A 57,671-nucleotide genomic window follows, 5' to 3' on the forward strand; every position below is an offset into this window, starting at 1 on the left:
GTCCCCCAGCCGGCCGCCGCCTCCCCCGGCCATCCGGGAGTGACGGCGAGAAACCCCCGGCCGGCGAAGTGCTCCGCCCATGGCTCCCAGGACAGCGTGCGCAGCCAGGTGCCATGGATGAAGACGACGGGAGTGCGGTTCACGGGTGGCCCCTCCGAGCATGACGATCATCCGGCTCCGGCACGCCGACGACGGTCTCAGCATGGTTCAGGCACAGGTCAGGGACGACAGTCGAATGACTTAATGTTCACAGCCGCGGCCTTCGTGGGGTCCGGGCACCCGGAGTGACCACCCCGACGCCCCTTCTGGCGCTTGCCCGTCACAGTCGGCGGAGTTCACCGGTCACATGACTTAGGTACGACGCTCCCGCAGCGCCGAGGGTGAGCGGAGCCAGTTTTCGCCACGGGGAGGACTCACCCGCCATGAGCAGCAACCAGCCCGCAGTACAGGCCCGGCCGGCGCCGCACGCCCGTCCTGAACTGATCCTGGACATCGAGCGCGTGCTGGACGTCAAGGCCCGGCAGACCGTCAGGGCGGGGTTCCGGTTCGACCCGCGAGCTCCGCTGATCGTGTCCCTGGAGCTGGTCGTCAAGGACGGCCCGCGTGTCCTGTGGCGGATCAGCCGGGACCTCCTCCACCAGGGGCTCCGTTCGGCGAGCGGCCTCGCCGACGTCCAGTTGTGGCCGGCGCGAGCCGAGGGGCGGCCCACCGCGTGGCTTCAGCTCTCCTCCACAGACATGGCGGCCCTCTTCGAGCTGCCCGTGCCCCCGCTGGAGCAGTGGCTGGAGCACACCTACGAACTCGTCCTCGGCGGCCGCGAGTTCGCCGGGCTCGACTGGGACACTGCCACCGAGGATCTCCTCAAGGGCACAACGTCGGATTGAGGCTGTTCACGCCCGCGCGACCCGCGCTCCCGTCGACTTCCGCACACGTGCCCCCCGCTCACTGGGCGTCGATACAGGCGCCGGGGCGTGGCCGCCGGGTGGCTGTTCGGTCGGGGAGGGCGGGGTACGGGCGTGGTCGCCCGCGTGGTCGAAGAAGCCGAAGCTCAGCTCGCGGCTCACCCGGCGGCCGGCGTCACCGAGCCTGAGGACCATCAACTCATAAGCCAGCGGGTCCTGTTCATGGCTGCCGACCGTGCAGCGGTTGATGAGCCGACGTGTCATGGTGCGGACCATGGTGAGCAGTTCGTCGACGGGCCTGTCCTGCCGGGCCCAGGCTCGGCCCTCGGCGCGGACCCGGGCCGCGCTCTGCGCGCTCCACTCGCCCTGGCCGGACACGACCTCGGTCAGTGCGGAGAAGATCTCCGAGCTGACTCTGCCATGCAGTTCGTCGTTCTCGTCGACCACGAACAGCGGGTGTGGGTCGGATACTGCCCCCGGGTTTGTCGTCATGTCGGCACATCAAAGCCGCCGAAGTTCAGAGGATCATCAAAGCCTGCTCAGAGAGCGATTCGAAGCCGAGGCCAAAGGGTCACCCCTGTGTCATCATGACCACGATGGCATGTGATCCCCCTCTCTCTTCCCGACCGGACAGCCGGTCCCGACAGCGACAGGCCCGACGTCACGTCATGGTGCGGCACACAGGATGAACAAGACCGACACGGCCCCGAAGTCGACCGTGCTTGTCGTGGAGGACGAGGTCAGCATCGCCTCGATGCTCACCATGGCCCTGCAGTTCCTCGGCTTCGACGTGGTCACCGCCTCCTGCGGCAAGGAGGCTCTCACCCGCGCCATGCAGCACTCCCCCGACGTGATCCTCCTCGATGTCGTCATGCCCGGCATGGACGGCTTCGAGGTGTGCCGACGGCTCCGGGAAGCCGGGGTCATCGCCCCCGTGCTGTTCGTGACCGCCCGGGACGCCGTGGCGGACAAGGTCCGCGGTCTGGAACTCGCCGACGACTACGTCACCAAGCCGTTCGACCTCAACGAGGTGGTCGCCCGCATCCGGGCCGTGATGCGCCGCGGACGCGAGTTAATACCGGTCAACGACCGCAAATTACGTGCCGGTTGGGTGGAACTGGACCGGGACACCCGCGAGGTGTGGCGGCACGGCCAGCCGGTGCAGCTGTCCTCCACGGAGTTCGCGCTGCTGAGCTATCTGCTGGAGAACACCGACCAGGTGATCTCCAAGGCGCAGATGCTCGACAACGTCTGGGACTACGGCTTCCGCGGCGAATCGGGCATCGTCGAGACCTACATCTACTATCTGCGCCGCAAGCTGGGTGACACCGAGCAGACCCTGATCCGCACCGTGCGCGGCGCGGGCTATCTGGTGCGTACGGCACCGCCGGCCCGCCTCAGGGAGGGCTGAGGGCATGCCCACCGACGCGGGTGCCGCTCCACGCCGCCGCAGCGGGCACGGCTTCGGGCTCGGGCTCGGCCGGGCGCTCAAGTACCTGCCCCGCCGGATCTCGCGCGGCTTCCTCGTGGCCACCACGGTCAGCGTGCTGGCCACCGAGATCTACTGCGCGCTGACGCTGTCGTACCGGTTGCAGGAGCGCACCGACCAGCAGGTCTCCCGCAACCACGACCGCCGGATGGAGGCTCTGCGCGCGGGGCGGGGCCTGCTCCCGACAGCGGACGGTTGCGGGGCCGTACTGCTCGACGAACGGGGCGGCCTGCGGAGTTGGGCCGGGGACTCGTCCATCACCCGGCAGCTCTCACTGCCGGTGGCGGAACTGCGTGCCTGGGCCGACGGCGGCGGTCCGAGAACGGTGACGGGCCGGCCGCTGCGGGTGAGAGTGGGGCGTCTGCCGGACGATTCCTACCTGGTGACCGCGCGGTCGACGGCCGCGGACCGGATGGCTGTGCGCACCTTGGCCGGTGTCCAGGCCGTGATCACCCTGCCGTTGATCAGTCTGCTGGCGCTGGGCGCCTGGTGGAGCAGCCGGCGCGCCCTCGCTCCCCTGCGCGACCTGGCGCTCAGCGCCCGGAGCATCGCGGAGGGCAGCGAGGAGCCGACCGGCCGTGTCGCGGTGCCCACGCGGCCGGCGAGCGAGTTGCAATCCGCCGTTGAAACGTTCAACTATCTGCTGCGGCGCATCGAGGAGGGGTCCGCGCGGCGCCGGTCGTCGGCGCATGGTCTCGTCGACCTCGTCGGCGCCGCCAGTCATGAGCTGCGCACTCCCCTCACCACCATCACCGGGTACGCCCAACTCGCCCGGCTGGGAGCGCTGGAGGACCCCGGACGGCTGGAACAGGCAATGGAGCACGTGCACCAGGAGACGCTGCGCATGGCGTCGCTGGTCGAGGACCTGCTGCTGCTGGCCCGGCTGAGCCAGGGCGGGGTGCTCGGACAACACCCGGTGGATCTTGCCCAGTTGTGCATCCGCGCGGTGGAGGGGGCACAGTCCGACGGCTCGCGGCGCACCCTGCGCTGCGTGGTGGAGCGCCCCTGCCATCTGGTGGAGGGCGACCAGCAGCGGCTGGAGCAGACGGTCGGCAATCTGCTCTCCAACGTGTTGGCCCACACCCCCGAGGACACCTCCGGCGAGATACGGCTCCGCCTCGTCGGCGACTGGCATGTCATCGATGTCATCGACGACGGGCCGGGCATCCCCGAGGCGCTGCGGGAGCGGGTCTTCGAGGCCTTCTTCCGCGGGGAACCCGGCACACCGCCGGGTTCGGAGGGCCGCCCGGAGCCAGGCCGCGGCCTGGGGCTGACCGTTGCCGCGGCGGTGGTGAGGACGCATCGGGGGAGGCTCAGGATCGAGCCGTCCGAGCGGGGCGCGTGGTTCCGTATCAGCCTTCCCGCACTCGAGTAGCGCTGTCGTGCGACCACCGCGCCACCGGTCCCGGTGAGCTGACAGTCAGTCAATTCGTCACGGACATTGCTCATGTCGAGCTGTGCGGGATCTCACGTCGCTTCAACCCGTCGTGTTCCGAGGGGACTTCGCCCTGGCCCACGGGGTTTCCTCCACCCTTGCCGCCCCTGCTCCGGCGCGGGGCGCTCACCGACAGCTTATTGACAGCTCATGGATCATCACGACCTCACTTGTCACAGACGCAACTTGGGTATCGTGACGCCGGTCAGCTCTCTTCTCGCATTCGCACACCGCGATTCCCGATCGGACGGTGAGGTTGTACCATCGGCGGACTCGTGGGCGTGCCGTCATGCCGGCTCCCCGTTCCTTGTGCACAGCGCGGCCCCGGCGCACAGGTATGGCGATCGGAGCCCTGTCCGCCGCTGTCGCCTTCCTCCTCCCTCTGCTCCCAGCGCCGAGCGACGCCTCGGCCCAACTCCCGCCCTCCCATCCGGGGGGCACGACGGTGCGCGCCGCCGGACCGGTGCGGCGGACCGGGGCCGCGGTGGTGGTGGCGTTGCCGTCGACCGTTTCCGCGGAGCCCGACCGGCAGGCGGACCGATGGGCGGAGGCGGTACCGGCCTCCAGTGGCAGGCAGGGGGTCTCCGGCAGCGGGCAGGGCGGCGGGCGGGAGGTCTCCGGCATCCGCCGGACGGCGACGCGCCGAAGTGACATGGACGACCGGAATCTCCTGACGCCGGCGTCGGCTGTGCGGGTCCCGGACGTCTGGATGAACGTCACGGTGATGCTGATCCTCCTGCTCCTGCTGGCGCTTCTGGGCCTGGGCGGCCAACTGCGACGGGAGCGCGACCTGCGCCGCAAGACCGAGCAGCGGCTCCTGGAGTTCCTCGCCACCGCGGGGCACGAACTGCGCACTCCGCTCACCGCGATCTCGGGATACGTGCAGCTGGCCCGGATGGGCGGGCTGAACGACCCCGAGAAGCACGACCTGGTCATGTCCCGGATGACGGACGAGACCCGCCGGATGTCGGCGCTTCTGGACGAGCTGGTGCTGCTCACCCGGCTCGGCCTCGGGCAACCGCTGCGCCGCGAGACGGTCAACCTGGCCCCGCTCTGCCGCGACGCGGTGGCCGACGCCCGGGCCTGCGCCCCGCTGCATCCCATCCGGCTGACGATCCTGCCGGGCAACCACACGGTCACCGGTGACGCCGACCGCCTCTACCAGGCCGTCGCCAATCTGCTGGCCAATGTGCGGCATCACACACCCAAGGGCACATTCACCGCGCTGGGACTGGGCACGGAGGACGGTCACCGGGTCATCGAGGTCATCGACAACGGTCCCGGCATTCCCGCGGAGTTACGCACGGCGGTCTTCGAACGCTTCGTCCGCGGTGAGCAGCCGGCCGAGCCCGGCCCGGACGACCAGGCGATGGGAGGGAGCGGCCTGGGACTCAGCGTCGTGGCGGCGATCGTCAGCGCGCATGGCGGCACCGTGACCCTCGAACCCGACGCACAGGGAGCCTGGTTCCGGATCCGGCTGCCGGCCTGAGCCACAGCTCCCCGGTAATTGGCTCCGGAATTCACCATCTCGGGGCGGCGTGGATCCGCGACGTTCACACGCCCAAGAAAGTTGGAGGAATTCCCCAGAGTTTTGTTCCATCTATCTGAACCACAGGGCTTCTCTGTCCCAACTGTGCCGAATGACCCGCCAGTTGGTAGGAAACAGAAAAATTTCACATATGTAGATACCCCTTCACCACTCACCCGCATCGAAAGATCCATCAGCTATAATCCCGCCATTGTGTGTACTAGATCCGACCAAAACAGCGCGTTGACAAATACTTAGAAGTACAGACCGCCGCGTCTTTCGACAGTCCCCGCTTCCCGTGCAGTACCGGTCCAAACACCGAGCAGATGTCCGTCCCCCACAGAACATTCGGTGACATCGTGAACCTCGCCCTGGCCGCTCCGGCCCATGCGTTCCCGACCGGGGCAGAGGCCCCGGCAGCACCACTCGAAGGCAGGGTGTCCGAGCTCTCGGCGCTGATCGACCGCATCCCCCGAAACGGCGCCGGACCCGCGTCGGCGGTACTGGTGACAGCCTCCGCCGGCATGGGACGCAGCGCCCTGCTGCGGGCCTTCTGCGGGACCGCCGCGTCCAGGGCGTCGGTGCTGCGCACCGGCCCGCTCGACGGCACGTGGTACGCGTCCGGCGGCGCCGAACGCTCCGGAGCACGACTGCCGCCGCACGACGGCTCGTTGTCGGCGTTCCGGCTGCACCGGGCGGTGAGCGACCTCGCGCGCCACGGCCCGGTGGTCCTCGCCGTGGACGACGCACACCTGTGTCGTCCGCACACCCTGCACGGCGTGGGCCATGTGCTGCGCAGATCCGCCGGGCTTCCCCTGCTGGCGGTCGTCACCATGCCCACGGTCGCGGCCGTAGAGGAGCCGCCCGCCGTCACCGCGCTGCTGGCCCAGCACGCCTGGACCACCGTGGAACTGGCACCGCTCGCCGCGCGCGATGTCGCCCGGGTCCTGGCCCGACGGCTGGGCGGGCTGCCCGAACCGGCCCTGCTGCACCGGTGCCTGGAGTACTCCAGGGGCGTTCCCGCCGCCGTCCATGCCTTCGCCGACCGGCACGGGGCGACAGATGCCGACCTGCGCGGTGACATGTGTTCAGCGACCGGACGGGAGCCGGAACCGGCGCACGGCAGGCGGGCCGGGCCCGATTCACTGCCCCGTTCGGCGTCGGCGGTACTGTCCGCGGTGGCCGCGCTGGGGTCCGCCGAACCGGAGTTGGTGAGCGAGCTCATCCAGTTGCCGCTGCCGACCGTACGGCGTGTCCTGGACCGCCTCGCCGAACTGCGGGCGCTGCCCCCCGAAGGCTCGGGAGAGGGGTCCGGTGACGCCGCGCGTCCCTTGCCGCACGGCGTGCCGGCCGACGATCTCGTCCCTCTCCGTCCCCGCGCCGCCCGGCTGCTGGAGGACAGGGGCCGGCCGCCTGCCGAGGTCGCCGAGGTCCTGCTGCGCATCGGGCACGGGGCACAACCGTGGATGCTGGAAACGCTCTACAGCGCGGCCCTGGACACGGGTTCGGACGCCCGTGCCATGCGCTATCTCTCCCACGCGCTGGACATCGGCGCCGGGCAGGACGCCCGCGTGGTACGGCGGATCCGCGCCCGGCTCGCGGAGATCCTGTCCACCACCGCGCCCGACCTCGCCCTCCCCCATCTGAGCGCGCTGCTCATGACGAGCGACGACGGCCACGAAGCCGCCGGCATCGCGTCGCGGTACGCCGACACCCTCATCGGACTCGGCCGTGGCGAGGAAGCGGCCCGGCTGCTCGCCCGCGTTCTGGACCACCCGGCCGGATCCACGACGACGCCCGTCGCCGAAAGGCACAGACCCGAACTGGAAGCCGCCCTGCTGCTGAGCGGAACGCTGGGACGGGACACTCTGCGCTGGGTCAGAGAGCGCTCTCAGACGGCCACCGCTCCCACCGACGACGCTCCGGGCCATCACCGGCTCCAACTGGCGCGGGCCGCCCTGGCCGTGCTCGGCGGCCGGCCCGCGAACGTACTCACCGAGGACTGCGCACGGGCGGCGGCGACACCGCCGGGCACCCCGCTGGCCGACCTGACGCTGACCGCGTCCGCCCTCGTCGCACACTTCACCGACGACGACACCGGGGCGCTCGACGCCCTGGACCGGATCCTGTGCCGCCCCGCGCCCCAGGGCCCCGGCCCGGTCCGCGCCAAGGCACTGATGGTCCGCGCGCTGGTGCTGTCCGGCACGGGCGATCTGCCCGCCGCGGAAGACGACAGCCGTCAGGCCCTGGAAAACGAGCGGTTCGGCGAACTGGCGGCCGGCCCGGTCACCACGTCGGCACAAGCGCCGGGCCCCCGGCCGGAGGCGACCGCTCCCGCCGTCCTCTTCGCCTACGTACTGGCCCAGCGCGGCAGGGTGGCCGCCGCCGAGTCCATGCTCTCCCAGGTGGGCCGCGCCGATCTGGAACCACTGTTCTACGTCCACCCCCTGTACTGGTGGGCCCGGGCCGCGATCCGGCGCGCCCGTGGCGACGCACACGGCGCCCTGGTCGCGCTGCGCGCCGGTGGCCGCTGTCTGCCCCCGGGCGGTGCCGCGTCGCCGGTCGTGCTGCCGTGGTGGCTGGAGGCGGCCGACATCCTGACCGAACTGGGCCGGCCGGACGAGGCACGGCACATCGCCGCGCAGGGCGGCATGTCGGCCGACCGCTGGGGCACACCGCGCGGTGCCGGACTGGCTCTGCTGGCCCGCGGACTGGCCACCCCCGGAAGGGCGGGACACCGGCTTCTCGACGACGCGTGCGCCCAACTCGCCGAGTCACGCGCCCGGCCGCTCTGGGCGCGCGCCGAGTACGCCCTGGGCTCGGCCCTCCTCGACGCGGGCGACCCCAGAGGCGCCCGGACCCGGCTGCGGACCGCGCTGGACCTGATGACCGGGTGCGGTGCGGGGAACGCCGCCGAGGGGATCCGGCTCCGGCTCGCCCGGGCGGGCGGTCGGCCGCGCCGGCTCACCGGCCGCCCGGGCGACGCCCTGACGGAACGTGAACGCCGGGTCGCCGCACTGGCGATGGCGGGCCGCTCCAACCGGGAGATAGCCGGGAGCCTGTACATCACGCGGCGTACGGTCGAACTGCACCTGACCAACGCCTACCAGAAGCTCGGCGTGAGCGGCCGGGAAGAACTGGGAGGGGTGCTGCGCGCCTCGCACACGAAGCTCACGTCCCGACCGGGTGGTGAGGAACGCTGAGTACCACTCCCCACGGCCGCCCGGCACTCTCCGGCCGGCTCCTGCGGGAGCGGGCCGCCCAGGGCGGTTCCGCTCCGCTGTACGGCCGGGACACCGAACAGGCCGCGCTGCTGCACCTGGTGGCCCGGCTCACCGCGGGCACGGCCGGCGCGGCGGTGATCCACGGTGCTCCGGGCATCGGCCGCAGTCTGCTGCTGCGCCGCGGGGTGGCCTACGCCCGCGCCTCCGGTGTCGAGGTGCTGACCGCGCAGGGCTCGGCTCCCCAGGCCCGCTCTCCCTACGCGTTCGTACGGCAGTTGCGTCCGTCCCTGTCCTCACCGGGGGGCTCGGCACGGGCCGCGGGGCCGTCGCCCGGGGACGGCTCCGTGCAGGGGTGGGCCCGCGATCTGCTGTCCGGCACGGGGCGGCCGACGCTGCTCGCCCTGGACGATGTGCAGTGGGCGGACCCGGAGTCGGTGCAGGTCATCAGAACACTGCTGCGGCGCCTGTCCTCGGCGCCGCTCGCGGTGGTGCTGACCGTGACCGGCGCCCGAGGGGAGTTCCCCGACTCGTGCTCCGCGCTCGTCGACCAGGCCGCCGCGCTCCAGGACGGCCGGGGTCTCGTCCTGGAACTCCGTCCGTTGGACACCTCGGAGGTCCGCGCCCTGTGCACCACCGCGGGGCCGGCCGCCGCCGGGCCGACGGACGACGGCTGGGCGGAGACGGCCGAACTCAGCCACGGCAACCCCTGGATACTGCGGCGAGCCATGGACGAACTGCGCCGGGAGCCCGGCGAGGTGCCGGCCACCGGGCTCCCGGCCGCCCGTGGCCGCGCGATCACCGCGGCGCTGGCGGATCGGGCGGCCGAGTCGTCCCTGAGGCTGGCTCCGGAACCGCTCGCGCTGCTGCGCGGCCTCGCGGTGTGCCAGGGGCTGATCGCGGTGGACCAGGTCGCCACCCTGGTCGGCCTGCCCGAGACCGACCTACCGCGATCATTACGGGAACTGAGGGTTCATCACCTGATCGACAACGGCGATCCGCCTCGTCCGTGGACGACCCGCGCGGCATCGGTGCTGGTGGGTGTGGACAGCACCGAACGCAAACGGCTCTATGTGACGGCGGCCCGCTGGGCACACCGCTGCGGAGCCGACGAAACGGAACTGGCCGCGCTGCTGCTGGCCACGGTGCCGATGGGGGACCCCTGGGTGCCGTGGGTGCTGCGCCGCACCGCCCGCGCCCTGCGCACCGGCGGGCGGTATGCCGAGGCGGCCGAACTGCTGGAGCGGGCGCTGCGCGAACCGCTCGACACCACCGAGCGCGCCGCGGTGCTGCTGGAGGCGGCCGAGGTGTACGCGCTGACCGCGCCCGAAGCGGCGGACCGCAGGATCGCCGAGATACTCGAAGGCCCCGGCACATGTCCCGCGGTGCGCACCGCGGCAGTGGACCTGATGCTGGCCCGCTCGGAACCACAAGGCGGGCCCGGCACGATGGCGGGGTCCTACGGCCCCGGAGACACGGCGGGCGCGTACGGGCTCGGAGGCACGGCAGGCGCGTACGGGCTCGGAGGCACAGCGGGCGCCCATGGAATCGGAGGCACAGCGGGCGCCCATGGAATCGGAGGCACAGCGGGCGCCCATGGAATCGGGGGCACAGCGGGCGGCTATGAGGTCGGGGGCACGCGGTCACCGCGGGGGGCGCGGGACACGGGTCCCGGTCGGCTCCGGTCCGGAGGCGACCACCCGGCGGCCCTCGCCGATGCCGCCTGGCTGCGGGCCGTGCGGGGCGACGACGCGGACGCCGTGACGGATCTGGCCCGGCGGGTCCTCGACGCGCCGCTGGAGGGAGCGCTGCACCCACGGCTCACCGCCTGCCGCGTACTCGCGTTCGCCGACGCGCACACCGAGGCACTCCGTGCGCTGGACACCACGCTCGCCGAGGCGGCGGGACGGGGAAGTCCGTCACAGGTCGGGCTGGGCCTGATGCTGCGGGCCAATCTGAGCCTCAGGGCGGGCGACCCGGACACCGCCGCCCATGATCTCGCCGCCTGCGAGTCCGTCGTACCGCCCGCGGTGTGGCATCCCACCCGGCTCACCCTGCTGCGGGCGATGCAGATCCGGCTGCTGGTCGCGCAGGAACGTTACGACGAGGCCGGGCAGGTGGCCGGTGAAGCGCTGCCGCCCGGGGTCGAGTTGAGCGCCCCGTGGACCTATCTGCTCTACGCCCGCGCTCAGTTGTCGCTCTGTCAGGGACGACCCGGCCCGGCACTGGGCGACGCCGAGGAGTGCGGCCGTCGCCTGGCCGCCATGGGGTGGGTCAATCCGGCGCTGCTGCCCTGGCGTTCGCTCGCGGCGGTGGCCCATCGGGCGTGCGGCGAAGGCCCGCGGTCGGCCGATCTGTTCGCCGAGGAGCTGCGGCTGGCCGAGCGCTGGGGCACGGACTCCGCACTCGGCTGGGCCGAGCTGCGCCGGGGCCTGTCCCTTCCGGGGCCCCACTCCACTCGGCCCGCCGAACGGGCGTTACGGCGGTTAGGCCCGAGGGCCCGCCGTTTCATACGGGCCGTCGTCGCCCGCGAGACGGCCGGACTGTCCGGCGGTTCCCGCACCGGGAACGGCCACCCGCCGGCCACGGCGTGACCTTGTCCCCCACGACGTCCCCACGTCCCCATCCCCACCGTTCGACCGAATTGCAAGGAGGCCGTCGGCATGTTGTTGGAGCGGCAGAACGAATTGTCAACGGCGGCGGAGGCCCTGCGGTTCGCCGCGCAGGGCAACGGGTCACTCGTCGTGATCAGCGGACCGCCGGGCATCGGCAGATCGGCCCTGCTCACGGAGATCGGCGAACTGGCCGACCGTTCACCCGCCGACGCGGCGACGACTCGGCGCCCACTGGTGATGCGCGCCTACGCCGCTCCGGCCGAGCGCGGCTTCCCGTTCGGTGTGGCACGGCAACTGCTGGAGCCGGCGCTGAAGTCGGCCCCGGGCAGATGGACCTCGGGTCCCGCACGGCCCGCGCCGGCCTTCCTCACCGCGGACCCCGAGCCGCCCCAGCAGCACGGCGCGACGACCGTACGCGCCCTGCTGGCTCTGGTGGAGAACATGAGCCACGACCGCACACCGGTGCTGCTCGTCGACGACCTGCACTGGGCGGACGCCGCATCACTGGACTGGCTCGACCAGTTGGTCCAGCACGCGGCGCACTGGGGAGTCCTGGTCGCCGTGACCATGTGCGAGGGGGAGTCCGACGCGGCGCCCGCACCTGGCACGGCGATCGCCGCCGCCGCCGAGCACACGCTGCTGCCGGCACCGCTCGGCACCGCGGCGGTCCACGAACTGATACTGGAGCACCTGGGCCTGCCGGCCGATCCGCAGTTCACGAACGCCTGCCATGACGCGGCCCGCGGCAATCCGCTGTATCTGATGTCGCTGCTGCGGCAGTGCCAGGCGGACGGTGTCGCACCGGTGGCGGCCGACGCGCCCGCGGTCGCCACGCTGGTGCCTCCCGCACTGCGCCGACGGCTGCTGCTGTGTCTGCGCGAGCAGTCGCCGGCGGTGCTGGCGGTGGCCCGGGCGCTGATGGTGCTCGGGGACGACGCCGAACCCCAGGTGGTGGGCGAACTCGCCGGACTGGATCCGGTGGATCTGGACGACAGTCTGCGGCGGCTGCGCCGACTGGCGCTGCTGGGCCGGGACGACCCCCTGCGGCTGGCTCACCGGGCCGTGCACGAGGTGGTCGACGAGGCCACACCGCCGAGCGAACGCAACCGGCTGCATGTGCGGTCCGCCGCTCTGCTGCACTATCGGGGCTGTCCGCCGGAGCGGGTCGCCGGTCATCTGCTGGCGGCGACCGTCCCGTTGGACGACGGCGCGGTGGCGACGCTACGGCGGGCCGCCGAGGCGGCCGTGCTGCGGGGCGACCCCGAGGCCGCCGCCCGCTGTCTGCGCCGGGCGCTGCGGGACAGTGCGCCGTACAGCGAGGAACGAGCCGGTCTGCTGGTGGAACTGGCCACCGTGGAACGCAGTTTCGCCCCGTCGGTGGCCGTGCGCCATGTGACCCAGGCGTATCCACTGCTGTCCGGGCCCGCCGTCCGGGCCGAGGCGCTGCTCGCGCTCACGCCGATGGCGCCCGGCGCCACACTGCTGTCGTCGGCCGACCTGGTGCGGCAGACGGCACGGCAACTCGGGGACCCGCGGGAGCTGCCGCCCGCTCAGCGTCCGCAGGCGCTGCGCCTTCAGGCCCGACTGCACTACCTCAGCGAGAACGATCCCGCCGCGCTCGCCTCGGCCGTGGACCGGCTGGCCGGCTTGGGCGAGTCGCCGGAGGCCGGGCGCGGAGAGCAGCGGGAGCTGCTCGCCGCGCTGCTGCACGCGGCGACGGTGACCGTCGGGGTGCGGGCCGACCGGGCGGGCGCGCTCGCCCGGCGCGTGATGGACCACGAGCCGGCCACCGCCGCGCATGTGCACACGCTGGTGCCGCTCGTGGTGCCGGTGGCGCTCGCCGCGGATTCGGTCGCGGGGCTGCTGCCCTGGCTGGACACGGCCCTGGCGGACGCGGTGCGCCGGGGCGGCCGACTGGAACAGTCGGTGATCCTCAGCGAACAGGCGCTGGTGCTGCTCGCGGAGGGCCTGCTCGACGCGGCACGGGAGCGTGCGGTGCGGGCCTGCTCGGTCGTCGGGCCGGACGAGATGAGCACGCTCTCGGCGATCGCCCTGGTCATGGTGGCACTGCGGACCCGGGAGCCGGAACTGGTCACTTCCCTGCCGGACCGGTTGCGGGCCTTCGAGGACAACTGCGAGCTGGCCGCGGTCCGCACCCTGGTCCGGGGTATGGAGGCGGAGCAGCGGCAGGAGCCCGCCGTCGCGCTGGAGCATTTCCTCGAATCCGGGTACGCGATGGAGCGGGCGGGATGGACCAATCCGGTGCTGGCCCCCTCGGCGTACTGGGCGGCACGGATGCTGCACCGGATGGGTGAGTCGGCCCGTGCCGAGGAGTTGTGCGAGCGGCATGTGGAGCGGGCGCGGCTCTGGGGTGCGCCCGCCGCGCTGGGCCGCGCGCTGGCGTTGCGGGCCACGGTGCGGGGCGGGTCGCCGGGGGTGCTGCGGGAGGCGGCCGCCGTCCTGGAGGAGTCCGCCGATCTGCGCACCCGTGCGTCCGTACTGGTACGCCTCGCGGAGGCGGTGGCAGCGCGTCACCCGGCCGAGGCGGAGGCCGCGCTGCGTACGGCGTACGAGCTGGCGGTGCGGTGCGGGGCGTCCCAAATCGCCGCCCGGGCCCAGGAGTTGCTGGGGCCGCGGACGGTGGGTGCGCCCGCTCGGACGCACCTGACGTCCGCGGAGGGGTTGGTGGCCCGGATGGCGGTGCGTGGCCTGACCAACCAGGCCATCGCCGACGCCCTCGGTGTCTCCAGGCGCGCGGTGGAGAAACATCTCACGAGCTGCTACCGCAAGATGTCGGCCTCCGGTCGCTCGGGACTCGCCGCCGCTCTTGAGGATGCGGGCCTCTTCGACTCGGCGGATGCCCCGGAGCCGCCGTCCGCCGGGGAGGAGCAGCCCCAGGGGGCGGCCTGAGGAGAGTCCGGTGCCGTGGGGTGCGTTCAGGCGCCCTGCCCTGCGGTCTGTGCCGTGAAGTGCCCGTCGAGCACCTCGATGACGTCCGCGCCACGGCTGTTGAGGTAGAAGTGGCCGCCGGGGAAGACCCGCAGGTCGAACGCGGATGTGGTGTGCTTCTCCCAGTCCCTGGCCTCCCCGACCAGTGTCTTGGGGTCGCTGTCGCCGACCAGAGCGGTGACCGGGCAGGCCACGGTGGCGTCCGGCGGGCACCGGTAGGTCTCCACGGCCCGGTAGTCGCCGCGCAGCGCGGGCAGGATCATCCGGATCAGTTCCTCGTCGTCAAGCAGCCGGTCGTCGGTGCCGCTCATCGACTTGACCTCGGCGATGATGCCGTCGTCGTCGCGCTGGTGGACGTTCTCGTCACGGTACCGCGAGGGGGCGCGGCGGCCGGAGGCGAACAGCCGCACCGGTCCCCCGCCGTCCCTCTCGAACCTGCGGGCCACCTCGAAGGCGACGAGCGCGCCCATGCTGTGGCCGAAGAAGGTGAGCGGACGGTCGTCCCAGCCGTGCAACGCCTCGTACACCTGGTCGGCGAGGGTGCCGATGTCGTCGACGAGGGCCTCGTTGCGCCGGTCCTGGCGGCCCGGGTACTGCACGGCGACGACGTCGACGCGCGGGCTGAGGGCGGCGGAGACCGGCAGGTAGTAGCTGGCCGAGCCGCCCGCGTGGGGGAAACAGATCAGGCGGTGGGCGGCGTCGGGAGCCGGGTGGAAACGGCGGCACCACAGGCCGTCGTCACGGGGGGAGACACTCACGCTGCTCGCACTACCTCTCTGCGCATTCCAGTTGGTCCGGAGCGAAGATCTGCTCGTGTCACCACTATCGTCCACCCACGGTGCCGCTGCCCCGCCGCGGGCCGAAGTCTGGGCGATTCCCTGGTAGTTGGCGCGGCACACCGGTGAAGCGTTGTGCGGGCGGATGAGCCGGTGGCATAAAGCTGAGCGTCGGGCGCGTGACGAGACGGCCGGACCCGCAGCAAGGAGTTCGCATGCCCAGCAGCACGGATCCGCGGCCCGCGTACGGCGAGGCGGTGCGACGGTGACGCGTGCCGGGGGCGGCGGACTCTTCTCCTGCCCGCCGGAGTTGCCGACGGTGCTGGTGAACCACTTCCCGCTGGTGCGCGAGCCCACCCGGATCCCGCGGTACCCGCACGACCGGGACACACGACCGGCACCGCCGGTACCGGGCGGCCACCGTCGTCCACGGGCATCTGCACATCCCCCGCACCGTGAGTCGGCGGCACCCCGGTCGTTCCCGCAGCCGCAGTAAGAGGCCACAGCAGAAGCCACGTCAGGAGCCCCGGTTGAGGCCGCCGTTGGAGTGGCACAGGGGGTGGCACACCATGGTCCACGGAACTCGCCGTGGCCGACGTAGATCCGATGAGAGGCCAGCGATGCCCCAGCTCAACGCGACCGGTCCGCAGACCGACACCGACGCTCTGCTCGCCGCGCGGCTGGCGGTCTCCGCGACCGCCACCGGCCAGGAGGTCATGTCCGACGTCGAGTTCTTCGACTGGCTGGACGAGCGCCGCCGCCGGCACGGTCAGGAGGTGCGGCGCACCACGTTCGCCGAACTCTCCGGCTGGCACTTCGCCTCGGACACCGGCGACCTGGAGCACCGCAGCGGGCGTTTCTTCGCGGTGCGCGGGATGGGGGTGAGCAGCGACTTCGGACCGGTTCCGCAGTGGCGCCAGCCGATCATCCGGCAGCCGGAGATAGGCATACTGGGCATCGCGGTGCGCGAGATCAACGGTGTGCTGCACTGTCTGCTCCAGGCGAAGTCGGAGCCGGGCAATGTCAACGGGGTCCAGCTGTCCCCGACCGTGCAGGCGACCAAGAGCAACTACACGCGTGTGCACGGCGGTTCGTCGGTGCCGTATCTGGACTGTTTCCGTGACCCCCAGGCCCGCGGCCATCGGGTACTGGCCGATGCGCTCCAGTCCGAGCAGGGTTCGTGGTTCTTCCGCAAACGCAACCGCAACATGATCGTCGAGGTCGGTGCCGAGGTGGAGGCGGGTGAGGACTTCTGCTGGCTGACGCTTCGCCAGGTCAACGCGCTGCTGCACTACGAGAACCTGATCAACATGGATGCCCGCACGGTGCTGTCCTGTCTGCCGGACTGGCGCCGCGGATCGAGGCCGGCCGTCGGCGTCCACTCCGACGTGGCGATCCGCAGCTGGATCACCACGCAGCAGAGCGAACGGGAGATCGCCGCGGCCCTGTTGCCGCTGCGCGAGGTGGAGGGGCACGGCTGGTACCTCGCCGAGGACCGCATCTTCCACGAGCAGGGGCTGTACTTCAGCATCGTGCCCGTCGACGTCGTCAACGACCGGCGTGAGGTGGCGTCCTGGTCGCAGCCGCTTCTCGAACCGCACGGCACGGGCGTGGTGGCGATGCTGATGGGCAACATCCACGGGGTACCGCACTGTCTGGTCCACGCCCGGGGCGAACCGGGTTCCGTGGACGTCGTCGAACTCGCCGCGACAGTGCAGTGCACCACGGAGAACTACGCCCATCTGCCCGCGGCGGGCCGCCCGCGTTTCCTCGACCTGGTGGAGAACGCCCGCCCCGAGCAGATCCTGTTCGACACGGTGCTGTCGGAGGAGGGCGGCCGGTTCCTGCACGCGCAGACCCGGTACCTGATCATCGAGGCGGACGACGATCTCCCGGATGAAGTCCCGTCCGACTACATGTGGGTGACGCTCAGTCAGCTCGGTGAGCTGCTCAAGTACAGCCACTATCTCAATGTGCAGGCGCGGACGCTGGTCGCGGCCCTGCGCTCGGTCACGGAAACGGGGACCGGACTGCCGGTGCCCGTCGGGGCCGGAGTCCTTCGGGACGGGGAGGAGCGTCGTGCGGATCATCGGTGACGGCTTCCTGGGCCGGAATCTGGCCGCCGCGTTCGACGGCCGCTTCCCGGACGTGACGGCGATCGCCGCCGGAGTCTCCAGTACCTCCGCCGCGGCACCCGCCGAGTACGACCGCGAGGCCCAACTCGTCTACGAGGCACTGGAACAGTGCCGGCGGGAGGGGCGCCGACTGGTGTTCTTCTCCACGGCGTCGTTCTCCATGTACGGATTCCCGGACGGCGAGGCGGCCGAGACGGATCCGGTCCGGCCGCCGAACGTGTACGGCCGGCACAAGCTGGCGCTGGAGACGGTGGTGCGCTCCTCGGGTGCCGAGCACCTGATCCTGCGGCTGAGCCATGTGGTCGGCCCTCACCAGCGCCCGCACCAACTGCTGCCCACTCTCGTCCGGCACGTCCTGGACGGGGAAGTGACGATCCATCAGGGCGCTTACCGCGATCTGCTGGATGTACGTGATCTGATCCACGCGATCGGCGGTCTCCTCGGCGACGGCGTCACGGGCGAAGTGGTGAACGTGGCCTCGGGTGTTCCGCTACCGGTGCAGGAGATCGTGGAGGCCATCGAGCGGCGGCTCGGTGTCACGGCCCGCCACGTCCTGCGGCCGGGCGCCTCGGCGATCACCCGCGCGTCCGTCCAGCGGCTGCGCAAGCTGGTTCCCGACTTCCGTGCGGACACGACGGACCGGGACCATCTCGGGTCGCTGCTGGATGCCTGTCTCCCCTACTGCGCCGCGCTTTCACCGGACGCGGCGGCCGGGTGACAGCGTGTTCCGCCGTCTGCGGAAACCCCTAGACATCCCCTTTCGGCGCCTCTTGGAGGCACCCCTTCCACCTAGCGTGGCCCGCATGATCGAGCTTGCCGGAGTGACCAAGCGGTACGGCGAGAAGGTGGTGGTCGACGACCTCTCCTTCTCCGTCCGGCCTGGCTGTGTCACCGGCTTCCTGGGCCCCAACGGGGCTGGTAAGTCAACCACGATGCGGATGATGCTCGGCCTGGACCGGCCGACCGCGGGCCGGGTGCTCATCGACGGCAAGCCCTACGACCGGCTCCAGGAACCCCTCAGGTATGTCGGCGCGCTGCTGGACGCCAAGGCGATGCACGGCGGGCGCAGCGCGTACCAGAACCTGAGGTGTCTGGCGCTCAGCAACCGCATTCCGCTGTCGCGGGTGGACGAGGTGCTGGAGGAGGTCGGCCTGGGGTCGGTCGCCAGGAAGCGGCCGAACGGGTTCTCACTGGGCATGGGGCAGCGGCTCGGCATCGCCGCGGCACTGCTCGGGGACCCGGAGATCGTGATGCTGGACGAGCCGGTCAACGGCCTCGACCCGGAGGGCATCCACTGGATCCGCTCGCTGATGCGTCGGCTCCGAGTGCAGCTCCGGCATGATCCGCAATTCCCTCGCGGCGGTACCGAGGCGCGGCGTGCTCTATTTCGGCAAACTCACGGTGGCGGGCGTTGCCGCTCTGGCCGTCGGCATGGTCACCAGTTTCGCGACCTTCTTTGCCGGTCAGGCTGTCCTCGGTTCGCACGGCACCACCATCGGCGCGCACAACGTGCTGCGTGCGACGCTCGGCGCCGGGCTCTATATGACGCTGATCGCGGTGTTCTCCATGGGAGTGGCCGGCATGCTGCGCAGTTCCATGCTGGCCATGGGTGTTCTCATGCCGTTCTTCTTCCTCGTCACCCAGATCCTGGCCTCGGTGCCCGGCGCCAAGGACGTGGCGGGCATCGTGCTCGGCGGGTATCTGGTGCTGCGCGGGCGGGACGCCTGAGCGCGGCGGGGAACGGGCGCCGTGCCCAGCGCCCAGTGGGCGCCCAAATCCAGTAGACAGCGGGAATTCCGCCGTACGGACCGAGTAACAGTTCACGGATCAGGGAGCAATTCATGACCGACATCAGGTCGATTCAGATCGCTGACGGACCTTCGTTCTTCGTGCCGCAGAAGGAAGGCGCGCTCTTCTCCGAAGTCGACTTCATCTACAACGAGATATTCGTCGAGCGCGCGTATCTCAAGCACGGAATCCAGCTTTCCGATTCCTCGCGGGTCGTGGACGCGGGCGCGAACGTGGGGCTGTTCTCCCTCTTCGTCAAGCAGGAGTTTCCCGGTGCGAAGATCCTGGCCTTCGAGCCGATCCCGGCGATCCACCGGGCTCTGCTGGAGAACCTCGACAGCCATGGAGCGAAGGACGTCGAGGTGCACCGCTCGGCCCTGGGCCGGCAGCACGAGGACGAGGTCCGCTTCACCTTCTACCCCTCCCTCCCCGGCAACTCCACCCGTTACCCCGAGGAGAAGAAGGTCGGCCAGGAGCTGACGGTGCAGCAGGTAGGCCAGGAGGCCCTGGACGGCATCATGTCCGGTGTCGAGGTGCGGGCCGAGGTGAACAGGCTCTCCGACATGCTGCGCGCGTGGTCGCCCGAGGGCCCGATCGATCTGCTCAAGATCGATGTGGAGGGCGCGGAGCTGGAGGTCATGGAGGGCCTGGACGCCGCGGACTGGCGGCGGGTGCGGCAGACCGTCATCGAGGTGCAGGACCTGGACGGCCGGCTGGACGCGGTGCGCGGCATCCTCGACGCGCAGGGTTTCACCGTGACGGTGGAGAACGCGGCGAACCTGCCGGAGGTCTTCCGCTACTCGATGGTGTACGCCAGGCGCGAGTCCTGACATCTGAGCTCTTCGACGACGAGACCCGGTACCGCGGATGCGGGGCCGGGTCTCGTCGTCTGTGCCCTTGGGCCTGTCGTGGGTCAGGGTGCCTGCCGCTCCTCGGCCCAGTCGGGCAGGTCGAGGATGGTCAGGACGGCCGAGGTGGAGACCCAGCCGGAGCCCGACGTCGACATCAGGATGTGGTCGCCCGGCTGCACCAGACCGTTGAGGACGAGGTGGTTGAGGGACACCCCCATGTCACAGGCGCCCATGTGTCCGTACTCCTTGCCGAAGTCCCAGCTGCTGCGGGACATCGGCAGGCCGAGCGGCTGCATCTTCATCTGTTCGATCATGCGCGCGTCGCTGTTCGCGGCCACCACCCACCGCAGGTCCGAGGCGTTCAGCCCGGCGTCCACCAACGACCGGTGGATGACGTCGAGTTCGAAGTCCCGCATCATCTCCATGCACTTGTCGAGCGGCATCACGTACTGGTTGAAGTACCCCAGCATCTCCATCATGTTCGACGCCTTGAGCCCCTTCCCCCGGAACGGCAGCAACGACTCCTCGCCCCGGTGCCACTGTTCCAGTTCGGGCAGCGTCCCCGAGTTCACCGCGCGCAGCTCCGCGAAGCCGCTGTCACCGCTGAGCAGGACGGCCGCGCCACCGTCGCTCGCGGTGAATCCCGTACCGAACCCCGTCCACCGGTTGATCAGCGGGCTGTTGAAGTTCTCCGCCGTCGTCACCAGCGCGGTCTCGGCCCCGGCCGCCCCGGTGATCTGTCCGACGGCGACCTCGATGCCGGCCAGCAGACCGTTGGAGTGGTGGCGGACGTCGGTGCTGGGCACTCCGCTCGCGCCCAGCTCGCGCAGCACGTAGGCGGGCGGGTAGAACCCCTCGGGGCCGTGCTGTACGGAGGTGCAGTGGACGTGGAAGTCGAGGTCCTCGATCTCGCTGCCGGAGCGGCGGAAAGCCTGCCGTGCGGCGTGTACGGCCATGTCCAGGGCGGGCAGGTCGTCGGGCGCGATGTAGGCGGCGGTGAGTCCGGTCCCGTGCTCGACGGAGTGCTCGTCGTAGAGTCCTTCCGCCACCGCCTGCTCGATGCTCACCCACTGGTCCGGGATGTACGCCCCGACCGTGTCGACGTAGACGCCATCGGTCTTCATGTGTGCCTGCTCTCCTTGGATGTCGTGGAACTGCCGGGTAGCGGTGAGTGCGCCTCTCACCTGCGCAGGAGGTCGTCCTTGAGATGTGTCGCCAGCCGTCCGGGTGTGTCGACCTCGAACAGCAGCGCCGCGGGCAGCCTCAGGCCGGTGGTCTCGCGCAGTCGGTTGCGCAGGGCGAAGGCGGTGAGGGAGTTCAGACCGATGTCCCGGAAGGGGCGGGTGGTGTCGACGGCTTCGGGTGACGGGTAGTCCAGCACGGCCGCCACCTCCGTGCGCACGACGGCCAGCAGGACGGCCTCGCACTCGGCGTCGGCGAGACCTGCCAGGCGGCGCCGGAGGGTCCGCAGGGCTCCCGCCGCTCCCGGCCGGCCCGCGCGGCGCCGGGCCGGCGGTCCGGCCAGGCCCCGCAGCGGTGCGGGCAGGGTCTCGGCACCGGGCCGGGCGGTGAGGGCGCCGGTGTCCGGGCGGAGGACGACGGCGGTGGGCGCGTCCTGTTCGCACGCGGCGTCGAACAGGTCCAGTACCGCGGTCCGGGACAGTACGCCCGCTCCGGCCGGTACGTCGCCGGTCTCCCAGGGCCCCCACGCCACGGACTTCGTGGGCAGCCCCGTCGCGTGGCGGCGCCGGGCCAGGGCCTCCGTGAAGGCGTCCAGGGCGGCCTGGTCTCCGCGTCCCGTCGCGCCCAGTGTGCCGGCGGCGGACGACACGAAGACCAACGAGACGGCCGGCGCCGTGCCGGACCCGGTCAGCTCCACGAGGTTCAGGGCGGCCCGCGACTCCGCCGCCAGGATCTCCTCCGGTCCGTTCACCGATACGTCGTTCCCGGGCTTCTCACGCCCCACCTCCGCCACGTGCACGACGGTGGCCGGTGAGTTCCCGGCGGGCGGCGACTCCAGCAGTACGGCCAGTGCCGCACGGTCGGCGGGATCGCAGTCGGCGACGGTCACCTCGGCGCCCAGCGCGGTGAGTTCCCCTTCGAGTCCGGCCAGTTCACCGCCGCCCGCGGGCGCGGCCAGCAGCAGTCGGCGGACGCCCCGCCCGGCCACGAGGTGCCGGGCGATCTCCGCTCCGGCCGGGCGGGTGGCGCCGGTGACGAGGACGGTACCGGCGAGTTCGACCGGCGTTCCCGCCTTGCCCGTCTCGCCCGCCTCGCCCGCCGTGGCGGGCAGGGCGGCCAGTCGCGGTACGTGTACGACGCCTCGGACGAGGGCGAGTTGGGGCTCCCCGGAGGCCAGCGCGGCCGGCAGGGCTCGCCAGGAGGGTCGCTTGCCGTCCAGGTCGGCCAGGACGATCCGGCCCGGGTCGGCGGACTGCGCGCAACGGATCACGCCCCATACGGCGGCGGTGGCCGGGTCCGGCACGGAGGTGCCGTCGACGGCGGCGAGCGAGCCCTGGGTGAGGAAGACCAGACGGGCGTCGGCCAGGCGCTCTTCGGCGCGCCAGTCCGCGGCCAGCTCGGCGGTGGTGCGGACCGCGTGGGCACCGGTGATGTCCGCCGGTTCGGGCACCTGGCCGACCAGTACGGCCTCGGGTACGGCGAGACCGGAGTCCAGCGCCTTGCCGAGGTCGGCCAGGCTGTCGTACGCCTCCGCGTAGACGCCGCTCTTCATCAGGGCCGAGCGGGCGCCGAGCGGATCGGGGCCGACGATGGCCCAGCGGGGTTTCGCCGGGGGCTGCGCGCAGTCGGCCTGCGGCCAGTCGAGGCGGAACAACGGGCCGTGCTGGGCGATGCGGGCGCCGGCGAGCAGTACGGGGTCGACGGGGCCGAGCCGGACCGTGCCGATCGACAGGACGGGCAGCCCGGTGTCGTCGGCCGCCTCCACGGTGACGGTGTCGGTGCCGGTCCGGGCCAGTCGTACCCGAAGCGCCTGGGCGCCGGTGGCGTACAGCTCCACCTGGTGCCAGGAGTCGGGCAGGGACAGCGCGTCGGCGGGGGCGAGGGTGCGCAGGGCCGTGTCCAGCAGGACCGGGTGCAGGGCGTGGTGGGCGCCCTCCGCCCGGTGTTCCTCGGCCAGTTCGACCTCGGCGAACAGTTCGTCGCCGAGCCGCCACAGACCCGTGAGGTCCGCAGACCCGGCGCCGGTCGGGCCGTCGAGAGCGACCGGCTGGGACCCGGCGGGCGGCCAGAGTTCCAGGTCGAAGGAGGCCGCGCCGTCGCCGGACGTCAGCACCGCACGGGCGTGGCAGGTCCAGGGTGTGCCGGGCAGCGCACCGGCCGGACGGGAGTGGACGCTCATGGACCGCTCCCCCGACGGCCCGGGCTCACCGACCGTCACCCGCAGCCGGAGCTCGTCCCGCTCGGGCAGCACCAGCGGGGCCACCGTGGTCAGTTCCGCGACCCGGTCGCAGCCGACCCGGTCGCCGGCCTGGACGGCGAGTTCGACAAGGACCGTCCCGGGCACGACGACGGTGCCGGCCACCTTGTGGGCGGCACACCATGGCTGGGCCTCGCGCGAGAGGCTTCCGGTCAGCACCAGCCCGTTCCCCTCGGGCAGTTCGACCACCGTGTCCAGCAACCGGTACCCGTCGTGTTCCGGGCCGGCGGGCGTCACGGTGGGGCGCCGGCCCGCGTCCTGGAGCGAGCCGGGGGCGGTCATCCAGTAGTGGCGCCGGTGGAAGGCGTACGTGGGCAGCGGCACCCGGCGGGCCCCGGTGGGCGCGAACACGGCGTCCCAGTCGATCTCGACGCCGCGGACGTGCAGTTCACCGAGGAGGACCGTCAGGTCGAGTCCCCCGGGGCCGACGAGCGGCAGCAGGTCGGCGTCCCCGTGCGGTCCGCCGCCGGTCCGTTCCGCGTCGTGGTCGGGCTCGCCTGCGGGCAGTTCCGCGCCGAGGACGACGATCGTGCGGTGCCCCGAGTCAAGCAGCGTCCGCAGTGCCTGCCCGGCGTGGACGGGCCGCTCCGCGAGGGCGGCGGCCCACCGTTCGGTGTCGTCACCGGCCGCCAGCCAGCCACCGGTCGCCGCCGAGCAGTACGGCACCTCGGCCGTGCCCGGACGCACCGCCGGAGGGCTGTCGTCCGTCCGCAGAGCGTGGTGCACCGCGAGCCGGGCACCGCTCTCCAGCGGAAGGATCCCGGCAGCACAGGCCGCCGCTATCTCCCCGTACGCCTGGCCGGTGATGGCCGCGGGCTCGATCCCGTACGAGCGCAGCAGCGCGGACAGCGCGACGGTCACCGCCCAGCCGAGCGGTCCGGCGATCTCCGGCCGCTGCTGCCAGTCCGGTACGGCACGCCCGGTCAGGACGTCGCCGGGCGTCCAGTCGACCAGTGCGGACAGGGCCCGCCCACAGGCCGTGAGTGTCTCGGTGAACACCGGCACGGTGCCGACCAGGGGGGCGGTGCTCGCCGTCCACCGGGCGTCGGCCGGTGGGAAGGCAAGGGCGACGGGCGGCTCGGCGGCGCCACCGCGGACGGTGCCGCCGATGACGACGGCAGGCTCGCCGGTGTCGGTCTCCTCGCCGTTCGCGAGAGCCGCCAGGGTGCGCAGCGCCGTGTCGTGGTCGGGCACGGCGAGCACCGCGCGGTGCTCCAGGGCGGAGCGGGTGGTGGCCAGCGACAGGGCGAGGTCGCTGAGTCGCGGCGCGGGTTCGTCCGCCGGGTGTTCGGCGGTCAGGAAGGCGTGCAGCCTGGCCGCCTGTGCGCGCAGCGCCTCGGGTCCGGCGGCGGACAGCGGAAGGGGGAGGCGGCCGGACAGGAACGGGACGCCGGACGGGGTGGGACCGGCGGACGAGGTGTCGTCGGCGGTGTCCTCCTTGTCCGGGGACGGCTCCTCGATGATCACATGGGCGTTGGTGCCGCTGATGCCGAGCGACGAGACGCCCGCCCGGCGCGGTCGGTCGCCGCTCGGCCAGGGCACGTCGTCGCTCAGCAGCCGCACCGCGCCCGCGGACCAGTCGACGAGTGTGGACGGCCGCTCGGTGTGCGGGGTGCGGGGCAGGACGCCGTTGCGCATCGCCATGATCATTTTGATGATGCCGCCGACGCCCGAGGCCGCCTGGGTGTGCCCGGTGTTGGCCTTCATCGAGCCGAGCCACAGCGGTCGTTCACGGTTCTGCCCGTAGGTGGCGACCACGGCCTGCGCCTCGATGGGGTCGCCGAGCGGGGTGCCGGTGCCATGGGCCTCGACGGCGTCCACATCGGCCGCGGTGAGTCCGGCGGATGCCAGCACCTGGCGGATCAGCCGCTGCTGGGCCGGGCCGCTGGGGGCGGTCAGTCCGTTCGAGGCGCCGTCCTGGTTGACACCGGTGCCGGAGATCCGGGCAAGGACGGTGTGGCCGCGGCGTCGTGCGTCGGAGAGGCGCTCGACGAGCAACAGGCCGACCCCCTCGGCCCAGTTGGTGCCGTCCGCGTCGGCCGAGAAGGGTTTGCAGCGGCCGTCGGGGGCGAGGGTGCGCTCCCGGCTGAAGGACACGAAGGGGTGCGGCTGCGACATGACCGCCACGCCGCCCGCCAGGGCCAGGTCGCACTCCCCGGCGCGCAGCGCCTGCACGGCCAGATGCAGGGCGACCAGGGAGGAGGAGCAGGCGGTGTCCACGGCCACCGAGGGGCCCTCCAGGCCGAAGGCGTACGAGATCCGGCCCGCCGCCATGTTGCCCGAGGTGCCCAACTCCATGCCGGACGCGTAGTCCTGGTAGGTGATGCCGGCGAACACTCCGGTGCGGGTGCCCTTGAGGGACGCGGGGGCGATCCCGGCCTGTTCGAACGCCTCCCAGGAGGTCTCCAGGAGCAGCCGCTGCTGGGGGTCCATGACCTGGGCCTCGAAGGGCGAGATGCCGAAGAGTTCGGCGTCGAACTCTCCGGAGCCGTGCAGGAATCCGGCCTCGCGGACGTAGGTGGTGCCGGGGCGTTCGGAGTCCGGGTCGTGCAGCGCTTCGAGGTCCCAGCCGCGGTCGGTGGGGAAGGGGCCCAGTCCTTCGGCGCCCGTGGCGACCAGCTGCCACAGAGCCTGAGGTGAGTCCACTCCGCCCGGGTAGCGGCAGCCCATGCCGACGATCACGATCGGGTCGTCGTCGCCCACGGCGGCGGTGCGGGCCGGGGCGTCGTCGTCGTTGTCGGTCTCGTCCCCGTCCAGGCCCAGTGCCGTGGTCAGGTGGCGGATCAGGGCGCCGGGGGTGGGGTGGTCGTAGACGAGGGTCGCGGACAGCCGCAGGCCGGTCTCCTCGGTGAGCCGGTTGCGCAGGCTGATGGCCGCGAGCGAGTCGACGCCGAGTTCCTTGAACGGCTTGCCGTGACTGACCGGTTCGGCGCTGTCGTAGCCGAGCACCGTGGCGACCTGGCCCGTGACCAGCTCGGCCACCGCCCGCTGTCGCCCGGTGCGGGACATGGCGGCGATCCGCTGGGCGAATCCGCCGCCCTGCCCCGGCCCCTCGGTGCCCGCTGTGGGGCGGACGGTTCCGCGCAGCAGTCCGCGGAGCAGTGCCGGAAGTTCGCCGGCCTCGGCCCGGGAGCGCAGGGCACCGGTGTCGAGGCGCAGCGCCGGCAGCAGTGCCCGGTCCGCGGTGACGCCGGCGTCGAGGAGCGCGAGACCGTGGTCGGCGGAGAGGGGGGCGGCGCCCTGTGCGGCCATGCGGTCCGTGTGGGACCGGTCGAGCGTGGCTGTCATACCGCCGAATCGCTCCCACGGCCCCCAGGCCAGCGAGGTCGCCGGCAGGCCCAGGGCACGGCGGTGCTGGGCGAGGGCGTCGAGGAAGGTGTTGGCGGCGGCGTAGTTGCCCTGTCCGGGGCTGCCGAACACACCCGCCACGGAGGAGAACAGCACGAAGGCGGTGAGTTTTTGATGCTGCGTCAGGTGATGCAGGTGAATGGCGGAAGTGACTTTGGCCTGGAGGACGGTGGCCAGACGTTCCGGGGTGAGCGAGGTGAGCAGGCCGTCGTCGAGCACACCGGCGGTGTGGACGACGGCGGTGACCGGGTGCTCGCCCGGCACCCCCGCGAGGACCTCGGCCAGGGCCGTGGGGTCGGCCACGTCGCAGGCCTCGATCGTCACATCGGCACCGAGCGCGGTGAGTTCGTCGCGCAGTTCGGCCGCGCCGGGGGCCGCGAGCCCGGACCGGCTGATCAGGAGCAGGCGCCGTACGCCGTGCCCGGTCACCAGATGCCGGGCGGTGAGGGCGCCCAGACCTCCGGTGCCGCCGGTGATCAGTACCGTGCCGTCGGGCCCGAACGCGGCGGCCGGCTCTTCGGCGGGACGCGACGCGCGGGACAGCCGCGGGGCCAGCAACACGCCCTCGCGTACGGCGAGTTGCGGTTCCCCGCACGCCGCGAACGCGGTGGGGACAAGGCCCGTCCGGTCGCGGTCGACGAGCAGGAAGCGCCCGGGGTTCTCCGTCTGGGCCGTGCGCACCAGACCCCAGACGGGGGCGTGCGCGAGATCGGGTACGGGTTCGTCGGGGGCCGCCGCCACGGCGTGCCGGGTGAGCACGGCCAGTCGGGCGGTGTCGAACCGTTCGTCGGCCAGCCACTCCTGAAGGGTGGTCAGCACGGCGGCGGTCGCCTCCTGGGCGGCGGCGGCGAGCGCCGGGCCGTCCGTGGGCTGTTCGGTGGTGCCGACGGGCAGCAGCACGGTCGTGGGAGGCGTGGCACCCGCGTCGAGGGCGGCCCGCAGCGCGGCCAGGTCGTCGTGGACGCTGACGGTGACGCCCTGCGCGGTGAGTCCGGCGGCCAGGTCCGCGGCGTCCGGACCGAGCACCGCCCAGTCGCCACCGTCGTCGTGCCGGACGGGGATGTCGGGGCTGTCCACGGGGGCCCAGTCCAGCGCGAACAGGCCGTCGACCGGCCCGTCCACGGCGAGTTCGGCGACGGGGACCGGCGTCAGGGAGACGGAGTCCACGGCGGCCAGCGGTCGTCCCGAGGTGTCCGTCAGGGTGAGGGAGACCCGTTCCGTGCCGGCGCCGGTGACCCGCGTCCGGGCGGCCACCGCTCCGGTCGCGTGCACGGACACTCCCCGCCAGTCGAGCGGCACGGAGATCCGGCCCTCGCCCGCCTCGGGCGCGGCGAACAGCGCGGTCTGCACGGCGGCGTCGAGCAGCGCCGGATGGAGGCCGAAGGTCGCGGCGTCCGGTTCGCGGAGGTGCTCGGGGAGGGCGAGTTCGGCGAAGAGTTCGTCGCCGCGCCGCCACAGCGCGCGCACGCCCCGGAAGGCCGGGCCGTAGGAGTGGCCGCGCAGCGCCAGCACGTCGTACATGCCGTCCACGTCGACCGGTTCGGCCCGCTCGGGCGGCCAGACGCCGTCGTCCGCCGGATCCGCGGGACGGGCGGCGGTGGTCAGTGTGCCCTCGGCATGGCAGCGCCAGGGCTGATCGCTCTCGTCGTCCTCCGGCCGGGAGTGGACGGTCACCGTGCGCCGTCCGCTCTCGTCGGCGGCGCCGACCAGGAGCTGCATCCGTATCGCGCCGCGCCGGGGCAGCCGCAGCGGCTCGCGCAGGGTCAGCTCGTCGAGCCCGGTGCAGCCGGCCTCGTCACCGGCGCGGACGGCCAGTTCGACGAGGGCGGACTCGGGCAGCAGCACGGTGCCCGCCGTGTCGCGGTCGGTGAGCCAGGGCAGGGTCTGGGCGGAGAGCCGGCCGGTGAGCAGGATGGTGCCCGCGTCGGCGAGTTCGACGGCGGCGCCGAGCAGCGGGTGCCGGGTGGCGCCGAGACCCACAGAGCCGACGCCGGACGCCGACGACGCGGGGGGCAGCAGCCAGGCACGGCGCCGCTGGAAGGCGTAGGTCGGCAGCGGTTCGGACGGCATGCGGGAGTCGGCACCGGTGAGAGCCGTGGTCCAGGTGACGGCCGCGCCGCGCGTGTACAGAGCGGCCAGTGCCGTCTCGAAGGCCCTCGTCCCCGGCTGATCCTTGAGCTGGGCGGGGACGCAGAGCACGGCGTCCCCGGGCGGCAGGCTCTGCGCGGCCAGCGCGGACAGGGTTCCGTCGGGGCCGATCTCCAGGCAGCGGGTCACACCGAGGCCGGTCAGGGCGCGGACGCCGTCGGCGAAACGGACGGCGTGCCGGACGTGCCGCACCCAGTAGTCGGGGTCGGTGAGGTCGGCGGGGTCGGCCACCTGGCCGGTGAGATCGGAGACGACGGTCATCCGCGGCGGGTGGAACTCCAGCGACTCGGCGACCCGGCGGAAGTCGCGGAGCATCGGTTCCATCAGCGGCGAGTGGAAGGCGTGGCTGACCCGCAGCGCGGTGGTCCGGTGGCCCCGCTCCCGTGCCAGCCCGGCGATCTCCTCGACGTCGGCGGCCACTCCGGAGATCACGGTCGCGGCGGGCCCGTTGACGGCGGCGATCCCGACCCGGTCCGTACGGCCCTCCAGCAGGGGCAGCACCTCGGCCTCGGGAAGCTGGAGGGAGACCATGGCACCGCCCTCGGGGAGCGCCTGCATCAGCCGTCCGCGTGCCACCACGAGCCGGCAGGCGTCGGCGAGGGACCACACACCCGCCACATGTGCGGCCGCCAGTTCGCCGACCGAGTGGCCGAGCAGGACATCGGGGCGTACGCCGAAGGACTCGGCGAGCCGGAACAGGGCCACTTCCAGGGCGAACAGCGCGGGCTGCGCGAACCCGGTACGGTTCAGCAGCTCGGCGTCCGCACCGAACACCACGTCCTGGAGCGGGAGTTCGAGCGTGGCGTCCACCGTTGCGCACACCTCGTCGAAGGCATCCGCGAACACCTCGTAGGTGTCGTACAACTCCTTGCCCATGCCCGGGCGTTGGGAGCCCTGGCCGGCGAAGAGGAAGGCGGTCCGGCCGGTGCCGGACGCGGAACCGGTGATCAGTCCGGGCGCGCTCTCCTCGGCGGCGAGCGCGTCGAGGCCGCGCAGCAGTTCCTCCTGGCCGGTGCCGAGCACCACGGCCCGCTCCTCGAACGGGGACCGGGTGGTGAGGAGGGCGGCGGCGGTGTGCGCCGGGTCCGTCGCGGGGCGGGTGCGGACGAAGTCGGCGAGCCGCTGGGCCTGTGCCCGCAGGGCGGCGGGGGTACGGCCGGTGACCAGCCACGGCACCGCGGCGGACGGCAGACGCAGGGCCGGCGGGGCGGTTTCGGGGTCGGCGGCCGGTTCCGCGGGGGCCTCCTCCAGGATCACGTGCGCGTTGGTTCCGGAGACGCCGTAGGCGGACACCCCCGCCCGGCGCGGCCGGTCCTCGGTCCGCGGCCAGTCGGTGTTCTCGTGCAGCAGTCTGACGGCGCCCGCCGACCAGTCCACCTTCGATGTGGGCGTGTCCGAGTGCAGGGTGCGCGGCAGCATGCCGTGCCGCATCGCCAGCACCATCTTGATCACCCCGGCGACGCCGGCGGCGGACTGCGTGTGCCCGATGTTGGACTTCACGGACCCCAGCCACAGGGGCACTTCACGGTCCTGCCCGTAGGTGGCGATGACCGAGTGTGCCTCGATCGGGTCACCGAGCGAGGTTCCCGTGCCGTGCGCCTCCACGACGTCCACGTCCGCCGTCGTGAGGCCCGAGGCGGCCAGCGCCGCCCGGATCACCCGCTGCTGCGCGGGACCGTTGGGCGCGGTGAGGCCGTTGCTCGCGCCGTCCTGGTTGACCGCGGTACCGCGCACCACGGCGAGCACCTGGTGCCCCTTCCGCCGGGCGTCCGACAGCCGCTCCACCACGAGCACACCGGCGCCCTCGCCCCACGCGGTGCCGTCGGCGCCGTCCCCGAACGCCTTGCAGCGGCTGTCCGGCGCGAGGCCGTGCTGCCGCGAGAACTCCGTGAACAGGATGGGCGTCGACAGCACCATCGCGCCCCCGGCCAGTGCGAGGTCGCACTCCCCGTCGCGCAGCGCGTCCACGGCGAGGTGCAGGGCGACGAGCGATGCCGAGCACGCCGTGTCCACCGTCAGGGACGGCCCTTCGAGGCCGAGCACGTACGACAGCCGGCCCGACAGCATCGACGCGGTGACCCCGGTGGTGAGATGGCCGTCGGTCTCCTCGGGCCGGCTGAACATCAGCGAGATGTAGTCCTGGCCGTTGGTTCCCATGAACACGCCGGTACGGCTGCCGCGCAGCCCACCCGGGTCGATGCCCGACCGCTCCAGCGCCTCCCAGGAGGTTTCCAGCAGCAGCCGCTGCTGGGGGTCCATGGCCTGGGCCTCACGGGGCGATATGTCGAAGAACGTCGAGTCGAACAGCGGGGCGTCGTGGACGAAGGCTCCCTGGCGGGCGTACGTGGTGCCGGGACCGCCCGCCGGGTCGAGGATCCTGTCGAGGTCCCAGCCGCGGTCGGTGGGAAAGTCGACGAAGGCGTCGCGTCCCTCGGAGATCAGCCGCCAGAAGTCCTCGGGGGTGTCGGCCCCGCCGGGGAGGCGGCAGCCGAGGCCGACGATCGCGATGGGCTCCTGACGGCTGGTCTCGGCGTCATGGAGGCGCTTGCGGGTCTGACGGAGGTCAGCCGTCACCTTTTTCAGATAGTCCCGCAGCTTCTCGTCATTGCTCGCCATGGTGTCCCACTTCCTCGTAAAGCCGTGAATGGTCTCCTTCTCCGGGTCGGCCGGTCAGGAGAGGCGGAGTTCCTTGTCGATGAGGTCGAACATCTCGTCGTCCGTCGCCTCGTCCAGCTCCGTGACCGCGTCGTCCGTCCCGTCGGGCGTGTCGGTGCCTGTCCACGTCGACAGCAGGGCCCGCAGCTTCGTCGTGATCTCCTGATGGGTCTCGTCGCCGACCTCCGCCCCGGAGTCCGCGAGGGCTCGGGCGAGTCGGTCGATCTCGGCGGCCACCCCGGTCGCCCCGGCCTCGTCGCTGTCACCGTGGCCGGTGAGTTCGCCTCGCAGATACCGGGCGACGTCGTCGGGTGCCGGGTAGTCGAACACCAGGGTCGTCGGCAGCCGCAGCCCGGTGACCGCCGCGATCCGGTTGCGCAGTTCCACGGCGGTCAGCGAGTCGAAGCCCGCCGACCGGAAGGCGCGGGCCGGGTCCACCGCGTCGGCACTGGCGTGCCCGAGGACGAAGGCCGCCTGCTCACGCACCAACTCGACCAGCACCGCGGTCCGTTCACCGGCGCTGCGGCCGGCCAGCCGCTGCCGCAGGGTGTCGGCGCCCGCCCCGGACGCGGGACCGTCGAGCGCGGCCGCCGCTTCGGGTATCCCCCCGAGCAGGGCGGTGCCCCGTACGGCGGTGAACGCCGGGGCGAACCGCGCCCAGTCGACGCGCGCCACCACCGCGGCCGGGCCGCCACCCACCAGCCGCCGCATCGCCGTGAGCGCCGGCTCGGGGTCGAGTCCGGCCAGGCCCTTGCGGCGCAGCGACTGCTCGATGCTGCCGCCGGCGGCCATGCCGTCCTGCGCCCACGGCCCCCACGCGATGGATGTGGCGGGCAGCCCGGCGGACCGGCGCCGCTCGGCGAGGCTGTCCAAGTAGGCGTTTGCGGCGGCGTAGTTGGCCTGTCCCGGTGATCCGACGGCCCCGGCGAACGAGGAGAACAGCACGAACGCCGCCAGCTCCCGCTCGCGGGTCAGTTCGTCCAGGTGACGTGCGGCGACGGCCTTGGCGCGCCAGACGGTCGCGAACCGCTCCGGGGTGAGCGCGTCGAGGAGCCCGTCGTCGAGCACACCGGCCGTGTGCACGACCGCGTCCACCGGGTGCGCGGCCAGCAGCTCCGCGAGAGCCTCCCGGTCCGCCGCGTCGCACGCGGCCACGGTCACGCGTACGCCCAGGGCGGCGAGGTCGGTACGGAGTTCCGCCGCGCCCGGCGCGTCGGGCCCGCGCCGGCTGATCAGCACCACATGCTCGGCGCCGTGCGCGGCGGCCCAGCGGGCCACCTGTGCGCCCAGCGCACCCGTACCACCGGTGATCAGGACGGTGCCCGACGGACGCCACTGCGCGCCCAGGTCGCCGGGGGCCATCCGCTCGATACGTCGGCCGAACACTCCGGTCGCGCGGATCGCGAGCTGGTCCTCGCCCGAGCGGTGGGCGAGCGCGCCGACCAGGCGGCCCACCGCACGCCGGTCCACGGCCTCGGGCAGGTCGACAAGACCACCCCAGCGGTCCGGGTGCTCCAGCGCCGCCGCCCGGCCCAGACCCCACACCGCGCCCTGCTCCGGGTCGGGTGCCCGGTCGGACCGGTTGACGGACACGGCGCCCCGGGTCAGCGCCCACAACGGAGCGGCGATCCCGGCGTCGCCCAGCGCCTGCACCAGCCGGGCGGTCGCGGCGGGGCCCGTCGGCACACCGTCACCGTCCGCGTGTGCCCCACTGCCGGAATCGTCCGCACCGGCTGTCGCCAGGAAGGACAGCACCCCGGCGACCTGCTGCTCCCCGGCCGCGTCGGCGAGCAGCGCGGCCAGCGCGACCCGGTCCGTGCCGGGCTCGGGGACCGCCTCCACCAACTCGGCCCCGTTCGCCGCGAGACCGTCCAGGACCGCGCCGGCCCAGGCCTCGCTGCGGAGACCGGCCGGCAGCACCGCCAGCCAGCGGCCGGAGAGAACGCCACCGGAGACCGCGGCCAGCGGTTTCCAGGCCGGGGCATACAGCCAGTCGTCCGCCCGGGACTGCTCCTGCTGTCCACGCCACCAGGACGACAGCGCCGGGAGCAGCCCGTCCAACGTCTCCGGTGCCACTCCGAGGGAGTCGGCCAGCGATCCGGCGTCGCCGCGCTCGACAGCCGTCCAGAACCGCGCGTCCGCGCCGGCACCGGACGTGGTTGTCGCCGAGGGGCCGGCCGCCTTGGTCGCTTCCGGCCAGAAGCGCTCGTGCTCGAAGGCATAGGTCGGCAGATCCACCGCCGTGGCGCCGGCCGGGGCGAACACGGCCGGCCAGTCCACCCGCCCACCGTGCAGATGCAGCCCGGCCACCGCCGCGATCAGTGCGTGGGCTTCGGGGCGGTCCTTGCGCAGGGCGGACACCAGCAGGTGTCCTTCGTCGTCGAGGCAGCTCTCGGCGAGCGCGGTGAGCGTGCCGTCAGGGCCGAGTTCCACGAGACGTGCGACGCCCTGCTTCTCCAACTCCCGTACGGCGTCGGCGAACCGGACCGGCCGCCGCACATGTTCCACCCAGTGATCGGCGGACGTCAGCTCCTCCACCGTGGCGGGGGCACCCGTCAGCGCCGAGACGATCGGCACCTGGGGCTCCGCGTACGTCAGGGACTCGGCGACGGTCCGGAACCCGGCGAGCATCGGTTCCATCAGCGGCGAGTGGAAGGCATGACTCACGCGCAGCGCCGTCGTCCGACGGCCCAGGGCACGGAAATGCCCCGCGATCTCCTCACACGCGTCCACGGCACCCGAAACCACCACCGCCTGCGGCCCGTTGACCGCCGCCACACCCACCTGACCGGTGAGAAGCGGCACCACCTCGTCCTCGGCCGCCTGGAGCGACACCATCGCCCCGCCCACAGGCAACGCCTGCATCAACCGGCCGCGCGCGACGACGAGTCGGCAGGCGTCGGCAAGCGACCACACACCCGCCACATACGCCGCCGCGATCTCACCGATCGAATGACCGGCAAGTACGTCCGGGCGGACGCCCCACGACTCCAGCAGCCGGAACAGCGCCACTTCGAGCGCGAACAGCGCGGGCTGGGCGAACTCGGTACGGTTCAGCAGTTCGGCGTCGTCACCGAAGACGACCTCCCGCAGACCGAACGGCAGTTCCGCGTCCACCGCGTCGAAAGCCACCGCGAACGCCGGATACGTCTCATACAACTCCCGGCCCATACCCAGCCGTTGCGAACCCTGACCCGCGAACAGGAATGCCGTGCGGCGGCTCGGCCGGGTGGGTGTCGTTGTGGTGAGGACCCTTGCGTCGGGCTCGTGGGCGGCCAACGCTCGCAGTCCGCACAGCAGTTCGTCGCGGTCGGCGGCCAGAACCACCGAGCGGTGCTCCAGCCAGGGCCGCATGGTCGAGGAGAGACCGATATCGCTCAGCCTCAGCTCCTGGTCGGCCTCGATCCGGGCCCACAGCCGTTCGGCCTGGCGGCGCAGGGCGCCTTCGGACGCGGCGGACAACGCGACCGGCGTCATGGGCAACTCGTCGGCCGAGTCGCGGGTGCTGGAGGTTCCGGGGATGTCCGGGGCCTGTTCGAGGATGACGTGGGCGTTGGTACCGCTGATACCGAAGGACGACACGCCCGCGCGACGGGGGCGGTCGAGGGGCTGGGCCCACTCCACGTTCTCGGTCAGCAGCCGGATGTTCCCCGCCGTCCAGTCGACATGGGTGGAGGGCGTGTCGGCGTGCAGGGTGCGCGGCAGCGTCCCGTGCCGCATCGCCTGCACCATCTTGATCACACCGCCCACCCCCGCGGCGGCCTGCGCATGGCCGATGTTCGACTTCAACGACCCGAGCAGCAAAGGGTGTTCGCGGTCCTGACCGTACGTAGCCAGCAAGGCCTGCGCCTCGATCGGATCACCCAGCGGAGTCCCCGTACCATGCGCCTCCACCGCATCCACATCAGCCGGCCGCAAACCAGCAGACGCCAACGCCTGCCGGATCACCCGCTGCTGCGACGGACCATTCGGAGCCGTCAAACCATTCGACGCACCATCCTGATTGACCGCCGAACCCGCCACCACCGCCAGCACCCTGTGCCCGTTGCGACGCGCATCCGACAACCGCTCCACCAACAGCAGACCCACGCCCTCGGCCCACGCCGTCCCGTCCGCCGCATCCGAGAACGCCTTGCACCGGCCATCCACCGCAAGACCCCGCTGCCGCGAGAACTCCACGAACATCTCCGGACCCGCCATCACCGTCACACCACCGGCAACCGCCAGATCACACTCCCCCGCCCGCAACGCCTGAGCCGCCAGATGCAGAGCGACCAGAGACGACGAACACGCCGTGTCCACCGTCACCGCGGGCCCCTCGAAACCGAAGGTGTACGCGATACGACCCGACGCCACACTCCCCGTCGTCCCGGTCAGCAGATAGCCGTCCGATTCGTGCTCGCTCGCCCGCATGAACGATCCGTAGTCCTGCGTGATCGTGCCGGCGAAGACGCCGGTGCGGGTCCCGCGCAGGGTCGCAGGATCGATACCCGCCCGCTCGAACACCTCCCACGACGTCTCCAACAACAACCGCTGCTGCGGATCCATCGCCAACGCCTCACGCGGCGAAATACCGAACAACCCCGCATCGAACAGGGCCGCCTCATACAAGAAGCCACCCTCACGCACATACGTATGACCGAGCCTGCCCGGGTCGGGATCATGGAGACCGTCCAGGTCCCAGCCCCGGTCCGCCGGGAAGCCACCGATCGCGTCACCGCCCTCGCTCACCAGCCGCCACAGATCATCGGGCGAACCGACCCCACCCGGGAAACGGCACGCCATCCCGACGATCACCACCGGATCGTCATCCTGCCGAGCAGATGCGGACCTCGCGAACAGTGCGGAGGCGGAGACCGTGGTCTCCTCACCCCCGGACAGTTCCGACAGGAGGTGACGGGCCAGCGCGGCGGGCGTGGGGTGATCGAAGACGAGGGTGGAGGGCAGCCGCAGGCCGGTGGCACCGTTCACGCGGTTGCGTAGTTCTACCGAGGTCAGGGAGTCGAAGCCGAGCGCCTTGAACGCCTGGTCGGCCTCCATGTCGGCGGCAGAAGCATGCCCCAGGACAGACGCGGCCTGTCGGCAGACGAGGTCCACGAGGAGCGCCTCGCGCTCGGTCGGGTCGAGCCCCGCGAGACGCTGCCGGAGACCGGCCTCCCCGTCTGACGTGGCCCGCGCCTCGACAGCGCGGCGGGCGGGCGTGTGGACGAGGGCGCGCAGCAGTGAAGGAACCTGCCGGCCGGACTTGCGGAGGGCGCTGACGTCCAGGTTGACCGGAAGTACGGCCGACCGGTCCAGCACCGGACCGATCTCCAGGACAGCGTCGAGCAGTTGGAGACCCTGTTCGGGGGTGAGGGGGAGCATGCCACCGCGTGCCATGCGGCGCAGATCCGCCTCGGTCAGCTCCGCCGTCATACCCGCACCGGGCGCCCATGGGCCCCAGGCGAGAGAGGTCGCGGGCAGCCCGGACGCACGGCGAGTGATGGCGAGGGCGTCGAGGAAGGCGTTGGCGGCCGAGTAGTTGGCCTGGCCCGCGCCACCGAACGTACCCGCGACGGAGGAGAAGACGACGAAGGCGGACAGGTCCGCGTCATGGGTCAGCTCGTGCAGATGCACAGCCGCGTCGGCCTTCGGGCGCAGCACCCGGGACATGCGCTCCGGGGTGAGCGCGGAGACCACGCCATCGTCCAAGACACCTGCCGTGTGCACCACGGCGGTCAGCGGATGCTCGACGGGCACGCTCGCCAGGACACCGGTCAGGGCTTCGCGATCGGCGACATCCACCGCCGCCACCTCGACCCGCGCACCCAAGTTCCCGAGTTCCGTTACGAGTTCACGGGCGCCCTCAGCGTCCGGACCACTGCGGCTGGCGAGCAGCAGGTGCCGCACTCCGTGCTCCGTCACCAGATGCCGGGCCACCAGGGCACCGAGACCGCCGGTGCCACCGGTCACGAGTACGGTCCCTGCCGGGTCCAACGGCGCCAGAACGGTCAGCACCACCTTGCCCACATGACGGGCCTGCGACAGATACCGGAACGCCTCCGGAGCCCGGCGCACATCCCAGCACGTCACGGGAAGCGGCCGCAGGACGCCCGCCTCGAAGAGCACCACCAGCTCGGACAGCATCTGCCCGATCCGCTCCGGACTCACATCCATCAGGTCGAAGGCCTGATACGCCACACCCGCGTACCCGGCGGCAACCGCCTCCGGATCACGGACATCCGTCTTGCCCATCTCCAGGAAACGCCCACCACGCGGCAGCAACCGCAACGACGCGTCCACGAACTCACCCGCCAGCGAGTCCAGCACCACATCCACACCACGACCACCGGTCGCGGCGAGGAAAGCCGCCTCGAACTCCGTATCGCGGGACGACGCGATGTGCCCCTGGTCCAGACCGAGTTCAGCCAGCGTGCCCCACTTGCCGGCGCTCGCCGTACCGAACACCTCGGCACCCAGATGCCGGGCCAACTGCACCGCCGCCATACCCACACCACCGGCAGCCGCATGCACCAACACCGACTCACCGGACTCCAAAGCCCCGAGATCGGTCAGCGCGTAATACGCCGTCAGGAACACGATCGGCACCGACGCCGCCTGAGCGAACGACCACCCTTCGGGCACCCCCGCCACGGTCCTGGCGTCAGCCACCGCCTCCGGACCGAACGCACCCGAGAACATCCCGAACACCCGGTCGCCCACGGCCAGTTCGGAGACGCCCGGACCCACCTCGGTGACGACCCCGGCACCCTCCAGACCGAAATCCTTCACATCCCCCGGATACATCCCGAGAGCGTTGAGCACATCACGGAAGTTGACACCTGCGGCCCGTACGGCGATCCGCACCTGACCAGCCATCAACTCGACCTCGGGGACGGACGTCAGGCCCAGCCCCTCCAGCGTGCCCCGCTCCACAACATCCAGCCGCCACGCCCCCGACTCCCCCACAGGAAGCGCCAGCTGACCACCCGCGGACACCCGGCCAAGACGCGGCACGAACGCCACACCCGCCCGTACGGCGACCTCCGGCTCATCCGAAGCCAGCGCGCCCGCCACCACCGCCCACGACTCTTGCGAAGGACCATCCACATCGAGCAACGCGAACCGCCCGGGATTCTCCGCGCGGGCCGCCCGCACCAGACCCCACACAGCGGCGAGTGCCGGATCAACAGTCATCCTGTCGTCGACGGCCACCGCCCCCTCGGTGACCACCACCAACCGCGCACCCTCGAACCGCGCGGCCTCAAGCCACTCCGCCACCAAACCCAGCACACGCCCCGTCACCGCATGCGCGGCCTCCGCCGCGTCACCGGCCGGACGCTCGACCCGCACCAGGACATCGGCGGGCACCGCCTCGTCCGCGCCGGGCAGAGCGGCGGATACCGACGGCACCGGCCCCGTGCCCACGGGGATCTTCACCCAATCGGTCTGGAACAGGCCGTCGCGTCGACCGGCGCCCGCCGACGCCTGATCGCCGGGCGTCTCTCGCAGGACGAGGGACTCCACGGAGGCGATCAGGCCGCCTGCCGCGTCCGCCAGGTCCAAGGTGACCGTGTCCGGGCCCACCTGGGCCAGGCGCACCCGCACCTCCCGTGCGCCCGAGGCCCACAAGGACACCCCGCTCCACGAGAACGGCAACCGGGCCCGGCCGTCCTCGGTCAGCGGCGTGAACAGCACCGTGTGCAGGGTCGCGTCCAGGAGCGCGGGGTGCAGACCGAACCGCTCCGCGGCCCCCTCCAGCCCCTCCGGCAACGCAACCTCGGCAAACACCTCACCACCACGCCGCCACACCGCACGCAAACCCCGGAACACCGGACCGTACGACAACCCCAACCCGGCAAACCGCTCGTACACACCCTCCACCGACTCCACCACCGCACCCCGCGGCGGCCACACACCGAAATCGAACACGCCCGCCGACCGCACATCCGGACGTGCCGCGACCACACCAGTGGCGTGGAGCGTCCACGGGTCGGTGTCGAAGGCGTCCTCGGCGCGGGAGTGGATCTCCAGCCTGCGCCGGCCGGACTCGTCCCCGGCGCTCACCCGTACCTGGACCCGGATGCCGCCCCGCTCGGGCACCACCAGCGGTGCCGTTATCGTGAGGTCCTCCACCCGGTCGCAGCCCGCCCGTTCGCCGGCCCTCAGGGCCAGTTCCAGGAAGCCCGTGCCCGGGAACACCGCCGCGCCCGAGACCACGTGGTCCCGCAACCAGTCCTGTGAACTCAGCGACAGCCGCCCGGTGAAGAGCAGTTCCCCATCCCCGGCCAGTTCCACGGCCGCGCCCAGCAGGGGATGCCCGACAGAGCCCAGGCCCACCGCGTTCAGGTTTCCGAGGGTCGTGCCGGTGTCGCGGGACCAGAAGCGTTTGCGCTGGAAGGGGTAGGTCGGCAGCTCGGCGCCACACTGCTCGGGGTCGGCCGACGTGTCCTCGGGGAGCATCGCCTCCCAGCGGACGGGCAGGCCGCCGACGTAGAGCTGGGCGAGGGCGGCCAGCAGGCTCTCGGGCTCCGGGCGGTCCTTGCGGAGTGTCGTGGCGAAGACGGGGGCGCCGTCGTCGAGGCAATCCTGTGCCAGAGCGGTCAACTGACCGTCGGGACCGAGTTCCAGGAATCGTCCGGTCCTGCGTTCCTGGAGGGCCTGGACGCCGTCCGCGAAACGTACGGCCTGGCGGACGTGCCGCACCCAGTAGTCGGCGGAGGTCAGCTCGGTGGGGTCGGCGGGGCGGCCGGTGACGTTGGAGATGATCGCGATGCCCGGAGCGCTGTACGTCAAAGACTGGGCCACGGTACGGAATTCGGCGAGCATCGGTTCCATCAGCGGCGAGTGGAACGCGTGACTCACCCGCAGCGGCGTCGCCTTGCGATCCTGAGCACGGAAGTACTCGGCGACCTTCTCTACCGCACCGGCCGCACCCGAAATGACCACCGCTTGCGGCCCGTTGACCGCCGCGATGCCCACCTCGTCCGTGAGCAGGGGCTGGACTTCCTCTTCCGACGCCTGCACTGCCACCATCGCACCGCCCGACGGCAGTGCCTGCATCAACCGGCCCCGGGCGAGGACGAGTCGGCAGGCGTCCGCCAGCGACCACACGCCCGACACATGCGCCGCCGCCAGTTCACCGACCGAGTGACCGGCCAGTACGTCCGGGCGGACGCCCCACGACTCCAGCAGCCGGAACAGCGCCACTTCGAGAGCGAACAGCGCGGGCTGGGCGAACTCCGTGCGGTTCAGCACGTCGGCATCGGCATCGCCATCGCCATCGAAGACGATCTCCCGCAGGCTGAAGGGCAGTTCCGCGTCCACCGCGTCGAAGGCCGCCGCGAAGGCCGGGTACGTCTCGTACAACTCCCGGCCCATACCCAGCCGTTGCGAACCCTGTCCTGCGAACAGGAACGCCAGGCGTCCGCCGCTGCGCACGGATCCCGTGGTCGTGGCGGGGTGGGATTCCTCCTTGGCGAGTGCGGTGAGGCCCGCGCGGAGTTCGTCGGGGGTGCGGCCGGTGATCACGGCCCGGTGTTCGAAGGTGGAGCGGGCCGTGGTCAGGGCGCGGCCGATTCGGGTCGACGCGTGCTGAGGCTGGTGGTCGAGGTGGGCGAGCAGTCGGGCGGCCTGAGCGGTCAGTGCGGTGCGGCTGCGGGCCGAGAGTACCCAGGGCAGGGGGTGGTCGCCCGTCGGCTGCCCGGTGTGCGTCGTGGTCTCGGCCTCCTCGGGAGTGGGGACCTGCTCCGGAGCGGGGGACTGCTCAGGAGCGAGGGCCTGCTCAGGAGCGGGGGCCTCCTCGACGATCAGGTGGGCGTTGGTTCCGCTGATACCGAACGACGAGACGGCGGCGCGGCGCGGTCTGTTGTCGTCGTGGGGCCACGGCTGCTCGCTGGTGAGGAGCCGGAGGTCGACGCCTGTCCAGTCGATGTGCGGGGACGGTTCGTCGGCGTGCAGGGTGCGGGGCAGTTCGCCGTGGCGCATGGCCAGCACCGTCTTGATGACACCGGCGACGCCGGCCGCGGCCTGCGTGTGTCCGATGTTGGACTTGACCGAGCCGAGCCACAGCGGCCGTTCGGGTTCCCGGTCCTGCCCGTAGATGGCGAGCAGTGCCTCCGCTTCGATGGGGTCACCGAGGGGGGTGCCGGTGCCGTGGGCCTCGATGGCGTCGATGTCGGCGGGGGACAGTCCGGCGTCGTCGAGGGCCGCGCGGATGACGCGTTCCTGGGCGGGGCCGTTGGGTGCGGTCAGGCCGTTGGAGGCACCGTCCTGGTTGACGGCGCTGCCACGGATCACGGCCAGGACGGGGTGGCCGTTGCGGCGGGCGTCGGAGAGGCGTTCCAGGAGGAGGATGCCGGCGCCCTCGGCGGGCCCGAACCCGCCGGCCGCCGCGGAGAACGCCTTGCACCGGCCGTCGGTGGCGAGTGCGCGCTGTCGTCCGAAGTCGACGAACATCTCGGGGCCGGACATGACGGTCACCCCACCGCCGAGCGCGAGATCGCACTCGCCGGAACGCAGGGACCGTACAGCCAGATGAAGGGCGACCAGCGACGACGAGCAGGCCGTGTCCACGGTGACGGCGGGGCCCTCGAAGCCGAAGGAGTAGGCGATGCGGCCGGAGGCGACGCTGATGGTGCTGCCGGTGAGCAGATGGCCGCCCAGGTCGGCCTGGGCGTCGTGGGAGCGCGGCAGATAGTCCTGGGCGATGGCTCCCACGAACACGCCGGTGCGGGACCCGCGCAGGGTCTCGGCGACGAGGCCCGCACGCTCGACGGCCTCCCACGAGGTCTCCAGGAGCAGCCGCTGCTGCGGGTCCATCGCCTGGGCCTCACGGGGCGAGATCTCGAAGAACTCGGCGTCGAACAGCGGGGCTTCGTGCAGGAAGCCGCCCTCGCGGACGTACGAGGTGCCGGGCCGGTCGGGATCCGGGTCGTAGAGCGCGTCCAGGTCCCAGCCGCGGTCGGCCGGGAACGGGCCGACCGCGTCGGTGCCGGAGGTCAGGAGCCGCCACAGGGCCTCGGGGGTGTCCGCCCCGTTCGGGAAGCGGCAGCCGATCGCGACAATCGCGACCGGCTCCTGCTGCCGATCCTCAAGGTCCTGCAGACGCTTGCGTGTCTGACGAAGGTCGGCCGTGACCAGCTTGAGGTAGTCCCGCAGCTTCTCTTCGTTGCTCGCCATTCGTTGCCGCTTCCTAGGAGGAACCCCGAGGGGGATCCGGAGACTTCGGGTCCTGGGCCCGGGCCCCGGCCCGCCCTGATGTCGTGTGCCGACGGGGGCCGGGGCCGGGATTCGATGGATTCGACAGCCCGGGTATCGGGGTCAGGAAATGCCCAGTTCTTTGTTGATGAGGTCGAACATCTCGTCGTCCGTGGCGGATTCGAGCCCGGTGCCGGTACCGCTGCCGCTGTCGGCGGCGACGCCGTCCTTGTCACCGGTCCACCGGGTGAGCAGTTCGCGCAGTCGCGCGGTCACCTTGTCGTTCAGGTCGCCGTCGCCCTCGCCCGCCTGGTCCGCCCGGTCCGCCTGCGCCATGACCGACTCGATCTTGTCGAGTTCCGCGAGGAGGAGGTCGGCGGGCCGTTCGTCGCGCGGTGCGCACTGCTCCAGCAGATACCGGGCGAGGACGGCCGGGGTCGGGTAGCTGAAGATGAGCGTCGCGCGCAGAGTGAGGCCGGTGGCCGTGCCGAGCCGGTTGCGCATCTCCACGGCGGTGAGCGAGTCGAAGCCCAGCGCCTTGAACGGCCGTTCGGCGTCGATACCGTCCGGGTCGGAATGTCCGAGGACCGCCGCGGTGTGCGTGCGGACCAGGTCGAGCGCGGCCCGTTCCCGCTCCTCGGCGGGCAGCGGACGCAGCTGCTCGCTGAATGACCGCGTCGTGCCGTCGCTGCCACTGTCCTGCCGCCCGGCGGCCGTGTCCGACGAGGGGGCGGTCGCCGCGCGCCGGACCGGGGTCCGGGCCAGTGCCTTGAGCAGTGCGGGCGGCTCGGCACCACGACGCCGCAGGTCGGCCAGATCGAGGCGAGTGGGCAGCAGCAGTGCCTCGTCGGCGGTGAGGGCCGCGTCGAAGAGCGCGAGGCCTTCCTCGGCGGGCAGCGGCGCGAGGCCCATGCGGCGGATCCGCCGGACGTCGGCGGCGCCGAGGCTGCCGGCCATGCCCGCGCCGGAGTCCCAAAGACCCCAGGCCAGGGAGAGCGCGGGCAGGCCCCGGGCCCGGCGATGCTGGGCCAGTGCGTCGAGGAAGGCGTTCGCGGCGGCGTAGTTGGCCTGGCCCTGGCTGCCGAAGGTGGCGGCCACGGACGAGAAGAGGACGAACGCCGAGAGGTTCATCTCCCGGGTCAGCTCGTGCAGGTTCCACGCGGCCTGTGCCTTGGGCCGCAGTACGTTGTCGACGCGCTCGGGGGTCATGGAGTCGAGGACGCCGTCGTCGAGGACGCCCGCCGCGTGGACGACCGTCGTGAGCGGACGCTCCGCGGGGATCCCGGCCAGCAGCCCGGCCAGGGCCGGCCGGTCGGCCGCGTCGCACGCGGCGATGGTGACGGTGGCGCCGAGTTCGGTGAGTTCCTCGACGAGCGCGGCGGCGCCGGGTGCGTCGGGGCCACTACGGCTGGTCAGCAGGAGGTGGCGGACGCCGTGCCGGGTGACGAGGTGCCGGGCGAGGAGGCCGCCGAGGGTGCCGGTGCCTCCGGTGATCAGGACGGTGCCGGGCGCGTGGGTGTCCGTGTGGGGGTGGGTGTCCGTGTGGGTGTCCGGGCGTGTGCGTCCGTGGTCGACCGGCGTGCGGGCCAGGTCCACCGGCACCTCCGGGACGGTCAGGACGATCTTGCCGATGTGCCGGGCCTGGCTGAGGTACCGGAACGCCTCGGGGGCCCGCCGGACATCCCAGGTGGTGACAGGCAGCGGACGCAGTGCCCGCTGTTCGAACAGCGCCAGCACGCTCGTGAGCATCTCCGCCGTGTGGCCGGGATCGACGTCCCTGAGGTCGAACGCCCGGTACATCACTCCGGGGTGCTCCTCGGCGACGGTCCGCGCGTCGCGCAGGTCGGTCTTGCCCATCTCGATGAACCGTCCGCCGCGTGGCAGCAGCCGGAAGGACGCGTCGATCAGCTCCCGGGCAAGGGAGTTGAGGACGACGTCCACGCCACGGCCTCCGGTCACGCGCCGGAACTTCTCCTCGAAGTCCGTGTCGCGGGAGGACGCGATGTGGTCGTCGTCCAGACCCATCGCCCGCAGCGTCTCCCACTTGGCCGGGGAGGCGGTGACGAAGACCTCCGCGCCCAGATGCCGGGCGAGTTGGACCGCCGCCATGCCCACGCCGCCGGTGGCGGCGTGGATGAGGACGGACTCGCCGGGGCGCAGATCGGCCAGATCGACCAGGCCGTGGTAGGCGCTGAGGAAGACGATGGGCGCTGCCGCGGCTTCGACGAAGGACCAGTCGTCGGGCTGCCGGACCAACAGCCGGTGGTCGGTCACCGCCATCGGACCGTACGCGCCGGAGAACAGGCCGAGCACCCGGTCGCCAGGGGCGAGGCCGGTGACGCCCGGTCCGGTTTCGAGGACCACGCCCGAGCCTTCACGTCCCGGCACCTCACGGTCGAGCATGCCGAGGCAGACCAGCACGTCACGGAAGTTGACGCCGGTGGCCCGGATCGCCACCCGCACCTCGCCGGGGGCGAGCGGTCCGGTGACGTCGGGGCAGCCGACCAGGGCCAGGCTGTCGAGGGTGCCGGGCGTGGTGACGTCCAGCCGCCATACGGGCTCACCGGACGGCGGCAGCAGGGCGCCGCCGGTGGTGGCCGGGGCCAGCCGGGGAACGAGGACGGCGCCGTCGCGGAGGGCGAGTTGTGGTTCACCGGAGGCGAGGGCGGCGGACGGGTCGGTGACGGAGTCCAGGCCCGTGTCTGTGTCCAGATCCGTGTCTGTGTCCAGGTCCGCGGCTGTGTCCAGGTCCGCGGCTGTGTCCAGGTCCGCGGCTGTGTCCAGGCCGGGCGCGGCTACGGACGTGTCCTTGTCCGGGGCGGGCGCGGACACGGACATGTCTGTGTCCAGGGCGGGACCGACGTCGAGCAGGACGAGCCGGCCCGGGTTCTCCGACTGCGCGGACCGGATCAGTCCCCACACGGCGCCGGCCACCGGATCGATGGGCTCCCCGTCGCCGTCGGCGGGCACCGCTCCCCGTGTCACCAGCACCAGCCGCGCACCGCTGAAACGGTCGTCGGCCAGCCAGTTCCGCACGAGGGTGAGGACGTGGTGCAGTGCCGCCCGAGTGGCCGCGACCGTATGCGGTTCGTCGGCGCCGTCCGCCCCCGTCAGCGGGGCCGGGTGCGGTGTCGCGAGCGGGCCGCAGGCCACAACCACCGTGCTCGGCAGCGGTGTTCCGGTGTCGACAGCGGCGGCGAGCGCCGCGAGGTCGGGGTAGTCACCGGCCGGTGCGACGGGGAACCCGGCGATCGCGGTCCCGACGACGGCCCAGTGCCCGGCCCGGTCCGCAACGGGTCCGGACGCCGCGGGCAGCGCGCTCCAGTCCAGCCGGAACAACGCGTGCTCGCGACCGCCGACACTGGCCGGCGTCAGGACGTCCGGGCTCAACTGCCGCAGTGTGAGGGCGTCGACGTGTGCGACGGTACGTCCCTCCGTGTCGCTGACGGTCAGCGTGATCGTGTCGTCGTCCACCGGTGACAGCCGCACCCGCACCGAGGACGCGCCCACGGCCATCAGCCGGGCGCCGCTCCACGAGAACGGCAGCCGCACTCCCCCCTGGCCGTCGGCGGCCGCCGGCCCGGCGGCGAGCCAGGCGTGCAGGGCCGCGTCCAGCAAGGCCGGGTGCAGCCCGTGCCGTTCTGCCTCGCCCTGTTGGTCGGCGGGCAGCCGGACTTCGGCGTACACGTCGCTCCCCTGCCGCCATACGGCTCGCAGCCCCTGGAACGCCGGTCCGTAGGCGTAGCCACCGTCCGCGAGACGCTCGTAGAAGCCGTCGAGGGGGACGGGCATCGCCCCGGTGGGCGGGTGGTTCTCGCGATCAGCCTCGGCGGCCTGTGCGTGCTCCTGATCGTGCTCCTGGTCGTGCTCCTGTGCGTCGAGGAATCCGGTGGCATGCCGTACCCAGCTGCCCGCCGGGTCGCCGGGGCCGTCCGCCTGCGAGTGGACGGAAACGGTCCGCCGACCCGCCACGTCCGGGCCGCCCACGGCGACCTGGATCCGTACGCCACCACGCTCGGGCAGCACGAGCGGCACTTCGAGCGTCAGATCGGCCACCCGTCCGCACCCTGCGCGGAGCCCGGCCTGCAGCGCCAGTTCCAGGAAGCCGGTACCGGGGAAGACGACGGCACCCGCGACAGCGTGGTCGCGCAGCCATGGATGCGATTCGAGAGAGAGCCTGCCGGTGAACAGGGCTCCCGCCCCTTCCGCCAGGCCGACCTGTGCTCCCAGCAGCGGGTGTCCGGCGTCCGCGAGGCCGAGCCCGGCGGCATCACCCGCACGGGCGCCCCGCACAGCGGGCCAGAAGTGCTGCCGCTGGAACGCGTACGTCGGCAGGTCGACCCGGCGGGCGCCGGTGCCCGCGAACACCGCGGGCCAGCGCGGCTCGGTGCCATGGGCGTACAGCGCGGCAAGTGCGTGCAGCAGCGTGTCCGGCTCGTCGCGGTCCTTGCGCAACGCGGGTACGAAGAGCGCTGCCCCGGAGGCGTCGGAACCCGTCTCCGCCTGGGCAAGGGCGGTGAGAGTACCGTCCGGCCCCAACTCCAGCCAGCGGTCGACTCCTTCGGCCCGGACACGGCGTACACCGTCGGCGAACCGCACGGCGTCACGGACATGGCGCACCCAGTGGTCGGGCGACATGAGGTCGGCGCCCTCGGCGAGTTCCCCGGTGAGCGCGGAGACGATCGTCAACTGCGGCTGGCCGTACGTGAGACTCTCGGCGACCTTGCGGAAGTCGGCGAGCATCGGTTCCATCAGCGGGGAGTGGAAGGCATGGCTGACGCGCAGCAGGGTGGCCTTGCGGCCGAGGGTACGGAAGTGTGCGGCGATCTCCTCGACGGCCTCTCCGGTGCCCGCGATCACGGTCGCCTCCGCGCCGTTCACCGCCGCGACACCCACCTCGGCCTCCCGGCCGGCCAGCAGCGGCAGCACCTCGTCCTCGGCCGCCTGGAGCGCCACCATCGCCCCGCCCGCGGGCAACGCCTGCATCAACCGGCCGCGAGCCGCGACGAGTCGGCAGGCGTCGGCCAGGGACCACACTCCCGCGACATGCGCGGCGGCCAGCTCACCGACCGAGTGCCCGAGCAGCACGTCCGGACGGACGCCCCACGACTCCAGCAGCCGGAACAACGCCACTTCGAGAGCGAACAGCGCGGGCTGCGCGAACTCGGTACGGTTCAGCAGCTCGACGTCGTCACCGAACACCACCTCCCGCAGACCGAACGACAGTTCCGCGTCCACCGCGTCGAACGCCGCCGCGAACGCCGGATACGTCTCATACAACTCCCGGCCCATACCGAGCCGTTGCGAACCCTGACCCGCGAACAGGAACGCCGTTCGGCCGCCGTTCACCATCGCCGTGCCGGTGATCACCGGGCCGGAGCCTTCCCCCTGGGCGATCGCCTGGAGGCCACGCACAGCTTGCTGCCGGTCGCCGGCGACGACAACCGCCCGGTGCTCCAATGCGGAGCGCGTCGTCGCGAGGGACAGGCCCACATCACAGGGTGCGAGTTCGGGGTTCGCCAACAGGAGGTTGGCCAGGCGTTCGCCCTGCGCGCGCAGGGCGCCGGGGTCGGCGGCGGAGAGCGGGATGAGGACGGTGTGCCCGACGGTACGCCCGTCGGTGTCCGCGCTGCCGCCGTCGTCGGCGGTGAAGGTCTCGTCCGCCGGAATGGCGGTGGCCTGTTCGAGGATGACGTGGGCGTTGGTACCGCTGATACCGAACGACGACACGCCCGCGCGACGGGGGCGGTCGAGGGGCTGGGCCCACTCCACGTTCTCGGTCAGCAGCCGGATGCTCCCCGCCGTCCAGTCGACATGGGTGGAGGGCGTGTCGGCGTGCAGGGTGCGCGGCAATGTCCCGTGCCGCATCGCCTGCACCATCTTGATCACACCGCCCACCCCCGCGGCGGCCTGCGCATGACCGATATTCGACTTCAACGACCCCAGCAGCAGGGGTTGTTCGCGGTCCTGACCGTACGTGGCCAGCAACGCCTGCGCCTCGATCGGATCACCCAGCGGAGTCCCCGTACCATGCGCCTCCACCGCATCCACATCAGCCGGCCGCAAACCAGCAGACGCCAGCGCCTGCCGGATCACCCGCTGCTGCGACGGACCATTCGGAGCCGTCAAACCATTCGACGCACCATCCTGATTGACGGCCGAACCCGCCACCACCGCCAGCACCGTATGACCACGACGCCGGGCATCCGACAGCCGCTCCACCAACAGCAGACCCACACCCTCGGCCCACGCCGTCCCGTCCGCCGCATCCGAGAACGCCTTGCACCGGCCATCCACCGCAAGCCCCCGCTGCCGCGAGAACTCCACGAAGGTGTCCGGCGTCGACATCACGGTGACGCCACCCGCCAGTGCCAGATCGCACTCCCCCGCCCGCAACGCCTGGGCGGCCAGGTGGAGGGCTACCAGGGAGGACGAACACGCCGTGTCCACCGTCACCGCAGGGCCCTCGAAACCGAAGGTGTATGCGATACGGCCCGACACAACGCTGCCGCTGTTGCCGGTGAGGAGGTAGCCGTCGACTCCCTCCGAACCACCGCGCAGCGTGGAGCCGTAGTCCTGTGCCATGGCCCCGGCGAAGACGCCGGTGCGGGTGCCGCGCAGGGTCGCCGGGTCGATACCCGCCCGCTCGAACACCTCCCACGACGTCTCCAACAGCAACCGCTGCTGCGGATCCATCGCCAACGCCTCACGCGGCGAAATACCGAACAACCCCGCATCGAACAGGGCCGCCTCATACAAGAAGCCACCCTCACGCACATACGTATGACCGAGCCTGCCCGGATCAGGATCATGGAGACCGTCCAGGTCCCAGCCCCGGTCCGCCGGGAAGCCACCGATCGCGTCACCGCCCTCACTCACCAGCCGCCACAGATCATCGGGCGAACCGACCCCACCCGGGAAACGGCACGCCATCCCGACGATCACCACCGGATCGTCGGTCACGCTGGTCAGTGCGGGCATGGCGAAGGCGGCGGTGCCGGCCGCCTCCTCGGCACCGAGAAGCTCCGACTTGATGTGCCGGGCGAGGACGGCGGGAGTGGGGTGGTCGAAAATCAGGGTGGCGGGAAGCCGCATACCCGTCGCGGAGTTCACGCGGTTGCGGAGCTCGACCGAGGTCAGGGAGTCGAAGCCGAGTTCCTTGAAGCTCGCGTCCCCTTCGATCTCGGCGGCGGAGGCGTGGCCGAGCACGGCCGCTGCGGCGCCATGGACCAGGTCCGACAGAAGACGGTCGCGGTCGGCGGGCAAGGCGGTGATCAGCTGTGTCTTGAAGTCCTGTCGCCCGGTACTGGTGTCCGTACCGGTCTCAACCATGCGGCGGGCACCGACACGGACCAGGGAACGCAGCAGCGCCGGAACGTCCTGCACTGCCTTCCCACGCAACGCCCTGGCATCCAGGTCGACCGGCAACAAAACCGCCTGCTCCAGACCCGCGCCGAGTCGCAGCACTGTGTCCAGCAGGCCCAGAGCCTTCTCCGGAGCCAGCGGGAGCAGCCCGTCGCGTGCCATACGGCGCAGATCCGCCTCGGTCAGCTCCGCCGTCATACCCGCACCGGGCGCCCACGGGCCCCAGGCAAGAGAGGTCGCGGGCAGCCCGGACCTACGGCGATCCGTGGCAAAGGCATCCAGGAACGCGTTGGCCGCCGAGTAGTTGGCCTGCCCCGCCCCGCCGAACGTGCCCATGATGGAGGAGAAGGCGATGAAGGCGGACAGGTCAGCGTTCCGGGTGAGTTCGTGCAGATGCACGGCCGCGTCTGCCTTCGGGCGCATGACCTTGGCCAGCCGCTCCGGGGTGAGTGACGAGACCACGCCGTCGTCCAGGACTCCCGCCGTGTGCACCACGGCGGTCAACGGATGCTCCGCGGATACGGCGTCCAGGACACCGGCCAACGCCTCGCGATCGGCGACATCCACCGCCGCCACCTCGACCCGCGCACCCAAGTTCCCGAGTTCCGCGACGAGTTCACGGGCACCAGCGGCTTCAAGGCCACTGCGGCTGACCAGCAGCAGATGCCCAATACCGTGCTCGGTGACGAGATGCCGGGCCACCAGCGCACCGAGACCACCGGTGCCACCGGTCACGAGCACGGTCCCGGCCGGATCCAGCGGCGCCGGAACGGTCAGCACCACCTTGCCCACATGACGGGCCTGCGACAGATACCGGAACGCCTCCGGAGCCCGCCGCACATCCCAGCACGTCACCGGAAGCGGCCGCAGAACACCCGCCTCGAAGAGCACCACCAGATCGGACAGCATCGCCCCGACGCGTTCCGGACTCACCTCCATCAAGTCGAAGGCCTGATACGCCACACCCGCGTACTCGGCGGCAACAGCCTCCGGATCCCGGACGTCGGTCTTGCCCATCTCCAGGAAACGCCCACCCCGCGGCAGCAATCGCAACGACGCGTCCACGAACTCACCCGCCAGCGAGTCCAGCACCACATCCACACCACGACCACCGGTCGCGGCAAGGAAAGCCGCCTCAAAGTGCGTGTCACGAGACGACGCGATGTGCCCCTGATCCAGGCCGAGTTCACGCAGCGTGCCCCACTTGCCGGCACTCGCCGTGCCGAACACCTCAGCACCCAAATGACGCGCCAACTGCACCGCGGCCATCCCCACACCGCCGGCCGCCGCATGCACCAACACCGACTCACCGGACGTCACGGACCCAAGATCGGTGAGCGCGTAATACGCCGTCAGGAACACAATCGGCACCGACGCCGCCTGAGCGAACGACCACCCCTCCGGCACCCGCGCCACCATCCGCGCGTCAGCCACCGCCACCGGACCGAACGCACCCGAGAACATCCCGAACACCCGGTCACCCACGACCAGTTCGGTAACACCCGGACCCACCTCGGTGACGACCCCGGCACCCTCCAGACCGAAGTCCCTCACATCCCCCGGATACATCCCGAGAGCGTTGAGCACATCACGGAAGTTGACACCCGCAGCCCGTACGGCGATCCGCACCTGCCCAGGCATCAACCCGACCTCGGGGACGGACCTCAGGCCCAGTCCCTCCAGCGTGCCCCGCTCCACAACATCCAGCCGCCACGACCCCACCTCCCCCACAGGCACAGCGAGTTCGCCACCGGAGGTCACCCGGCCCAGGCGCGGAACATGGGCGACACCACCGCGAACCGCGATCTCCGCCTCACCCGAAGCCAGCGCCCCCGCCACCACCCCCCAGGACTCCTCCGTACCGTCCACATCAAGCAGCGCGAACCGGCCGGGGTTCTCCGCCCGCGCCGCCCGCACCAAACCCCACACAGCAGCCAGAGCGGGATCAGCAGGGGCCTCGCCGAGCGCGACGGCACCTTCAGTGACCACCACCAGCCGGGCGTCCTCGAACCGATCCGCCCCGAGCCACTCCGCCACCAGGGCCAGCACGCGTGCCGTCACCTCATGGACCGCGTCCACGGTGTCTCCGACCGGACGCTCGACCCGCACCAGGACATCGGCGCCATCAGCCCCGCGGAACGTCGGCGGAGCATCATGCACCACCGGAGCGGCCTGTTCGACACCCGTCGGAATCCGTACCCAGTCGACCTGGTAGAGCCCGTCCGGGCGGTCGGCGCGGGGCACGGCAAGCTCACCGCTGACTTCCCGGAGTACCAAGGACTCGACCGAGGCGACCGCGCCGCCCGCGCCGTCGGCGAGGTCGAGAGCCACCGCGTCCGGGCCGGTCTGCGTCACACGTACGCGCAACTCCCGTGCGCCCGAGGCCCACAGGGACACCCCGCTCCACGAGAACGGCAACCGTGGGGAATCATCGGCGCCGAAGTGGCCCCGCAGGACGGCATGCAGAACGGAGTCGAGGAGCGCGGGGTGCAGACCGAACCGCTCCGCCGCCCCCTCCAGCCCCTCCGGCAACGCAACCTCGGCAAACACCTCACCACCACGCCGCCACACCGCACGCAAACCCCGGAACACCGGACCGTACGACAACCCCAACCCGGCAAACCGCTCGTACACACCCTCCACCGACTCCACCACCGCACCCCGCGGCGGCCACACACCGAAATCGAACACACCCGCCGACCGCGCATCCGGACGTGCCGCGACCACACCAGTGGCGTGGAGCGTCCATTCCTCGCCCCGGGACGCGTACCGCGACGAGTCCTCGGCAGGGCGGGAGAAGACGCTCACACTTCGACGTCCGGAATCGTCCGGACCGTTCACCAGCACCTGAACGTCCACGCCGCTGCCGTGCTCGGGGAGGACGAGCGGTACGGCGATCGTCAGTTCCTCCACGTGGTCACAGCCGACCTGGTCGGCGCCGCGAACGACGAGTTCCAGGAAGCCGGTCCCGGGGAACAGAACACTGCCCGCGACCACATGGTCCCGGAGCCACGGGTGGCTCCGCGTGGACAGTTGTCCGGTGAGCACCACGCCCTCGGAGTCCGCCGGCGCCAGGGTCGCTCCCAGCAGCGGATGGTCGGGCGCGGAGAGCCCGAGTCCGGAGATGTCGCCGCTGAGCCGCTCCGGGGCGCGGGTGGGCCAGTAGGTCTTGCGCTGGAAGGGGTACGTCGGCAGCTCGACGGTACGTGCGGAACGCGTCCCGCTCCCGGCGAACACGGCGCGCCAGTCCACGTCGCCGCCCCGGCTGAACAGCCCGGCGACCGCCGCCAGCACCGTTCCGGTCTCCGATCGGTCCCGGCGGAGGGACGGGGTCAGCAACCACCCGTCGCCGTCCGCGTCGAGGCACGTCTGGGCGAGCGCGGTAAGGGTGCCGTCCGGCCCGAGTTCCACGAACCGGGTTACGCCCTGTGCCGCGAGCGCGTGCACAGCGTCCCCGTAACGGACCGCCTCACGAACGTGTCGCACCCAGTGCTCGGGATCCGTCAGCTCGGCCGGATCGGCGGGCTCTCCCGTGAGCGCGGAGACGATCGGCAGCCGTGGTCGGTCATGGACGATGCTTTCAGCGACCTTGCGGAAGTCCGCGAGCATCGGTTCCATCAACGGCGAATGGAACGCGTGACTCACCCGCAGCGCCGTCGCCTTGCGGCCCTGAGCACGGAAGTGCTCGGCGATCTCCTCGATCCCGTCGGCCGCACCCGAGATCACCACTGCCTGCGGTCCGTTGACCGCGGCGATGCCCACCTGCTCCGTGAGGAGCGGCAGCACCTCCTCCTCGGATGCCTGCACCGCCACCATCGCGCCGCCCGACGGCAGCGCCTGCATCAGCCGCCCCCGAGCGGCGACCAGGCGGCAGGCGTCGGCAAGCGACCACACCCCCGCCACATACGCCGCCGCCAGCTCACCGATCGAATGACCGGCCAGTACGTCCGGACGGACGCCCCACGACTCCAGCAGCCGGAACAGCGCCACTTCGAGCGCGAACAGCGCGGGCTGGGCGAACTCGGTACGGTTCAGCAGCTCGACGTCGTCACCGAAGACGACCTCCCGCAGACCGAACGGCAGTTCCGCGTCCACCGCGTCGAAAGCCGCCGCGAAGGCCGGGTACGTCTCGTACAACTCCCGTCCCATACCGAGGCGTTGCGAGCCCTGGCCCGCGAACAGAAACGCGAGGGATCGACTCGATCGATCCGTTGTGCCCGTCAGAACTCCAGGGCCGGACTCACCTGCCGCGAGGGCACGCAATCGATGCGCGAGTTCGTCCCGGTCCGAGGCCAGTACCACGGCCCGGTGGTCCAGCACGGACCGTGTGGTCGCCAACGACAGTCCGATGTCCTCCGGCGACAGTTCAGGGTTCGTCGACAGCAGGTTCGCCAGCTGTTCGGCCTGCGCGCGCAGGGCGCCCGGGTCGGCGGCGGTCAGCGGCAGAGGGACGGTGCGGCCGTCGCCGCCCGCACTCTCGATCACATCTGCCGGAATGTCGGGGGCTTGTTCGAGGATGACGTGGGCGTTGGTTCCGCTGATGCCGAACGACGACACACCCGCCCTGCGCGCACGCCCTGTCTCCGGCCAGGAACGCTCATCCGTCAGCAGTTCGACCTGCCCCGTCGTCCAGTCGACATGGGTGGAGGGCGTGTCGGCGTGCAGGGTGCGCGGCAGCGTCCCGTGCCGCATCGCCTGCACCATCTTGATCACACCGCCCACCCCCGCGGCGGCCTGCGCATGACCGATGTTCGACTTCAACGAGCCGAGCAGCAACGGGTGTTCGCGGTCCTGACCGTACGTGGCCAGCAACGCCTGCGCCTCGATCGGATCACCCAGCGGAGTCCCCGTACCATGCGCCTCCACCGCATCCACATCAGCCGGCCTCAAACCAGCCGACGCCAGCGCCTGCCGGATCACCCGCTGCTGCGACGGACCATTCGGAGCCGTCAAACCATTCGACGCACCATCCTGATTGACCGCCGAACCCGCCACCACCGCCAGCACCCTGTGCCCGTTGCGACGCGCATCCGACAACCGCTCCACCAACAGCAGACCCACACCCTCGGCCCACGCCGTCCCGTCCGCCCCGTCCGAGAACGCCTTGCACCGGCCATCCACCGCAAGACCCCGCTGCCGCGAGAACTCCACGAACATCTCCGGACCCGCCATCACCGTCACACCACCGGCAACCGCCAGATCACACTCCCCCGCCCGCAACGCCTGAGCCGCCAGATGCAGAGCGACCAGAGACGACGAACACGCCGTGTCCACCGTCACCGCAGGCCCCTCGAAACCGAAGGTGTACGCGATACGACCCGACGCCACACTCCCCGTCGTCCCGGTCAGCACGTAACCGGCGGACTCTTCCACGGCGTCGCGCAGGCAGGCTCCGTAGCCCTGTTCCAGAAGGCCGGCGAAGACGCCGGTGCGGGTGCCGCGCAGGGCCGCCGGATCGATACCCGCCCGCTCGAACACCTCCCACGACGTCTCCAACAGCAACCGCTGCTGCGGATCCATCGCCAACGCCTCACGCGGCGAAATACCGAACAACCCCGCATCGAACGCTGTCGCGTCGTACAGGAAACCACCCTCACGCACATACAGCCTGCCCGGCGTGCCCGGCTCCGGGTCGTACAACCCCTCCAGATCCCAACCACGGTCGGTCGGGAATCCGCCGACAGCGTCACCGCCCTCACTCACCAGTCGCCACAGATCATCGGGGGAACCGACCCCACCCGGGAAACGGCACGCCATCCCGACGATCACCACCGGATCGTCGCTCGCACCGGTCGGTGCGGGCGGGGAGAACGTCAAGTCGGTCGCGGTGGTCGCGGTGTCCGACAGTTGGTCGTCCAGGTATCCCGCGACGGCCTCGGGGGTCGGATAGTCGAAGAGGAGTGTGGTGGGCAGGCTCAGTCCGGTCGTGGCCTTGAGCTGGTTGCGCAGGTCCACGGAGGTGACGGAGTCGAAGCCGAGGTCCTTGAAGGTGTGGCGGAGTTCGACCTGGTCCCCGGAGTCGTGGTTGAGAATGCCCGCGGCGTGGGCGCGCACCACACCCCGCAGGATGTCGCGCCGCTCGCGTGGCGAGAGCCCGGCAAGGCGATCGCGCAGGGAGGGGGTGTCCTCGGCACCGGCCTCCGCGAAGTCCTCCGCAATGTCCTCGGCGACCGGTCGTACGCAGCCTTCGAGGCCCGGAGGGGGGTCTGTCGGACTGGGACTGGGCAGCCAGTGGCTGCGGCGCTGGAAGGCGTAGGTGGGCAGATCGGTCCGCTGTGCGGAACCGGTGGTGAGTGCGGACCAGTCGATCGTGGCGGCGCCACGCACGCTCATCTCGGCCAGGGACGTCAGGAAGCGGCGCGGTCCGCCTTCCCCTCGGCGAAGTGTGCCCGTGACGACGGTCTCGGTGTCCTCCAGCCCCAGTTCGTCGAGTGTGTCGCGTACGGCGGCGGTGAGCACGGGATGCGGGCTGGACTCGACGAACGCCCGGAACCCGTGCCCCGCCAACTCCCGTACTGAGTCAGCGAATCGGACCGTTCGGCGCAGGTTGTCGTACCAGTAGGCCGCGTCGAGATTCTCGGTGTCCATCCAGTCGCAGGCGACCGTGGAGAAGAAGGGCACACTCGCGGGGCGCGGACTCAGCGAAGCGAGGTCCCTAAGAAGCGGCTCCCGGATCTCTTCGACCTGAGCGGAATGCGACGCGTAGTCGACCGGAATCAGCCGTGCCTGAACACCGTCGGCCGTCAGCTCCGCGACCAGCTCCGCCACGGCGTCCGCGTCACCGGAAACCACCACCGAAGCAGGTCCGTTGACCGCTGCCACCGACACCCGTGTGCCCCTGGCGGCCAACCGCTCCTCGACCTCGCCCACGGGCAGCAGAACCGACGCCATGCCGCCACGCCCGGCCAACGCGGTGATGGCCTTGCTGCGCAGCACCACCACACAGGCCGCGTCGTCGAGGGACAGGGCCCCCGCCACACAGGCGGCGGCGATCTCCCCCTGGCTGTGACCCACCACCGCGTCGGGACGCACGCCCCGCGACTGCCACAGCCGCGCCAGCGACACCATCACCACGAACAGCAGCGGCTGGACCACGTCCACCCGGTCCGGCGACGGCGCACCGTCGCCACCCCGCAGGACCGCCTCCACCGACCAGTCCACCAACCGCTCCACCGCCCCCGCACAGGCGGCGAAGTGCTCACGGAACTCGGCGTCCGTATCGAGGAGTTCAAGCGCCATGCCCGCCCACTGCGGCCCCTGGCCGGGGAAGACGAAGACCGTCTTGCCGTCCACGTCCGCGACACCCCGCACCACACCGTGTGCGGGCTCACCCGACGTCAACGCCCCAAGCCCGCGCGCCAGTTCCGCACGGCCCTCGGCGACGACCACCGCGCGATGCTCGAAGGCCGACCGGGTCGCGGCCAGGGAGTAGGCGATGTCGGTGAGGACGGCGTCCGTGAGGACGGTGTCGGTGAGGACGGTGTCGGTGAGGACGGTGTCGGTGAGGTCGGCGTCGATATGGGATCGCAGCCGCTCGGCCTGAGCGCGCAGCGCCTTCGGGGTGCGGGCGGAAACGACATACGGCAGGGGTGCCGTCGGGGTGTTGCGGCTGTCGGTGTCCGCGCTCTGCGCGGCCCATCCCTCCAGCACCACATGGCAGTTGGTGCCGCCCATGCCGAAGGAGCTGACGCCGGCCAGCCTCGGCCGGTCGTTCTGGATCCAGGGCTGGGCGGCGGTCGGGACCCGCAGGTTGAGGTCGTCGAAGGGGATCGCGGGGTTGGGGGTGGTGAAGTTGAGGCTGGCGGGGATCCGCTGGTGGCTGATGGACAGGACCGTCTTGAGGAGACCG

Annotated in this window: 16 protein-coding genes and 2 pseudogenes (1 of these 18 running past the window's edge); 12 read left to right on the forward strand and 6 right to left on the reverse strand. The window is 71.8% G+C overall.

The genetic code is table 11. The annotated features are described in order from the left end of the window. Positions 1-422: 422 nt before the first annotated feature. Entirely contained in the window at positions 423-884 is a 462-nt protein-coding gene (locus tag AOK08_RS15825) for an SsgA family sporulation/cell division regulator (protein ID WP_055526204.1), read from the forward strand. Positions 885-890: 6 nt separating this feature from the next. Here AOK08_RS15825 and AOK08_RS15830 read toward each other — a convergent pair whose 3' ends face one another. Continuing rightward, positions 891-1,394 (reverse strand): RsbRD N-terminal domain-containing protein, encoded by a 504-nt coding sequence (locus AOK08_RS15830; RefSeq protein ID WP_055526205.1) that lies wholly within the window; start codon positions 1,392-1,394, stop codon positions 891-893. Positions 1,395-1,587: 193 nt separating this feature from the next. Here AOK08_RS15830 and AOK08_RS15835 point away from each other — a divergent pair, with 193 nt between their 5' ends. From AOK08_RS15835 to AOK08_RS15860, 6 genes are all read left to right on the forward strand, one after another. Beyond that, complete coding sequence (locus AOK08_RS15835; protein WP_055526206.1) at positions 1,588-2,313, forward strand: response regulator transcription factor; 726 nt, start codon at positions 1,588-1,590, stop codon at positions 2,311-2,313. Between the two features lie 4 nt (positions 2,314-2,317). After that, positions 2,318-3,766: a sensor histidine kinase gene (locus AOK08_RS15840; protein WP_055526207.1), complete on the forward strand. Its 1,449-nt coding sequence runs from the start codon at positions 2,318-2,320 to the stop codon at positions 3,764-3,766. Between the two features lie 397 nt (positions 3,767-4,163). Continuing rightward, positions 4,164-5,315 (forward strand): sensor histidine kinase, encoded by a 1,152-nt coding sequence (locus AOK08_RS15845; RefSeq protein WP_055526208.1) that lies wholly within the window; start codon positions 4,164-4,166, stop codon positions 5,313-5,315. A 365-nt stretch (positions 5,316-5,680) separates the two neighbouring features. Then, the gene (locus tag AOK08_RS15850; RefSeq protein WP_055526209.1) at positions 5,681-8,557 is read left to right on the forward strand and encodes a helix-turn-helix transcriptional regulator; all 2,877 of its coding nucleotides are present in this window, start codon (positions 5,681-5,683) and stop codon (positions 8,555-8,557) included. Between the two features lie 77 nt (positions 8,558-8,634). Next, positions 8,635-11,169 (forward strand): AAA family ATPase, encoded by a 2,535-nt coding sequence (locus AOK08_RS47310; RefSeq protein ID WP_277816023.1) that lies wholly within the window; start codon positions 8,635-8,637, stop codon positions 11,167-11,169. A 69-nt stretch (positions 11,170-11,238) separates the two neighbouring features. Then, positions 11,239-14,100 carry an ATP-binding protein gene (locus tag AOK08_RS15860; protein WP_055526211.1) on the forward strand — a complete coding sequence of 954 codons (2,862 nt, stop codon included), beginning with the start codon at positions 11,239-11,241 and terminating at the stop codon, positions 14,098-14,100. A 26-nt stretch (positions 14,101-14,126) separates the two neighbouring features. Here AOK08_RS15860 and AOK08_RS15865 read toward each other — a convergent pair whose 3' ends face one another. After that, positions 14,127-14,897, reverse strand: coding sequence for a thioesterase II family protein (locus AOK08_RS15865; protein WP_055526212.1), 771 nt, complete (start codon positions 14,895-14,897; stop codon positions 14,127-14,129). Positions 14,898-15,535: 638 nt separating this feature from the next. Between AOK08_RS15865 and AOK08_RS15870 the strand changes: the two genes are divergently transcribed. From AOK08_RS15870 to AOK08_RS15890, 5 genes and pseudogenes are all read left to right on the forward strand, one after another. Then, entirely contained in the window at positions 15,536-17,011 is a 1,476-nt protein-coding gene (locus tag AOK08_RS15870; RefSeq protein ID WP_063794060.1) for an NDP-hexose 2,3-dehydratase family protein, read from the forward strand. Further along, positions 16,995-17,768 carry an NAD-dependent epimerase/dehydratase family protein gene (locus AOK08_RS15875; protein WP_055526213.1) on the forward strand — a complete coding sequence of 258 codons (774 nt, stop codon included), beginning with the start codon at positions 16,995-16,997 and terminating at the stop codon, positions 17,766-17,768. Before AOK08_RS15870 ends, AOK08_RS15875 begins: the two co-directional genes overlap by 17 nt. Positions 17,769-17,853: 85 nt before the next feature. Further along, a pseudogene (locus tag AOK08_RS47320) lies at positions 17,854-18,372 on the forward strand (ATP-binding cassette domain-containing protein); the annotation flags it as partial. Further along, positions 18,365-18,778 (forward strand): annotated as a pseudogene (locus tag AOK08_RS47325) (ABC transporter permease); the annotation flags it as partial. The pseudogenes AOK08_RS47320 and AOK08_RS47325, both read left to right, overlap by 8 nt. Positions 18,779-18,891: 113 nt before the next feature. Further along, positions 18,892-19,668 (forward strand): FkbM family methyltransferase, encoded by a 777-nt coding sequence (locus tag AOK08_RS15890; protein ID WP_055526215.1) that lies wholly within the window; start codon positions 18,892-18,894, stop codon positions 19,666-19,668. Between the two features lie 83 nt (positions 19,669-19,751). Here the strand turns inward: AOK08_RS15890 and AOK08_RS15895 are convergent, their stop codons facing one another. From AOK08_RS15895 to AOK08_RS47335, 4 genes are all read right to left on the reverse strand, one after another. Then, positions 19,752-20,813: a ketoacyl-ACP synthase III family protein gene (locus AOK08_RS15895; RefSeq protein WP_055526216.1), complete on the reverse strand. Its 1,062-nt coding sequence runs from the start codon at positions 20,811-20,813 to the stop codon at positions 19,752-19,754. A gap of 56 nt (positions 20,814-20,869) precedes the next feature. Beyond that, entirely contained in the window at positions 20,870-31,240 is a 10,371-nt protein-coding gene (locus tag AOK08_RS47330; protein ID WP_055526217.1) for a type I polyketide synthase, read from the reverse strand. Positions 31,241-31,294: 54 nt separating this feature from the next. Continuing rightward, on the reverse strand, positions 31,295-42,439 hold the full coding sequence (locus tag AOK08_RS15905; RefSeq protein ID WP_055526218.1) for a type I polyketide synthase: 11,145 nt from the start codon (positions 42,437-42,439) through the stop codon (positions 31,295-31,297). Positions 42,440-42,580: 141 nt separating this feature from the next. Then, positions 42,581-57,671, reverse strand: the 3' portion of a protein-coding gene (locus tag AOK08_RS47335; protein WP_055526219.1) for a type I polyketide synthase. Its footprint extends 1,232 nt past the window's final position; the window shows 15,091 of its 16,323 coding nt (coding positions 1,233-16,323); its start codon lies off the right edge, out of view — the gene reads right to left on this strand; it ends in the stop codon at positions 42,581-42,583.

This window comes from Streptomyces graminilatus (assembly GCF_001418565.1).
In the GTDB taxonomy this organism is placed as follows: domain Bacteria; phylum Actinomycetota; class Actinomycetes; order Streptomycetales; family Streptomycetaceae; genus Streptomyces; species Streptomyces graminilatus.

What these genes read in the sequence shown, in the direction of transcription:
- AOK08_RS15895 (WP_055526216.1), bottom strand. Translation starts at nt 20,813, where the DNA reads ATGAAGACCGATGGCGTCTACGTCGACACGGTCGGGGCGTACATCCCG.
- AOK08_RS47330 (WP_055526217.1), bottom strand. Translation starts at nt 31,240, where the DNA reads ATGGCGAGCAATGACGAGAAGCTGCGGGACTATCTGAAAAAGGTGACG.
- AOK08_RS15840 (WP_055526207.1), top strand. Translation starts at nt 2,318, where the DNA reads ATGCCCACCGACGCGGGTGCCGCTCCACGCCGCCGCAGCGGGCACGGC.
- AOK08_RS15860 (WP_055526211.1), top strand. Translation starts at nt 11,239, where the DNA reads ATGTTGTTGGAGCGGCAGAACGAATTGTCAACGGCGGCGGAGGCCCTG.
- AOK08_RS15890 (WP_055526215.1), top strand. Translation starts at nt 18,892, where the DNA reads ATGACCGACATCAGGTCGATTCAGATCGCTGACGGACCTTCGTTCTTC.
- AOK08_RS15870 (WP_063794060.1), top strand. Translation starts at nt 15,536, where the DNA reads ATGCCCCAGCTCAACGCGACCGGTCCGCAGACCGACACCGACGCTCTG.
- AOK08_RS15825 (WP_055526204.1), top strand. Translation starts at nt 423, where the DNA reads ATGAGCAGCAACCAGCCCGCAGTACAGGCCCGGCCGGCGCCGCACGCC.
- AOK08_RS15845 (WP_055526208.1), top strand. Translation starts at nt 4,164, where the DNA reads ATGGCGATCGGAGCCCTGTCCGCCGCTGTCGCCTTCCTCCTCCCTCTG.
- AOK08_RS15905 (WP_055526218.1), bottom strand. Translation starts at nt 42,439, where the DNA reads ATGGCGAGCAACGAAGAGAAGCTGCGGGACTACCTCAAGCTGGTCACG.
- AOK08_RS15830 (WP_055526205.1), bottom strand. Translation starts at nt 1,394, where the DNA reads ATGACGACAAACCCGGGGGCAGTATCCGACCCACACCCGCTGTTCGTG.
- AOK08_RS15835 (WP_055526206.1), top strand. Translation starts at nt 1,588, where the DNA reads ATGAACAAGACCGACACGGCCCCGAAGTCGACCGTGCTTGTCGTGGAG.
- AOK08_RS15850 (WP_055526209.1), top strand. Translation starts at nt 5,681, where the DNA reads ATGTCCGTCCCCCACAGAACATTCGGTGACATCGTGAACCTCGCCCTG.